Consider the following 56,724-nt stretch of genomic DNA (forward strand, 5'->3'; position numbering starts at 1 on the left):
GCTTGTGCTCCTTGTGTTTTTGTCAGACGTCCTGGCCGTTGCCGCTGCCCGTCGACACCTTGATGCCCTTGGTGATGTCGTCGAGGACGGACTCCTTCTGGTCGGCGTCCACGCCGAACCGGACGACGACCATCTGCTTCGCGTTCGCGGGTGAGGGGAACGCGAGCGACTCCACGATGCCGTCGGCACCCTTGCTGGTGACGGCCTTCCAACGGACCAGATAGCCCTTCTGCCCGGCCACGGTCACCGCCTTGGCGGCCAGTACGTCGTGCGAGGTGATCCCGCCGTAGGACTTGCCGCCGTAGGACTCCTCGGCATTGGCCGAGATGTCCGCCTTGGCGATCTCCTCGGCGGTGCTGCCCTTGGCGCCGAGGGCCAGGGCCGGTGCGGAGTAGGCTCCGCCCTTCGTGCAGGTCTTGGAGGTGTCGCCGGGGCACTTGTAGGAGTCGTCGGACGTGACCTGCGCGCCGACCGTGATCTCCTGGCCGTACCAGCCCTCCGGGATCGGCATGCTGATCCCGCTGACCGCGTCGGTCACCGACCCGCTCCTGATCTTCGGCGGCTCGGACCGCTCGGGAGACGGGCTCTGCCCACCGGAACCGCCGGACCCGCCATCGCCTCCGGAACCCCCCGAGCCACCCGGCCCGCCGAACGGCCCGCCCTGGCCGCCGGGTGCGCCCGGGCCGCCCGGCCCCTGCGAGGTGGCCGAACCGCCGCCCGAACCGCCGTTGTCGGTCAGCGCGTACACCCCGACCCCGATGCTCGCGAGAACAACGACGGCCGCCGCGACGGCGATCCCGATCCGCAGCCGGCTTCCCCGGGCGGCCGGGGGCGTGGCGGGATATCCGGGATACGCTCCGGCGCCCGGGTACCCGGAGGTGTTGGAGTACTGGGTCGGCCCTGGAGGTTGTCCGGGGGTGCCTGGGTATGCGGGGGCGCCTGGGTAGCCGGCGGTGCCCGGGTGCCCGGCGGTGCCTGGGTGCCCGGGGGCGCTCGATTGTCCGGCGGTGCTGGGGTGTCCGGGGGTTTCCGGGTGCCCGGCGGCGCCGCCATGCCCGTCTGGATGTACGGCCCCAGTCGGATCCCCCGACGGGGCTGAATCACCCGCAGAGCCCGCGCTTGCCGCAGGAACGGGATCGTCGGCGGCCCCCGGGTCTGTCGCAGAGGCCGGATTTATCGCAGAGCCCGAGCCCGCGGTAGCGGCCGAACCGGCATCCTCGCCCCGGTCCCCCGCAGAAGCCGGACCCTCCTCGGCCGCCGGAGGCGTCGGCGGCTGGTCCGGGGGACCCCATGCGGCGGGGGGCTGTGCCGGACGAATGCGGGCCGTCCAGGCCTTGCCGTCCCACCAGCGTTCGGTGGCGGGCCCGTCACTTTTCTGGCCGGGGTCCGGGTACCACCCGGAAGGAGTCTCCTGCGTCATGCCCCCACCGTATGAGGCGTCGGTGAAAGAGGCATGAGAGGAGTCGACCAGGATCGGTCATTCCAGGATCAACCGGGTCGGCAACTCGCGGACGGGCGGTGGCAGGCGTAGTCCGTACCGGCCCGGGGTCACCGAACCGAGCACGCTCGGATGCCGGGCACCGGTGCTCGCGGGTGAGGTGCCGGGCAGTCCGTGCAGCGTCAGGAACCCCAGGACGGCGAAGGCGTACGCCTCCTTCGCCCCGGACGGCAGCCCCAGTTCGTCCGAGGCGCGCACCGGAACCCCGGGCAGCAGCTCCCCGAGCATCCTCATCAGCACCGGGTTGCCCGTCCCGCCACCGGAGGCGATCACCTCCGTCGCGCCCACCGACCGCACCGCGTCCGCCACGGTCCGGGCCGTGAGCATCGTCAGCGTCGCGACGACGTCCTCGGCGGGCAGCGTCCCGAACCCGGCCAGCGCGTCCCGCAGATGACCGAGATGGAAAAGCTCCTTGCCCGTCGTCTTGGGCGCGGGCAGCGCGTAGTACGGCTCCTGGAGGAGCCGGTCCAGCAGCGGCCCGTGCACCCGGCCCCGGGCGGCCAGGACCCCGTCCGCTCCGCCACGAACTCCGGTGTCTCGTCCAGCCGCAGCCTCAGCCACAGCGCCCCGAGCCCCAGCGGCAGCGTCAGCAGGAACGGCAGCCGCCAGCCCCACGCGCCGAGCTGCTCCTCGGTCAGCACGGTGGCGAGCAGCGCGGCGGCGCCCGCACCGCCCAGCAGTCCCAGTGCGACCGTGAACGACTGCCACGACCCGTACAGCCCCCGCCGGCCCGGCGGAGCGAACTCCGTCATCACCGACACCGCCCCGCCGAACTCCCCGCCGGCCGACAGCCCTTGGAGCACCCGCAGGAAGGTGAGCAGCCAAGGTGCGAGCGCACCCGCCTGCGCGTACGTCGGCAGAACGCCGATCAGCGTCGTCGCCACCGTCATCAGCGTGATCACCAGGACCAGCACCGGCCGACGGCCGACGCGGTCCCCGAGACGGCCGAAAAGCGCCGCCCCGACCGGGCGGAAGAAGAACGCGAGCGCGAACGACGCGTACGTCTTCACCAGAGCCTCGATCTCGCTGCCGCCCTCCGGCGTGAAGAACCGCGCCGCGATGATCGTCGCGAAGTAGCCGTAGACGCCGAACTCGTACCACTCGATGAGATTGCCCACCGACCCCGCGACCAGCGCCCGTCGGCCGCGCCGGGTGTCCCGTCCCTGGTGAATGGCCGTCACCTCCCGTACCGTTGTGCCTTGTTGACCCGAAGGCGGCTGGTGACGGGCCGGATGCGCCGTACGGTCGCCGTCGGTGTCACCCGTCACGGCAACAGGTGCCCGGACCGTCCTCCGCTCAGGCAATCGGAGGACTACGCTCGACGTCTGTACGTCGTTCGGGCGACTTGGGGAGGTAGCGGGATGACGGAGGTACGGCCCACGGCCGGCGCCTCGGCTTCCCTTTGGGAGCGCGACGAGGAGGTCGCCGCCGTCGCGCGGGCGATCGACGGCCTGACGGCGGACCGCTCCTCGTCCGGCGGACTGCTGGTCTTCCGCGGCGAGGCCGGACTCGGCAAGACCACGCTGCTGGCCGAAACCCGCCGTATCGCCGAGGCCCGCGGCTGCACGGTCTGGTCGGCACGCGGCGGCGAGACCCTCAGGTCGGTCCCCTTCAACGTGGTACGGCAGTTGCTGCAGCCGGCGCTGGTGTCGATGCTCCCGGAGGAGGCCCGCGAGTACCTCGGGGACTGGTACGACATCGCCGGCCCCGCCCTCGGCATCGCGGAGCCCGGCGGCCGGCAGGCCGACCCGCAGGGCGTGTGCGACGGACTGGTCGCCGCCGTGCGCCGGCTCGCCCGCCGGGACTGGCCGCTGGTGCTGCTGATCGACGACGCCCACTGGGCCGACCAGGAGACCCTGCACTGGCTCGCCGGGCTCGTCGAGCGCCTCGACGAGGTGTCGGTGCTGGTCGTGGTCACCCGCCGCCCCGGCGAGGTCTCCGGCACCAGCGCCCGGCACCTCGACACCGTCGCCGCCGCCGCCCACGGCCCGGTCACGACGCTGAGCGCCCTCACCCCGGACGCGACGGCCGGCCTCACCCGCGCCACCCTCGGCCCGCACGCCGACGCCGCGTTCTGCCGTGAGGTCTGGGCCGTCACCGCGGGCAACCCCTACGAGACCGTCGAACTCCTCGCCAGGGTCCAGGACAGCGAGGTCGAACCGGTCGAGTCCCGGGCCGGGGAGCTGCGCGAACTGAACCGCTCGGCCCGCGGCGGCGGCCTCGTCGCCCGCCTGGAGGAACTCGGCATCGACGCCACGCGGTTCGCCTGGGCCGCCGCCATCCTCGGCACCGGCATCACCACCGGCATGGTCGCCAAACTCGCCACCCTGAGGCCCGACGAGGCCCGCCGCTGCGCCGAACTGCTGCGCAGCGCCCGCATCCTCACCACACCCGACCCCGCGACCGGCCGCTGCGCCGACGGCGACCTGGAGTTCGTCCACCCGCTGATCGCCACCGCCGTCTACAACTCCATACCCGACGCCCTGTGCACCGCCATGCACGGCATCGCCGCCCGGATCGTCACCGACGAGGGGCGCGGTGCCGCCGCGGCCGCACGCCACCTCCTCGAAGTGCACCCGGACGACGACGAGGAGCTCGTGGGACAGCTGCGCGAGGCCGCCCGCGAGCACCTCGCCGTCGGCGCCCCCGACGCCGCCCGCCGCTGCCTGGAACGCGCCCTGGAGGAACCGCCCCGGCCCGAGTCCCACCCGCACGTGCTGTACGAACTGGCCGAGGCCACCTTCCTGACCGCCCCCGCCCGCACCATCGGCCATCTGCGGACCGCGCTCTCCATGCCCGGCCTCGGCGGGGACAAGCGGGTGGACGCGGTCTTCCGGCTCTCCCAGGCGCTGCTCCACAACGACGAGCTGGAGGAGGCCGTCCGCACGGTCGAGGCGGAGGCCGCCCGGCTGCGGCCCGGACCCGCCCGGATGCGGCTCCAGGCCGTGCACTTCATGTGGGAGGGCCTGCACGCCGGCGAGGCCACCTCACCCGACCGCTCCCGGCGGCTCACCGACCTCGCCGCCACCTGCACCGGCCGCGACAACTCCGAACGCGCGCTGCTCATGCTGCGCGGCTTCGACGCCCTGATGCACGGCGAGAACGCGGAGGAGGTCGCCGAGCTGTGCGACCGCGCCCTCGTCAACGGCCGGCTGGCCCCCGGGCTCGGCTGGACCGACACCGAGTGGGGCATCGAACTGCTGTTGATGCTGGCCAACGCGTACGCCTTCACCGACCGCCTCGACCGCGCCGAGACCCTCTACAACGAGGCCCTGCGCGCCTACGAGACGGCCGGCTGGAGCGGCGGCCACCTCGCCCTGGCCCACGCCTACGTCGGGCTCGGCCACCGCAGACGGGGCCGTCTGAAAGAGGCGGAGTCGTCCCTGCGCGAGTCGCTGCGCCTCGCCGAGCGCGTCGGCCGCGGGCTCCCGCTGTACTGGTCCGCGACCTGCAACCTCGTCGACACGCTGCTCGCCCGCGGCCATGTCCAGGAGGCCTGGGAGGTCGCCGAACGCTACGGCTTCGCCCCGCCCTACCCCTCCACCATCGTCCTGCCGGACCCGCGCTCGGTGCGCGGGAGGCTGCTGCTGGCCGTCGGCCGCACCAAGGACGGCATCAACGAACTGGAGGCCGCCGAGAAGGCGGCGGCGGCACGCGGTCACCACAATCCCGTGCTCGTCCCCTGGGCCATCGACCTCGCCCGGGCCCTCAGCACCGAGGACCCGGCCCGGGCCGCCCGGCTCGCCGTCGACGTCCGCCGGCAGGCCGAGCGCTTCGGCACGGACACCGCCATCGGCGAGGCCCTGCGCTGCGCCGCCGCCCTGGAGACCGGGCAGCGCGCGGTCCGGCTCGCCGCCCAGGCCGTCACATATCTGGAGGCGTCGCCCTGCCAGTACGAGCACGCGGCGGCCCGCATCGAGTACGGCATCGCGGCCCGCTCGGTGAGCGACCTCGAACGCGGCCTGGACCTGGCGGTCTCGTGCGGCGCCGACGGACTGGCGGAGCGGGCACGGGCCGTGCTCGCGGCCGGCGTCGGACCGGCGTAGCTCAGACACGGAACGGCTGGTCGGTCAGCGCCGCGAGCAGCCTGCGCACCGCGGGGTCGTACGCACCCTCGGGGGCCCGCGCGGCACGGGTGCCGTCGAAGCAGCCACCCGAGCCCGGTCCCGGGTGGCCGGAGCGACTGGGTCGTGTGCGCAAAGTCCCTCCTGGCCCGCGACGCCTGGCATGCACTCTCGCCGCACCGGACACAGTCCCGAGTACTCCCAGTACGAGGGACTGCGTCCGGCACGCCGAAAGCACGCCGCAGGGCCCGCCCTCCGGGCGGACGAAGGGACTTCGCGCACACGACCCAGGCCCGGAGCGCCGACGGCGACCGTCGCCGGCGCGTGAGGCCGCCGTCGGGGCCCACGACCAGCGGGATCACCCGCCGGTGGGGTCCTCCTCCGCGAGCACCCGCTGGGCCGTCGCGAACGCCGAGTTCGCCGCCGGCACGCCGCAGTAGACGGCCGTCTGCAGCAGCACCGCGCCGATCTCCTCCGGCGTGAGCCCGTTGCGGCGCGCCGCGCGCACATGCATCGCCAGCTCGTCGTAGTGGCCGTGCGCGACCAGCGCGGTCAGGGTGATCATGCTGCGCTCGCGGCGCGACAGCGTCGGGTCGGTCCAGATCTCGCCCCAGGCGTAGCGCGAGATGAAGTCCTGGAAGCGCGCGGTGAAGGGGGTCTGCCGGGCCTGCGCCCGGTCGACGTGCGGGTCGCCGAGCACCTCGCGCCGCACCTCCATCCCGCGTCCGGCGGGCCCGCCGAAGTGGGCCCGGAGCGTGGTCAGCACCGCCTCCGGGCACTGCGCCGGCGCCAGATGCGAGGCGTCGGGGAGCTCGACGAGCGTCGAGCCCGGCACCGCGTCGGCGATCTCCCGCAGATGCGCGGGCGGCGTCGCCGGATCGTCGCGGCCGGCGACCAGCAACGTCGGCACGGCGATCTCGGGCAGCCGGTCCCGCAGATCGAAAGCGGCGAGCGCGTCACAGCAGGCGGCGTACGCGTCCGGGTCGGCCTCCCGATGGTCCCGCACCAGCTCGGGCACGGTGAACCCGGACGTGAACCAGCGCGCGTCCGCGCCCGCCGCCAGCCCGGCCAGGCCCTCCCGCCGCACCAGCGCGGCCCGCTCCTCCCACGGCCCGGGGCCGTTGAAGTGCGCCGACGAGCAGATCACGGCCAGCGACGACAGCCGCTCCGGACGGTGCACCGCGAGGTGCAGGCCCACGGCCCCGCCCAGTGACACACCCGCGTACGCGAAGCGTTCGACGCCGAGGGAGTCGGCCAGCGCGAGCACCAGGTCGGCGAGGTCACCGACCGTCGCGCCGGCCTCGATGAGCCCGGCCGCCGAACCGCCGTGCCCCGGCAGGTCCCAGCGGACCACCCGGTGGGTGACCGACAGCTCGGGCGCCACCTTGTCCCAGAGGGCGTACGACGTGCCGAGGGAGGGGCCGAGCAGCAGCGGGGGAGCGGAGGCGGGCCCTTCGGTGCGGTGGTTCAGGAGTGTCAACGTCGCTCCAGAGCGCGGTCGGTGAGGGCTCCGGCGGAGCCGGTGTAGTGGGTGGGGTCGAGGTCGACGTCCGCCAGCTCCGGTGCCTCGGCGAGCGGGCGTCCCTCGGCGGCCAGCCGGGTGAGGAGTTCCTTGGCGCGGGCGCGGCCCAGCACCGGGGCCAGTTCGGCGGAGAGCCGCTCGGAGACGATCAACCCGCCGGTCAGGTCCAGGTGTTCGCGCATGACCTCGGGCCTGACCCGCAGTCCCCCGGCCAGCCCGACGGCGTCCCGGGCGGCGCCGCCGACCAGCCGCAGGAGGTCCCTCAGTGGTTCCCACTCGGCGTGCCAGGCCCCGGCCGGCCGCTCGTCCTCCGCCGCCAGCGAGCCGTACAGCGTGGCCGCGAGCTGCGGTGCCCGTCGTGCGGTGGAGGCGATCAGGGTGGACCGTACGGGGTTGGACTTGTGCGGCATGGCGGACGAGCCCCCGCCGCTGCCCTCCGCGACCTCCGCGATCTCGGTGCGCGACAGGGTGAGGACGTCCACGGCGAGTTTGCCGAGCGCGCCCGCCGTGAAGGCGAGGCACCCGGCGAGATCGGCGACGGGCGTCCGCAGGATGTGCCAGGGCAGCTCGGGTGCCCTGAGGCCGAGTTCACGGGCGTACGCCGCCGGCAGCCCGGTCGGATCGCCCGCGCCGTACGCCCCAAATGCCGCCAACGTGCCCGCCGCGCCTCCGAGTTGGGCGGGCAGTGAGTCCCGTACGACCGTCGTGCGGTCCCGCGCGTCGAGGACCAGCGCCCGCCATCCGGCCGCCTTCAGCCCGAAGGTCGTCGGTACGGCGTGCTGGGTGAGCGTCCGCCCGGGCATCGCGGTGTCGCGGTGCTCGGCGGCCAGCCGGGCGAGCGCCTGCTCGGTGCGTCCGAGGTCGGCGAGGACCAGCTCCAGGGTCCGCGCGGCGACCAGCATCGTCGCCGTGTCCATGATGTCCTGGCTGGTCGCGCCCCGGTGGACGTAGGGGCCGTACTCCTCGCCGACGGCCTTCGTCAGCTCAGCGACCAGGGGAATGACGGGGTTGCCGCCGGTGCGGGCCCGCTCGGCGAGGGACCGGACGTCGAAGACACCGGAGCCCGCCGCCTCGGTCACCGCCGTCGCCGCCTCGGCGGGGGCGAGCCCCCGCGCGGCCTGGGCCCGGGTCAGCGCGGCCTCCGCGTCGAGCAGCGCCCGCAGATACGCGTGGTCGCTCGTGGCGGCCGCGGCCGCCGAGTCCGCCCACCCGGGGGCGAGCAGGCCGGTGTCGCCGTACGCAGCTGTCACTGGAACTCCAGGAAGACCGTCTCGCCTTCGCCCTGAAGGCGGATGTCGAAACGGTACGTGCCGCGCGCCTCCTCCACGGCGATCAGCGTGTCGCGGCGCCCGTCCTCCAGCCGGGAAAGCAGCGGGTCGGCGGCCAGTGCCGCCTCGTCGCCCGGCAGATAGATCCGCGTGTACAGGTGCACCAGCAGCCCGCGGGCGAAGACGCACACACTGAGGTACGGCGCGCTCCGCCCGCGCGCCCCGGGCCGCAGCGTCCGCGCGGTCCAGTGGCCGTTGGCATCGGTCTGGATCCGGCCCCAGCCGGTGAACTCCACGCCGTTACGGCCCAGGAAACCACCGCTCGCCGGGTCCCGTCGCATCGAGCCGTCGACCCGCGGCAGGTTCCCGTCCGGGTCGGCGCCCCACAGCTCCACGAACGCGTCCGGCAGCGGATTGCCCTCGCCGTCGGTGACGTACCCCTGGAGGACGATCGTGTCGGGGTGGCCGACAGGCGCGATGTCCCCGCCGCCGGGGAACGGCAGGGCGTGGCCGTAGAAGGGGCCGACCGTGTGCGACGGGGTCGGCAGCACGGTCTCCGGGCGGCTCGGGTCGATCTTCGTCATGGCAGGTCAGCGCCCTTCCTCTATCCAGGTGGCCTGCGGCCCGTCGAGCACGATGTCCCAGTGGTAGCCCATCGAGAACTCCGGCACCGACAGGCTGTGGTCGTACGTGGCGACCAGCCGCTGCCGGGCCGCGTCGTCCGTCACCGACTGGATGATCGGGTCGTACGGGAACAGCGGGTCGCTCGGGAAGTACATCTGCGTCACGAGCCGCTGGGTGAACGCCGAGCCGAAGAGCGAGAAGTGGATGTGGGCCGGTCGCCAGGCGTTGACGTGCTGGCGCCACGGGTACGGGCCCGGCTGGACGGTGGTGAAGCGGTAGTGCCCCTCGGCGTCGGTGAGGGTGCGGCCGACACCGGTGAAGTTCGGGTCCAGCGGGGCGTCGTGCTGCTCACGCTGATGGGCGTAGCGGCCCGCCGAGTTGGCCTGCCAGATCTCCACGAGCTGCCCGCGCACCGGGCGGCCGTCGCGGTCCAGCAGCCGGCCCGAGACGGTGATGCGCTCACCGATCGGCTCGCCGTCGTGCTGCCGGGTGAGGTCGTTGTCGATCTCGGTGATGTCCCGCTCCCCGAAGGCCGGGGAGGACAGCTCCACCAGCTCCGGATCCTTGCTGACGTCGATGGTGACCGGCGGCTGCTTCGGGTGCCGCAGCACCGAGGAACGGTACGGCGCGTAGTCCCGCCGCGGCTGATGTTCGACGGGCCCGCCCTCCGCGAGCCGCTTCTCGTACGCGGCGCGCTCGGCCGCGATCTCCTGATCGATGTCGTGCTGAGTGAGAGTCATGGAGGTCCCTGAGGTTCTTGAGGATCGTGCCCGGTCAGGGGCGCGGGGCTGTGTCGATATGCGGCTCCGCCGCGTGGGCGCGACCAGCCACATACGGCCCGCGGCCGAACGCTCAACGTTCCAGAACAAGCGCGAGCCCCTGGCCCACGCCGATACAAAGCGTGGCGACACCGACGCCACCGCCCCGCCGGGCAAGCTGATGAGCGACCGTCCCGGCGAGCCGGGCTCCGGACGCACCCAGCGGATGGCCCAGGGCGATCGCCCCACCCTGCGGATTGAGAATCGCGGTATCGAACTCGGGCCACTCGGCCACACACCCCAGCACCTGCGCCGCGAACGCCTCGTTCAGCTCCAGCACGGACAGGTCGTCGAACCCCTTGCCCGCCTTGGCCAACGCCCGGTTGACGGCCTCGACGGGCGCGAGGCCGAAGTAGTCCGGGTCGACGGCGTTGACGCCGGTCGCGGAGATCCGGGCGAGAGGCTCGCGGCCGGTGGCCCTCAGGCCCTCCTCGTCGACCAGAAGAAGGGCCGCCGCACCGTCGTTGAGCGGTGACGCGTTGCCCGCCGTCACCGTGCCCCCCTCCTTGCGGAACGACGGCTTCAGCTTGGCCATCGTCGCCAGGGAGGCATCCGGACGGACACACTCGTCGGCGGCGAAGGAAACCGGCTCGCCCTTGCGCTGCGGAACCGCCACGGGCGCCAGCTCGGCCTCGAACAGACCGGCCCGCTGAGCCTCGGCCGCCTTCTCATGGCTGCGCAGGGCGAACTCGTCCTGCTGCTCGCGGCTGATCTTGTGCTTGTCGGCGATGAGTTCGGCCGACTCGCCCAGCGGAATCGTCCACCGCGGCTCCATCCTCGGGTTGACCATCCGCCAGCCCAGAGTCGTGGAGTACAGCTCGGTGTGTCCGGCCGGGAAGGGCTTGTCGGACTTGGGCAGTACATAGGGCGCCCGGGTCATCGACTCGACGCCACCGGCCACGGCGATCGAGGCGTCCCCGATCGCGATCGCGCGAGCCGCCTGGATGACCGCCTCCAGCCCGGACGCGCACAGCCGGTTGACGGTCACGCCCGGCACCGAGGTGGGCAGGCCCGCCAGCAGGGCGGCCATACGGCCGACGTTGCGGTTCTCCTCCCCGGCGCCGTTGGCGTTGCCGAAGTACACGTCCTCGATCCGCGACGGATCCAGGCCGGGGGTGCGGGCGAGCAGTTCGCGGATCGCGTGCGCGCCGAGGTCGTCCGGACGCACGCTCGCGAGTCCGCCGTTGTAGCGGCCGATCGGCGTGCGGACCGCGTCGACGAGGTAGACGTCCTTCATTTCAGGCCCTCCGGCACGGTCAGTTCGGCGTCGGTCCTGGCGACGATCTCGTCGGCGTTCACACCCGGCGCGGTCTCGACCAGGACGAGCCCGTCCTCGGTGACGTCGAGGACGCCGAGGTCGGTGATGATCCGGTTCACACACCCCTTGCCGGTCAGCGGCAGGGCGCACTCGGTGAGGATCTTGGGAGAGCCGTCCTTGGCGGTGTGGGTCATGACGACGACGACCGTACGGGCGCCGTGCACCAGGTCCATCGCCCCGCCGATGCCGGTGATCAGCTTGCCGGGGATCGCCCAGTTGGCCAGGTCGCCCCGCTCGGAGACCTGCATGGCGCCCAGTACCGCGACATCGATGTGCCCGCCCCGGATCATGGAGAAGGACAGCGCCGAGTCGAAGAAGGACGCGCCCGGCAGGACGGTCACGGTCTCCTTGCCGGCGTTGATCAGGTCCGGGTCGACGGTGTCCTCGGTGGGGTAGGGGCCGGTGCCCAGGATGCCGTTCTCCGATTCGAGGACGACCTCGACGCCCTCGGGCAGGTAGTTGGGGATGAGGGTGGGCAGGCCGATGCCGAGATTGACGTACTGGCCGTCCCGCAGTTCCCGGGCCGCCCGCGCGGCCATCTCCTCACGCGTCCAGGCCATCAGTTGCTCACCGTCCGCTGCTCGATCTTCTTGTCCGCCGCCTGCTCGGGGGTGAGCGCGAGGACCCGCTGCACGAAGATGCCGGGCAGGTGCACCGCGTCCGGATCGATCTCGCCGGGTTCCACCAGCTCCTCCACCTCGGCGATCGTCACCCGCCCGGCCATCGCGGCGAGGGGGTTGAAGTTCCGGGCGGACTTGTTGAAGACCAGGTTCCCGTGCCGGTCGCCCTTCGCGGCCCGGACCAGGGCGAAGTCGGTGCGGATGCCCCGCTCCAGTACGAACTCCTCGCCGTCGAACTCCCGGACCTCCTTCGGCGGCGAGGCCAGCGCGACCCCGCCCTCACCGTCGTAGCGCCACGGCAGACCGCCCTCGGCGACCTGGGTGCCCACCCCGGCCGGGGTGTAGAAGGCGGGGATCCCCGCGCCGCCGGCCCGCAGCCGCTCGGCCAGCGTCCCCTGCGGGATCAGCTCGACCTCCAGCTCCCCGGCCAGGTACTGCCGCGCGAACTCCTTGTTCGCACCGATGTAGGAGCCCGTCACCCGGGCGATCCGGCCGGCGGCGAGCAGGACCGCGAGCCCCGACTCCATCGCCCCGCAGTTGTTGGAGACCACCGACACCCCGGCCACCCCGCGCTCGTACAGCGCCTGGATCAGCACGTTCGGCACACCGCTCAGCCCGAAACCGCCCACCGCGAGCGACGCGCCGTCGGGCACATCGGCCACCGCCTCCAGGGCTGTGGCGACCACCTTGTCCATCCGAGAAGCCCCATCTCTTCCGAGCGCCCCGACCTTGATTAGTCAGCACACTGAGTATTTCCGTGAAGCTCCTTTCACGCTGCCATCGCCGCGGCGGGGCGTCAAGACCTCGGCGAATGCCGCTCTGATCCCTTGTGTGGTCGGCAGACAGCTCGGCAATGGCCCGGTATTGTTCAGTGCACCAACGAATACGACGGAGGGGTGCACATGGCGGCGGCCGACCTCACCACCCACCCCGGGCACCTGGCCCGGCGGCTCCAGCAGGCGCACTACCTGCTGTGGAACACGATGGTCTCCGAGGAGATCACCTCGCCCCAGTACGCGGTCCTCAACACGCTTGTCGCCGAGCCCGGCCTGGATCAGCGCACGGCGGGGGAGCGGGTGGGACTCGACCGGTCCACCATCGCCGAGGTGATCAGCCGGCTCATCCGGCGCGGACTGCTCGACAAGGTCCGTGACCCGCAGGACGGCCGCCGCTTCCTGCTGCGTCTCACGGAGGAGGGCGTACGCACCCACCGCAAGCTGACCGTGCGCACCGCCCGGATGAACCAGATCTTCCTCGCGCCGCTGACCGCCGAGGAGCAGAAGGTGTTCTTCGACCTCATCCGGCGCGTGTCGGACGCGGCCGAAGGCCTGCGCAATCCAGGGGAGTCCCTGGTGGCGCCCCGCTGACCGGTGCGGCACGCGCTGTCCGCGCGGGCCGGTCAGGGCGCCTTGGCGTACACCACCCACACCTGGCCCTTCGCGAAGTTCACGGGTGTGCCGTCGCGGGTGGTGAACGCCGTGCCGTCCGTGGCGTCCTCGCGCTCCCAGTTCACGTCGTGGGCGCGCCCGTCGCGCAGTACCTTCGCCTTCCCCGAGCCCACCGTCTCGGTGTACGGCGTGTTGTTGCCGAGGAAGTCCCGGAAGGCGGACTCGCGCACCTTCACGTACTGCACGACGACCGTCGCGGCCGCCATCCGCTCGCCGTCGGCCGTCGTGGCGGGCGAGCCGTCCATGCCGACCAGCCAACGGTCCCGGGAGTCCGACCAGGTGAAGGTGAAACGGGCCGCCGGATAGCGCACCGTCTGCGAAGTCGCCTCGGTGCCGCCCGCCGGGGCGGAGCCGTAGCGGAAGCCGGTGGTCAGGGCGGACCGGCCCGGGGCTTCCGGCACGATCCGCTCGGGCCGGACATAGAGGTTGTGCGGGGCGGACCGGTCGGGGTCGCGGAAGAAGGCGTCGGAGGCGCTGCCCGGCGTCGCCGTCCGCAGCGGTGCCTTGTCGATCAGCGGCAGGAGCTTCGTCTGGGCGCCGGAGAAGGCGAGTGTGGGCCGGTCGAACTGGCGCAGCAGCTCCAGATCCGACTCACGGGCGCTGCGCACCGGGCCGACCGACTGCGGCAGCTTCGTCGCGTACACCGCCATCAGGCGGCTCAGCCCGCCCTCGACCTGCTCCACGTACACCACGTCAGCGGCGTCGACACCCGTGGGCGGGCGGGCAGAAGTGGCGTTGTCGATCTTGACGGCGAGCACGGAGCCGTCGGTCGGCGTGGGTGACGTGCCGCGCTCCGACGTGCCCGCCGAGCCCCGCCCGTCGTCGGGCGGCCCGCCCCCGCTCGTGCAGCCCGCCGCCAGGGCCGCCGCCACCGTCGCGGCCAGCAGCGCCGCTGTCGTCGCGGACCGCCGTCCGCGCGCCTCTCGTCCCATGCCCACCGTCGCCACCGCGCCTCATGTCAGCTGCTTGTTCTGATTGTGCGCTTATCTGAGCATTGATGGCCATGTCTGACTGTTTCCGAACGGACGGTGTCCCCGTCGCATCCGTCGATCGGCTCAAGGTTCAGTGCGGGGCACCCGGGTACCCGGGCCTCTCCGAAACGGCCGAGCCGAAACGACCGACGCGCACGCCGACGGAGGGAGCGCGAGGCGATGAGGGCAGTGACCTGGCAGGGCAAGCGGGACGTGCGGGTGGAGAACGTGCCCGATCCGACGATCCAGGAGCCGACGGACGCGGTCATCCGCATCACCTCCACCGGGTTGTGCGGCTCCGACCTGCATCTGTACGAGGTGCTCACGCCGTTCATGACACCGGGGGACATCCTCGGCCATGAACCCATGGGCATCGTCGAGGAGGTCGGCGCCGGTGTACCGGACCTCCAGGCCGGGGACCGGGTCGTGGTGCCGTTCCAGATCGCCTGCGGCAACTGCTGGATGTGCCTCACCGGCCTGCCCACCCAGTGCGAGACCACCCAGGTCAGCGGCGAGGGCATGGGCGCCGCCCTGTTCGGCTACACCCGCTTGTACGGCGCCGTGCCGGGCGCCCAGGCCGAGTACCTGCGGGTCCCGCAGGCGCAGTTCGGCCCGATCAAGGTCCCGGAGGGCCCGCCCGACGACCGCTTCGTCTACCTCTCCGACGTCCTGCCCACCGCCTGGCAGGCGGTCGCCTACGCCGAGGTCCCGCAGGGCGGCAGCGTCGCCGTGCTCGGCCTCGGACCCATCGGCGACATGGCCTGCCGCGTGGCCCGGCTCCGGGGCGCCGGGCGGGTGTTCGGCGTGGACCTGGTCCCGGAGCGGCTGCGCCGCGCCCGCGCGCGGGGCGTGGAGACGTACGACCTCAGGTCCTTCGACGACGAGAAGGAACTCGTCGCCGCGATCCGCGACGAGACCGACGGCCGCGGCCCCGACGCCGTGATCGACGCGGTCGGCACCGAGGCTCACGGCAGCGCGGCCGCGCGCATGGTGCAGTACGCCTCGTCGATCCTGCCCAGCAAACTGAGCGGTCCGCTCGCCGAACGCTTCAGCGTCGACCGGCTCGCAGCGCTGCACACCGCCATCGACCTGGTGCGCCGCGGCGGCACCATCTCGCTGTCCGGCGTCTACGGCGGCCAGGCGGACCCGCTGCCGCTGCTCACCCTGTTCGACAAGCAGGTCCAGATCAGGATGGGCCAGGCCAACGTCCGCCGCTGGAGCGACGACATCATCCCGTACCTGACCGACGAGGACCCCCTCGGTGTCGAGGACTTCGCCACCCACCGGCTGCCGCTGTCGGAGGCCCCGCACGCGTACGAGATGTTCCAGCGCAAGCAGGACGGCGCGGTCAAGGTGCTGATGCAGCCCTGAGCCCCGCTCAGACCCCCAGGATCTCAGCCAGGTCGTAGCGGACCGGCTCCTGGAGCTGCGCATAGGTGCAGCTCTCCGGGGTCCGGTCCGGGCGCCAGCGGCGGAAGCGGGCGGTGTGCCGGAAACGCTGCCCGTTCTCCATGTGGTCGTACGCCACCTCGGCCACCCGCTCCGGCCTGAGCGGCACCCATGACAGGTCCTTCCGGCCCGACCAGCGGCTTGGCGCCCCGGGCAGCCGGGCCTTCTCGTGCGCGGCCTCCTCGGCCCAGGCCGCCCACGGATGGCCCGTCGCGTCGTCCATCCGCAGCGGTTCCAGCTCCTCCACCAGCTCGGCACGCCGCTTCATCGGGAAGGCCGCGGACACGCCCACGTGCTGGAGGGTGCCCCGGTCGTCGTACAGGCCGAGCAGCAGCGAGCCCACGACGGGGCCGCTCTTGTGCAGGCGGTACCCGGCGACCACCACGTCCGCCGTGCGCTCGTGCTTGATCTTGAACATCGCGCGTTCGTCCGGGCGGTAGCGCACCGTCAGCGGCTTGGCGATGACTCCGTCCAGGCCCGCCCCCTCGTACTGCTCGAACCACTGCCGCGCCACCTCGATGTCGGTGGTGGCCGGTGCCAGGTGCACCGGTGCCGTCACCCCCGCCAGCTCCCCGGCCAGCCGCTCCCGCCGGTCGGTCATCGGGACGTCCATCAGCGACTCGTCCCCGAGCGCGAGCAGATCGAAGGCGACGAGCGAGGCCGGCGTCCGCTCCGCCAGCATCCGCACCCGGGAGTCCGCCGGATGGATCCGCTCCGTCAGCGCGTCGAAGTCCAGATGCCCCTCCCGCGCGATCACGATCTCCCCGTCCATCACACAACGCTCCGGCAACCGCTCCCGCACAGCCGTCACCAGCTCGGGAAAATACCTGGTCAGCGGCTTGCCCGTACGGCTGCCCAGCTCGACCTCGTCCCCGTCGCGGAACACGATCGCCCGGAATCCGTCCCACTTGGCCTCGTACTGCATGCCCGCGGGGATCGCGGCCACGGACTTGGCGAGCATCGGCAGCACGGGGGGCATCACCGGGAGATCCATGCCCTGACTCTACGAGCGGCACCGGCGGTCCGCCTGTTGAACGAGCGACCGAAAGTCGCAGGTCAGGGCGAGATCGCCCGGGATGCGGCGCTCTGCCGACGGCGACACACTGGAACGTGGCGTGCTCTGATCAGGAGGATTCGCGTGGGCTACGACCAGCTACCGCTGAACTCGCTCTTCTCCGGTGCCGAGGACGCCCTCGTCTCGCTGCTGGCCGACGCGCCCGACGACGCCGTCGAGCAGGCCCACGAGTACCAGATCCTGCGCAATGTCCTGGACGGCACCTCGGCCGCGGTGGCCATCCTCGACGAACGGCTTCGCTTCCGGTACGTCAACGAAGCCATGGCCCGCATGAGCGGCGTGCCGCCCGACGAGTTCCACGGCCGGACCATGGCCGAGGTTCTGCCGGACATCCACCGCTCGGAGGACGTCCTGCGCCTGGTCCTCGGCGACGGCCGCTCCAGGGCGCTGACCGTCACCGGCACCACCCGCGCCCCGTCGCCGTTCCGGCAGCGCCAGTGGAGCGCGGTCTACCACCGGCTGGAGGACCACGGCCGGGTGCTCGGCCTGTGCGGCGTCGCGGTGGAGGTCAGCGGACTGCGGCAGTACATGGACGACCTGGAACGCGCCCATCAGCGCCTGGCCCTGCTGGACACCGCCGCCACCCGGGTGGGCACGACCCTGAGCGTCGGGAAGACCTGCGCGGAGCTGGCCGACTTCGTCGTGCCGAGCCTGGCCGACCGGGCGACCGTGCGGATCGTGGACACGGAGGAGGCCGACGATCTGCCGCCGCCGGCGCCCGGCGTCCTCCGGCTGCGCGTCATGGCCTCGGCGGGCGGCCCGGACATCATCGCCCGCATCGGACTGACCGCGAGGACCGGATACTACTTCGACGTCCCGCGTGACTCACCGGTCCGGAGCTGCCTCGACACCGGCCGCCCGTGGGTCGGGAACCTCGCCTCGGACGACGTGCTGCTGAAGATGCTGCGCACCCCGCTCGACGTGGAGGTCGTCCGCGAGGTGGGGATCCACTCCATCGTCGTGGTTCCGCTGCCGACCAGGGAGCACCCGGTCGGCGTCCTGTACCTGCACCGCGCCGGCGATTCCGCGCCCTTCACCGACGAAGACGTCGTCGTGGCCCAGGAACTGGCCGCCCGCGCCGCCGTCGCCATCGACAACGCCCGGCAGTACACCCTCGAACACAGCATGGCCCTGGAACTCCAACGCGCCCTGCTGTCCGAGCCCGGCGGCCCCCACCCCGACATCGAGACCGCCTCCCGCTACCTCCCGGCGGGGCAGCGCGCCCTCGTCGGCGGGGACTGGTTCGACTCGATGGCCCTGCCCTGCGGCCGCACCCTCCAGGTGATGGGCGACGTCATGGGCCACGGCTTCACCGCCGCCGTCGCCATGAGCCAGTACCGCTCCCTGCTGCGCAGCATCGCCGCCTCCGGCGCCCCGGTCGAGCGGATCCTCCAGGAGGCCGACCACCGGCTGGCGAGCATCGGCCTGGACCGCGTGGCCACGTGCCTGCTCGCCCTCGTGGACCCCCACGAGGGCACCTGCACCTTCGCCGGCGCGGGACATCCACCGCCCGTCCTGTTGCACCGGGACGCCCCCGCCGAACTCGTGCACGTCTCGACCGGCCCGCCCCTGGGCACCGACATCGGCGGCTACGAGGCACTGACCCTGCCCCTGCGCCCCGGAACCGTGCTGCTCATGTACACCGACGGGCTGATCGAGGACCGCCGCAGGGACATCGACTCCTCACTGCGCCGCCTGACGCATCTGCGCCTCGACCTCGACGGCTCCCTGGAGAGCGTCGTCGACGCCCTCCTCGCCCGCCTCGTGCACGGCACCACCGAGGACGACGTCACCCTGCTCGCCACCCGCCTGCGCGCCCGGTGACGCCCGAACGCTCCGCATGCGAGGCCCACGCCCTGCGCCTACCGTGGCGAGCATGGGTGACGCGGTGGAACTTCAGGCGGGCGGGCGGACCGTACGGCTGTCCAGCCCGGACAAGATGTTCTTCCCGGAGCGCGGCTTCACCAAGATGGACCTCGCCCGCTACTACATCGCCGTCGGCCCCGGCATCCTGCGCGCCCTGCGCGACCGGCCCACGACCCTGGAGCGCTACCCCGAGGGCGTGAACGGCGAGAACTTCTTCCAGAAGCGGGCGCCCAAGAACATGCCCGACTGGATCCCGACCGCGCACATCACCTTCCCCAGCGGCCGCAGCGCCGACGAGATGTGCCCCACGGAGGTCGGAGCGGTGGTGTGGGCCGCCCAGTTCGGCACCCTCACCTTCCACCCCTGGCCGGTTCGCCGCGACGACGTCGACCACCCGGACGAACTCCGCATCGACCTCGACCCGCAGCCCGGCACCGACTACGACGACGCCGCCCGCGCCGCCCACGAACTCCGGTCGGTGCTCGACGAGTTCGGCGGACTGCGCGGCTTCCCCAAGACCTCGGGCGGCCGGGGCCTGCACGTCTTCGTGCCCATCGAACCCCGCTGGACCTTCACCCAGGTCCGGCGCGCCGCCATCGCCGTGGGCCGGGAGCTGGAGCGGCGCATGCCCCACCAGGTCACCATCAAGTGGTGGAAGGAGGAGCGGGGCAGCCGCATCTTCGTCGACTACAACCAGACGGCACGCGACCGCACGATCGCCTCCGCCTACTCGGTGCGGCCCCGCCCGCACGCCCCCGTCTCCGCGCCCCTGAGCTGGGACGAGGTGGGGGTCGCGCACCCCCAGGACTTCGACCTCGCGACCATGCCCGCGCGCTTCGCCGAACTCGGCGACGTGCACGCGGACATGGACGACCACCGCTACTCCCTGGAGTCCCTGCTCGACCTCGCCCGCCGCGACGAGCACGACCACGGGCTGGGAGACCTGCCGTACCCGCCCGAGTATCCGAAGATGCCGGGTGAACCGAGGCGGGTACAGCCGAGCAGGGCCCGCAAGGAGAAGCCTCCTACGGCTCCTTGACGCCTACAGCTCCTTGATCCGGATGTCCCGGTACGAGACGACATCCGTCGTGCCGTGCACCTGGAGCCCGAGGTAGCCGGAGGCGAACCGCCGCCCGTCCGTGCCCGGGTCGTCCGAGCGGGGCGGGGTGAACGCCTGGCCTCCGGTGTTGTCGAACTCGTTGATCAGCACACCGTTGCGGTACACCGAGTAGTGCTGGTCGACCACGCGGATCTCGTAGTCGTTCCAGGTGCCCTTCTGGGTCACACCGGCACCGGCGAGCCCCACCCGGTCGAAGCCGTAGACCGACCCCGTCTTGTACATGTCGCCGTCGGGCCGGTCGAGCACCTGCACCTCGTGCCCGTACTTGATGGCGACCCACTCCGGGCGTGACTCCTCCGGGTGGTCGTGGACCCAGGGGAAGCGCACGAACACACCGGAGTTGGCGTTGCCCGTGCCCGGCGCGTCGTCACGCCACTGGAGCTTCAGCGAGAAGTCGCCGTACTTGCGCTCCGGGAACCACAGCATGCCCATGCCGGGCGTGGTGGTGCTGGAGGTGATCGTCCCGTCGGCGTTCAGCCCGAACGAACCGCCGCCCACCTGGCGCCACTTGGCCAGCGACTCCGCGCTGCCGTCGAAGAGCGCGCGATAACCCTCGGTCTGCCCCGGCTTGCCGATGCCGGACTGGCGGGCGGCCTTCCGGACGGCGTTGTACTCGCGCTGGTCGAGTACGCCCTCCTTCAGCAGCGCGTCGAGGACGGACGTCACATGCTTGAGGAACAGCGCGTGGGACGTCCACTCCTTCTCGTCCTCGATCAGCTCGCCGATCCGGCACCGGTTGTCGGTCACCCGGTTGCGCACTCCCGAGTCGACCGAGCCGACGATCACCGTCAACCGCTCGTCGTACTCCGGGCAGTCGGGCGCCGGGACCTGCCCGGAGACGACCGTGAAGGTCACGGTGCGCGCGGCCGCGGTGTTGCCGGCCTTGTCCGTAGCCCGGTACGCCATCGTGTGCCCGCCCGCCCGGTCGACCACCACCGGGGCCGAGTAGACGAGATACGGCCCGCCGTCGAGCGAGTACTCGATCTTCTCGACGCCCGAACCGTGCGCGTCGGTCGCCGTGACGGTCACCCGCGCGCTGTTGACGTACGCCCCGGCGGAGTTCTTCGTACCGTCCACGGACACGCCCGTCACCGGCGGCGTGGTGTCCTGCGGCGGTGCCGCCACCACCGTGAACTGCACGCTCTTCTCGGCCGCGACGTTGCCCGCCTTGTCGGTGGCGCGGTAGCGGACGGTGTGGTTGCCGACCTGGTGCACCATCACCGGCGCGGTGTACGGCTGCCAGGCGCCGGAGCCGACCGCGTACTCGATGGTGTTGACCCCGGAACCCGTGTCGGAGGCGGAGACGGTGACCGTCGCCATGTCGATGTACGCCCCCTCGGGGTCGCGCTCACCGCTCACCGTCGCCGAGGTCTCCGGCGCGGTGGTGTCGTCCGACTGCGGCGCCACGACCGTGAACGCGGCGCTCTTCTCGGCGGAGACGTTCCCCGCCTTGTCGAAGGCGCGGTAGCGGACCTTGTGGGCGCCGACCTGGTCGACGACGACCGGCGCGGTGTACGGCTGCCAGGCACCCGTGTCACCGATCGCGTACTCGATCCTCTCGACGCCCGAGCCGCCCTCGTCGGTCGCGTGCAGCGCCACGCTCGCCGAGCCGACGTACTCGCCCTGGGTGTTCTGCGTCCCGCTCACGTGCGCTGACGCCTCGGGCGCCGTGGTGTCCTCGCCGGTGCCCTCGGTCACGGTGAGGATGCCCTGCATCTGGCCGTGGCCGGGAATCGTGCAGTGGTAGAAGTACCGGCCGGGTGTGAGCGTGACCTGGGCGGTGTACTTGCCGCCCTGGGCGTCGTTCGGATTGGCCATGATGTTGAGCTGCACGTCGTCGTTGAACTCGGGATCGCTCGTCACGAACGTCAGCGTGTGCGGCATGCCCGTGGTGTTGCCGGTGGCCACACTGTTCTCGAACACGATCGTGGCCGTGCCGGCGACCGCCGTCTTCGGCGCCGAGAGGTACTTGTCGATGTCGTTGCCGGCCGTCCAGGTGAGGACCTGTTCGGCGGCCTTCGCCTTCGGCTGCCCGGACGCCGGCAGCGCCTGCACACCGAGCACCACGAGCAGGGTGGCCAGCAGGGCGGCCCAGATTCTTCGTTGCCGGGTCACTCGGTCCCCCTCGCCAGCTGACCGGCGGCCGGGGTCGGCCCGCCGCCCTTGTAGGTGACCCGCCACAGGGCGGACCTGGAGTCCGAGGTGAAGAAACCGCGGCCGTAGTCGAGGACGTACAGCGCACCGTCCGGACCGAACTTCCAGTCCATCAGGTTCTTGATGCCGTCGTTGCCGATCGGCACGATCTTCTTCAGCGACTCCGAGTGCACCGGCAGACCGCCGTCTCCTTGCGTCTTCGGGTCCATGAGCACCGCGTTGCGCGGCTGGTCGGCGTCGTAGAAGTCACCGACGAACCACTTGCCGTCCCAGTAGGCGGGCCACTTGGCCGCGCTCGTGCTGCCGGCGTCGTACCGGTAGACCGGCCCGTTCATCGCCGCCTGCCCGCCGCCCTTCAGCCAGGGCAGCCGGTACGTAGCCTCCTCCGCCTTGTACGAGGGGACGCCGTTCGCGTCCCTCGGGTAGTCCGGCGCGCCGCCCTGCGGCGAGTACCAGATGTTGTTGCCGGTGACCGGCGGCAGATTGACCAGACCGTCGTTGTTCGGCGACTCGTTCTTCGGGCGGTCGCAGTCGTACCAGCCCAGCGGCTTGGACGGATCCGGCAGATTGCGGTCCCGGTAGGGCTGCTTGTTGCCCATGCAGTACGGCCAGCCGCGGTTGCCCGCCTCGGTGATGGCCGCGAACGTGTCGTACTTGGCCGGACCCCAGGTCGTCGAGGGCGCGCCCGCGTCCGGACCGACCCAGCCCGCGTAGAGCACATCGGTCGACTTGTCGATGAAGATACGCGCGGGGTTCCTGACCCCCATCACATAGATCTCGCCGCGGGTCTTGCCGCCGCCCTCGTCGGTCTCCTTCCCGGTGAAGAGGTTGCCCTCGGGGAGCGTGATCGTCCCGTCCGGCTCCGGGTGGATGCGCAGGATCTTGCCGTTGAGGTTGTTGGTGTTGCCCGCCGTGCGGCGCGCGTCCGCGAAGGAGACGCCCTTGTAGTTCGGCTGCGGGTTGTTGCCCGAGTAACCGGAGCTGAACCCGCTGGAGTTGTTGTCACCGGTGGCGATGTAGAGATTGCCCTTGGAGTCCCAGGCCATCCCGCCGCCCGAGTGACAGCAACTGTGGATCTGCACCGGCCACTTCAGCAGCACCTTCTCACTGGCCAGGTCCAGCTTGTTCGTGGCCTGGTCGAGCGTGAAGCGGGAGACGCGACGCTCGGCCATCCGTGTGTCGCGGTTGATCTGCGAGTGGGGCGTGTAGTGGAGGTACACCCAGCCGTTCTGCTGGAACGCCGGGTCCAGCTCGATGCCGAGCAGCCCCTCCTCGACCTTGACCAGCTCGTCGCCGCCGCCCTTGTTGCCGAAGACGGTGAGCGCACCGGCGAGCGTGACCTGCTTGGTCCTCGGGTCGTAGACGTGGATCTCGCCCTTGCCCTTGCCGATGTCAGGGTTGTTCCAGTCGGTGACCACGGGCTGGGAGGAGTCGGCGCCGCCCCGGCCGATGTAGAACACCCGGCCGTCGGGCGCGGTGACGAGCCCGTGCGGCTCGCCGATCTGGTCGTTCTGCCCCGGCTGGTTGGGCTTGGTCAGCCGTTCCGCCTGGTAGTTGGCGTTGATGGTCGCCTTGCAGTCGGCCTGCTCCAGCCGGGTCGTCCACAGCAGCGCGCCGCGCAGATGGGCACGGAAGTCCGTCTCGTCGTACGAGGACACCGTGCCGCCCATGCCGGTGTAGAAGGAGCGGCCGCCGTCGTAGTCACGGCACCAGCTGACCGGATGGTCCCAGCCGTTGGCGCCCGTGCCCGGCTGGTAGCTCGACTCCCGTACCCGGGCCACCGTGTGGACGTCACCCGACGGGTTCTTCACCCAGTTCAGCCACTTGTCCGGGTGCTTCCACTGCACCGGCAGGTCCTTGGTGGCCGGGTGCCCGCGGTCGCCGACCTCGACGGTGGCACGCTGCACGGCCGAGGGGCTCGAAGCGGCCGGGCGGGCTCCCACCAGTCCGGTGAACCAGTCCGAGTACGGCTCCGCACGTGCCGCGTCATGGAGGCCGACGAACCCGCCGCCGGCCTCCATGTACGCCTCCAGGCCCGCTTCCTGCTCCGCGTCGAGGACATCGCCCCCGCCCGTCAGGAACACGATCGCGTTGAAGCGGCCGAGTCTCGTCTCGTCGGTGAACACCGAGGCGTCGCCAGTGGCCTGGACCTTGAAACGGCGGTTCGCCGGGCCCGAGAGCCCGATCTTCTCGATCGCCTCGATCCCGGCGTTCACGACCGGGGACTCCTCCCCGGCCGCCGCGGAACCGTGGAAGATCAGCACCCGTACATTCGCGCCGCCCGGCGGCGACTTGATCGACATCGTTGTCAGCGGGGGTTCCGGATACGGCCGCGCGTTCGCGGCCGGCCCCGACAACAGCCCGGCGGTCACGACTCCGGCGGCCACGGAGGCCGCCCAGACACGTCTTCCCTTGCTCAACCCTCGTAAGTGCATGGGCACCTCCTCGGTCACAGCAACACCGCCAAGGAAGCTAAACCCCTTTGCATCTTTCGCCAATACCTATGACCGGGATGACTCCAACTTTGTCTTGAGTGTGGATAAACGGGAGTCTGGCCGGTACCGTCGCACAGGTTCATCACAGGTACGCCTCCGTAAAAGCCTTACCAGGGTGGGGAGTTCCGCATGGACAGACGCAGCTTCAACCGGCGGGTCCTGCTGGGCACCGCTGCCGTCGCGACATCGTTGTCCGTGGCGCCGGAGGCCATCAGTGCCGACGGACCGGCGAAGACGGCGCCCGCCGGAGGCGAGGTGAAGCGCATCAAGCTGTACGCCGAGAAGCTCGCCGACGGTCAGATGGGTTACGGACTGGAGAAGGGCAAGGCGACCGTCCCCGGCCCGCTGATCGAGCTGAACGAGGGCGACACCCTGCACGTCGAGTTCGAGAACGCCATGGACGTGGCGGTGAGTCTGCATGTCCACGGCCTGGACTACGAGATCACCAGCGACGGCACGAAGATGAACCGCAGCCATGTCGAACCGGGCGGCACCCGCACCTACACCTGGCGCACCCACGCCCCCGGCCGCCGCAAGGACGGCACCTGGCGGGCGGGCAGCGCGGGCTACTGGCACTACCACGACCATGTCGTCGGCACCGAACACGGCACGGTGGGACTGCAGAAGGGCCTGTTCGGCCCCGTCATCGTCCGCCGCAAGGGAGACATCCTGCCCGACCGGACGCACACGGTTGTCTTCAACGACATGCGCGTCAACAACAAGCCGCCGCACTCCGGGCCGAACTTCGAGGCCACGGTGGGGGATCGCGTCGAGTTCGTCGTGATCACGCACGGCGAGTTCTACCACACGTTCCACATGCACGGTCACCGCTGGGCGGACAACCGCACCGGCATGCTGACCGGCCCCGACGACCCCAGCCAGGTCATCGACAACAAGATCACGGGCCCGGCCGACTCCTTCGGCTTCCAGGTGATCGCGGGGGAGGGGGTCGGCGCCGGCGCCTGGATGTACCACTGCCATGTGCAGAGCCACTCCGACATGGGGATGGTGGGGCTGTTCCTGGTGAAGAAGCCGGACGGGACGATCCCCGGGTACGAGCAGCACGAGCACGGGGGACACGGAGGGGAGCAGCAGGCGCACGAGCACTGACGGACGCGGGGCGAGAGCGCTCTCACCGCGCCGCTCCCCGGGGCTATCCTGATCCGCAGCCGCAGATGAGGAGCCCCGAAGTGACCGACACCGCGCCGCGTCCCACGCTGGAGGCCGTGGCCGCCCGGGCCGGTGTCTCGCGGGCCACCGTCTCGCGTGTGGTCAACGGCGGGGACGGGGTGCGGGACGTTCTCGTGGAGCGGGTCCGCAGGGCCGTGGACGAACTCGGGTACGTGCCCAACCAGGCCGCCCGCTCCCTGGTGACCCGGCGGCACGACGCGATCGCGGTCGTCGTCGCCGAGCCCGAGACCCGGGTCTTCGCCGACCCGTTCTTCGCGCTCCAGCTGCGCGGCATCAGCAAGGAACTCACGGCCCACGACAACCAGCTCGTCCTGCTGCTCACGGAGGGCCGGAACGATCACGCCCGGGTCGGCCGGTACCTGGCCGGCGGACATGTCGACGGGGCCCTCGTCTTCTCCCTGCACCTCGACGACCCGCTGCCGGAGCTGATCCAGCGGGCTGGCATTCCGACCGTCTTCGGCGGCCGGCCGGGCTGGAGCGGCGACCGGCGGGGCGTGGTGTACGTCGACAGCGACAACCGGGGCGGTGCCCGCGACGCCGTCCGCCACCTGGCCGGCCTCGGCCGCACCCGGATCGCGCACATCACCGGCGCGCTCGACCAGACCTCCGCGGCGGACCGGCTCGACGGCTACCGGGACGTCATGGGGGACGCCGACCCGCGGCTGATCGCCGAGGCCGACTTCACCCCGGCCGGGGGCGAGCGCGCGATGCGCGAGCTCCTCGACCGCTGCCCGGACGTGGACGCGGTGTTCGCCGCCAACGACCTCACGGCCTCCGGTGCCCTGCGCGTCCTGCGCGAGTCCGGCCGCCGCGTCCCCGACGACATCGCCGTGATCGGCTTCGACGACATGCTGCCCGTCGCGGAACAGACCGACCCGCCTCTCACGACGGTCCGTCAGGACATCGAGGAGATGGGCCGCCTGATGGCCCGCCTGCTGCTGCGCGACCTCGACCGCGGCACCTCGCACGCGGCCTCGGACGAGGGCGTCGGAGACCCGCCCTCCAGCGTGGTTCTGCCGACGACGCTGGTCCGGAGGGCGTCCGCGTAGCCGGTCGGCGCCGTGCGGGGGAGGCCGCCCCGAGCCGGCCTCAGGCCGGTGGCTCGCTGCGGATCACCGCGAAGCGTGCCCCGTACGGGTCGGCGAGCTTGGCCAGGCGGCCGGCGCCCGGCAGGTCCGTGGCGGGCGCACGGATCGCGCCGCCCAGTCCCTGTGCCCTGTCGGCGATGGCGTCCGGGTCGTCGACCTCGAAGTACGGCAGCCAGTACGCCTCCTCCTCGACCGGGTCGTCGGCCAGCGCCACGACACCGCCGAACATGGCGCCCTCCGGCTCCCCGGCGGGGACGAAGGTGGTGTACGTGCCACCGGGGAACTCGACACCGAACGTCTCCAGGCCGAGCACGGAGTGGTAGAAGGCGGCCGAGGCGGGGACGTCCGCCGTGTACAGCTCCACCCAGCACAGCGAGCCGTGCTCCTGGACGACGTCCAGGCCCCTGTTCCGCCCCGGCTGCCACAGGCCGAACGACACCCCCGCCCGGTCGGCGAGGATCGCCATGCGGCCCAGGTCCAGCACGTCCATGGGCTGCATCAGCACCGAGCCGCCCGCCTGCTCCGCAGCCTTCGCCGTGGCGTCCGCGTCCGGCGCCTGGAAGTACACCGACCAGGAGGGCGGGCCCTGCTCCGGTGTGGTCTGCATACCGCCGGCGGCGGTTCTGCCGCCGAGCTGGAAGAGACCGTACCCCCCGACCTCGGGGTCGCCCGGCTGGAACGCCCAGCCGAACAGGTCCCCGTAGAAAGCGGCGGCGCCGTCGATGTCGGAGGTGCCGAGATCGATCCAGTTCGGAGCGCCGGTGACATACCGGGTGGTGAGCATGGCCGCCCTCCTCGCACAGGGGTCCCGTCGTCTCTCTGCCGAGTCTCGCACCGCCCACGGACAAGCGCCGCCGGAGCACCTCCGGGGCGTGGTGCGCGACGTTCCCGCGCGCCGCCGTGCGTCGGCTCGTCGAAGAGGTGATGATCGGAGTGGCCGGGGCCATGAACGCGGTGTTGATCCCGCGTTGATCGAACGTTTTTCGCCGACCGCGACGCTCTGGCCATGCACATCGACACCATCACCTCGCCCGAACTCGCCTGGCAGCAGGAAGCGTTGTGTGCGCAGACCGGGGCGGACTTCTTCTTCCCCGAACCGGGCAGTTCGGTGCGGGAGGCGAAGCGGATCTGCGGCCTGTGCCCGATCCGTTCGGAGTGCCTCGAGTACGCGCTGGACAACGACGAGCGTTTTGGGGTCTGGGGCGGCATGTCGGAGAAGGAACGGCTGGAGCTGCGGCGCAGGTCGAGCTAGTGGGCCGTGTCGTACGCAAGAGCCCCCTGGCAGGACGTCCTGCCAGGGGGCTCTTGCGTACGTGTGGCCGGTCTACGGGGTCAGGCGCCGGCCGCCCGGGCCGCCATGCGGGCCTTGCGCGCGGCCAGCTTCTCGTCGAACTTCGCCGCCTCGGAGTCCAGGCCGCCCATGAACAGGCCGAGTTCCTCCTGCGCCTTGCGGCCCTCGGGGCCCAGACCGTCGATCTCCATGATCTTCAGGAAGCGCAGCACGGGCTGAAGCACATCGTCGTGGTGGATGCGCATGTTGTAGACCTCGCCGATCGCCATCTGCGCGGCGGCCCGCTCGAAGCCGGGGATGCCGTGACCGGGCATCCGGAAGTTCACGACCACGTCCCGCACCGCCTGCATCGTCAGATCGGGTGCGAGCTGGAACGCCGACTTGAGCAGGTTGCGGTAGAAGACCATGTGCAGGTTCTCGTCGGTCGCGATGCGGGCCAGCATGCGGTCGCAGACCGGGTCACCGGACTGGTGGCCGGTGTTGCGGTGCGAGATGCGGGTGGCCAGCTCCTGGAAGGCGACGTAGGCGACCGAGTGCAGCATCGAGTGGCGGTTGTCCGACTCGAAGCCCTCGCTCATGTGGGACATGCGGAACTGCTCCAGCTTGTCCGGGTCCACGGCGCGCGAGGTGAGCAGGTAGTCCCGCATCACGATGCCGTGCCGGCCCTCCTCCGCCGTCCAGCGGTGCACCCAGGTGCCCCAGGCGCCGTCGCGGCCGAAGAGCGAGGCGATCTCGTGGTGGTAGCTCGGGAGGTTGTCCTCGGTCAGCAGATTGACGATGAGCGCGATGCGGCCGATCTCGGTGACCTTGGACTGCTCCTTCTCCCATGCCTCGCCGTCCTCGAAGAGGCCGGGGAAGTTGCGCCCGTCGCTCCACGGCACGTACTCGTGCGGCATCCAGTCCTTGGCGACCTGCAGATGCCGGTTGAGCTCCTTCTCGACCACTTCCTCCAGTGCGTACAGCAGCTGAGCGTCGGTCCAGGCGCCGGCGGGGCTGCCGAGGTGGGGAGTGGCGATCGTCATGGACTCTCCAGGGGACGTACATACGAGCGGTGAGCGGTAACTTACGGAATCGTAGGCTACGTTTCCGTAGGTTACGATGCCGTAGGTTAAGAGCGCTGTAAAGGCCGCTGATCAGCGGGTCGCTCGTGGGCCCGGCGAAGCCCCCGGACCCGCAGGTCGAGGGCCGGGAGAGTGAGGCGCCGGGCCCGTCAGGCGTACAACCCCCGCAGCCGCACCGAGAGGCATGTCACACATCCCTCGAGCTTCTCGAACTCGCTGATGTCCACGACGACCGGTTCGTACCCGAGGTCCGAGAACAGCTCCGCGGTCTTCGGCGCGCTCGCCGCCATCAGGAGTTTGTGGCCGCCGAGCAGGACCACGTGCGCGCCGGCCTCCTCGGGCACCGGCAGGAAACGCGCGAACAGCGACGGCGCGTCCATCTTCGGGATGTGCCCGATGACCGTGCCGTCGGGCAGCGCCGTGACCGCCGACTTCAGGTGCAGCACCTTGCTCACCGGCACGGCGACGACCCGCGCGCCCAGCGGCTCGAACGCGGCCCGCAGTTGCTGGACCCCGGCGGCGTTGGTGCGCCCGCCCCGGCCCACGTACACGGTGTCGCCGATCTTCAGGACGTCGCCGCCCTCCAGGGTGCCCGGCTCCCAGATCCAGTTCACCGAGCAGCCCAGACCGGCCACGGCCTCCTCCACCCCGGCGGTCTCCGCACGCCGGGACTCGGCGCCCGGGCGGGCGATCAGCGCCACGTTCCGGTACATCACGACCGTGTCCTCGACGAACACCGAGTCCGGGCAGTCGTCGGCCGGATCCACCTCGATGGTGTCCCAGCCGTGCGCGCGCAGGGCCGTTACGTACGCCTCCCACTGCTCGACCGCGAGGTCGGCGTCGACCCTCTCCCGCTCGATGTGCGTCACCAGCCCCTCGGCAAGACGCGGGCTGGGGCGGCGGACGAGGGCCTTCTTGCTGGGCACGAGCGTGACTCCGTATCGGATGGGACGTGTCTGGACCGCACCGACAGGACCTCCGGGATCGACCGGAACGCATCGGGCGTCAGCCGACCATGATGCAGGTCGATCCCGCGAGACGACACCCCCGGGAGGGGAGGGAGGGGGAGCTGGGTGCGGCGCCGGAGGATCGCAGGGGTGTGGAGCCCGGATCGGGGTTGGAGGGGGTGATGCCCGGCTCGGGGTTGGAGGGGTTATGCCCGGCTCGGGGTTGGAGGGGGCGATGCCTGGCTCGGGTGTGGAGGGGGTGATGCCTGGCTCGGGTGTGGAGGGGGCGATGCCCGGCTCAGGGATGGACGGGGCGAAGCCCGCCTCGGGGGCGCAGGGGTCGAAGCCCGGCTAGGGGTGCAGGGGACGAAGTCCCCGCTGGGGGCGCAGGGGGCGAAGCCCCCGCCGGGGCCCGGGGCGGAGCCCCGGAGCAAGGCAAGCCCCTTGTCCAACCGATTCGGGCGGGTGGGTGGGCAAAGGCAAGCCCCCTACCCCCGCACCGCCCGCCGCAGGTGCTCCCCGGTGGACGAACCCCGCGCCTCCAGGAGCTCCCGCGGCGTGCCCTCGAAGATGACCTCACCGCCGTCCCTGCCGCCGTCCGGCCCGAGGTCGATCACCCAGTCGGCGCGGGCCACCACATCCAGGTTGTGCTCGACGACGACGACCGTGTTGCCCGTGTCGACCAGCCGGTCCAGCAGGGCGACGAGCCCCTCCACGTCCGCCATGTGCAGGCCGGTCGTCGGCTCGTCGAGCACGTAGACCGCGCCCGTCCGGTGCAGCCGCGTGGCCAGCTTGATGCGCTGCCGCTCACCGCCGGAGAGGGTGGAGAGGGGCTGGCCGAGCGTCAGATACGTCAGTCCGACGTCCCGCAGGGCGCGCAGCCGGCGCCGTACGCCGGTGTCGTCGAAGAAGCCGAGTGCCTGCTCGGCCGTCATCTCCAGGACGTCGGCGATGGACCTGCCCCGCACGGTGAGCCGCAGCACCTCGTCCCTGAAGCGGCGCCCCTCGCAGTCGTGGCAGGTCGTCGTCACCGGGTCCATGAAGGCGAGGTCGGTGTAGATGATCCCCCGGCCTTCGCAGGTGCCGCAGGCACCGCTCGAGTTGAAGCTGAAGAAGCCCGCCTCGGCCCCCGTCTCCCGGGCGAAGATCTTCCGTACCGCGTCCATGATCCCCAGATAGGTCGCCGGAGTGGACCGCCCCGAGATCCCGATCGACGACTGGTCGACGACCACGGCCTCGTCGTGGGCGGCGGTGAACTCCGCGACCAGGGTGCTCTTTCCCGACCCGGCGACCCCGGTCACCGCCGTGAGCACACCCGCCGGGAACCGCACGGTGACGTCCCGCAGATTGTGCCGGTCGGCTCCCTTGACCCACAGGTCGCCGACGGGCTCGCGCACCTCTTCCTTGACCGCCGTACGGGTGCGCAGGCAGCGGCCGGTGAGCGTGCCGGACGCTGCCAGCTCCTCCGGGGTGCCCTCGAACACCACATGGCCGCCCCCGGCGCCCGCCCCCGGCCCCATGTCCACCACATGGTCGGCCAGCGCGATCACGTCCGGGTCGTGCTCGACGACCAGCACGGTGTTGCCCTTGTCGCGCAGCCGCAGCAGCAGATCGCCGAGGCGGCCCACATCGCGCGGGTGCAGGCCCACGCTCGGCTCGTCGAAGATGTACGTCATCCCGGTCAGGCTGGAGCCGAGGTGCCGCACCGTCTTCAGCCGCTGCCCCTCCCCGCCGCTGAGCGTGGCCGTCTCCCGGTCGAGGCTGAGGTAGCCGAGCCCGATCGTCTCGATGCGCTCCAGCGCGGCCACCGCCGCCCCCGCGACCACCCCGGCCACCGGGTCGTCGATCTCCTTCAGTACGGCGATGAGATCGGTCACCTGCATCCCGGCGCAGTCGGCGATGGAACGCCCGTTGATCCGGGTCGCGAGCGCCGCCGCGTTGAGCCGGGCTCCCCGGCAGGCCGGGCAGGTGCCCTCCACCAGGAACTCCCGGACCAGGTCGCGGGTCTTCTGGCTCATGGCCGACAGGTCCCGCTTCAGGTACAGCCGCTCGAATCGGTCGGCCAGCCCCTCGTACTCGGTGGTCCAGGTGCCGCCGGTGCCGTTGACGGCGACCTTGCTGCCGGGCCGCCCGCGCATCAGGAACTCCCGCTCGGCGGCCGTGAACCGCCCCACCGGCTTGTCCGGGTCCAGTTCGGCGCTGTTCGTGTACGCCTGCCCCTGCCAGGTCCCGGCGGCGAACGGCGGGAAGCGGACCGCCCCGCCGGCGAGGGAGCGGTCCGGGTCCAGGATGCGGTCCCAGTCGGGCCGGACCGTACGGCCGAGGCCGTCGCAGCCGGGGCACATGCCCGACGGGTCGTTGAACGAGTAGGCCGTGGCAGGCCCGGCGCTCGGGGTGCCGTGCCGGGAGAACAGCACCCGGATCACCGAGTAGACGTCCGTCATGGTGCCGACGGTCGACCTGGAGTGGCCGCCGACCGGCCGCTGGTCGACGACGATCGCGGGGGAGAGGTTCTCCAGACCGTCCGCGTGCGGCCGCTCGTACTTGGGCAGCCGGTTGCGGACGAACCACGGATACGTCTCGTTCAGCTGACGCTGGGACTCCACCGCGATCGTGTCGAAGACGACGGACGACTTCCCCGACCCCGAAACGCCGGTGAACACGGTCAGCCGGCCTTTCGGGATGCGGAGGGTGACGTCCTTGAGGTTGTTCTCGCGTGCTCCGGTCAGGGTGATGGCGTCGTGCGTGAAGTCGGTCATGCCACCGAAGCTAGGCGGAATACCCGACAGTCTCTGGCGTGATTTCCTTCAGTTCTCCGTCCTCCAGTCGCAGCCAGCGCGTGATGCCGATCGACTCCAGGAACGGCAGGTCGTGACTGGCCACGATCAGCGCTCCCTCGTAGGACTCCAGGGCCGTCGTCAGCTGCCGCACGCTCGCCATGTCGAGGTTGTTGGTCGGCTCGTCGAGCATGAGCAGCTGCGGCGCGGGCTCCGCCAGCATCAGCGCGGCCAGCGCGGCCCGGAAGCGTTCGCCGCCGGACAGTGTCGCCGCCTTCTGGTCGGCCCGGGCGCCCCGGAACAGGAAGCGGGCCAGCCGCGCCCGGATCCGGTTGTTGGTGGCGTCCGGCGCGAACCGGGCCACGTTCTCCGCGACGGTCAGCTCGCCGTCGAGGACGTCGAGCCGCTGCGGCAGGAACCGCAACGGGACATGCGTCCGTACGTCGCCCGACTCCGGATCCAGCTCGCCGGTGATCGTGCGCAGCAGCGTGGTCTTGCCCGAGCCGTTGCGCCCGATCAGCGCGACCCGCTCGGGACCGCGCAGCTCGAAGCCGCCCTCCACACGGGCGCCGTACCGGAGCCCGAGATCCTGGAGGGTGAGGACGGTGCGCCCGGGCGGCACGGCCGTGTACGGCAGATCGACACGGATCTCGTCGTCGTCCCGTACGGCCTCCACCGCCTCGTCGAGCCGCTCCCTCGCCTCGGCGAGCTTCTCCTCGTGCATGATGCGGTGCTTGCCGGCGGACTCCTGCGCCGCGCGCTTGCGCGCCCCCATGACGATCTTCGGCTCGCGCTTCTGATCGAACATCTTCTGTCCGTACCGCTTGCGGCGGGCCAGCTTGACCTGGGCGTCGGCCAGTTCGCGCTTCTGCTTGCGGAAGTCGGACTCGGCGACGCGCACCATGCGCTCGGCCGCCTCCTGCTCGACCGCCAGGGCCTCCTCGTAGTCGGAGAAGTTGCCCCCGTACCACGTGATATCCCCGGAGCGCAGATCCGCGATCTGGTCCACGAGGTCCAGGAGTTCACGGTCGTGGCTGACGACGACCATCACGCCCGGCCAGGACTCGACGGCCGCGTACAGCCGCCTGCGCGCGTACAGGTCGAGGTTGTTGGTCGGCTCGTCCAGCAGCAGCACGTCGGGCCGGCGCAGCAGCAGCGCGGCCAGGCGCAGCAGGACCGACTCGCCGCCCGATACCTCGCCGACGGTGCGGTCCAGCTCGACGTGCCCGAGCCCGAGTTCGCCCAGGGTGGCCAGGGCGCGCTCCTCGACGTCCCAGTCGTCGCCGACGGTCTCGAAGTGCGCCTCGGCCACGTCTCCCGCCTCGATGGCGTGCAGCGCGGCCCGCTGCGCGGCGATGCCGAGCGCCTGGTCGACGCGCAGGGTGGTGTCGAGGGTGAGGTTCTGCGGGAGATAGCCGACCTCGCCGGCGACGCGGACGGCGCCGTCGGCCGGTGCGAGCTCACCGGCGATCAGCTTCAGCAGGGTCGACTTTCCCGACCCGTTGACGCCGACCAGGCCGGTGCGGCCCGGGCCGAACGCGACATCGAGGCCCTCGAAGACGGAGGAACCGTCGGGCCAGGTGAAGGAGAGGGAGGCGGCAGTGATGGAAATAGGCATGCGGGGCCTCTTTCGCGGTTGCTTGATGCGGTCAGGGGCAATCGCGTATCGAGACACCTGCGACCAGGGAGGAGGGCTCCACGGGCATGAGAAAAGCCCCGCACCGGAGGACGGCTCGATCGCCGAGGTCGCACGCAGCGCACACACCTGATGTGTGTCACGCGGTGTCTCAGGACCTCAGACGAGCAACGTCCTTCTCCAATCGGCGGCAACAGGACGCTTTCCAACGTACGAGGGGTCGTCAGGCCTGTCAAAGCATTAACGTGCCGCCCGAGCACCCCGAGGAGGCCCCGTGACCGACGGCCCGCTCTCGCTGCCGGCCCGGCTCTGCCTGCTGGCCTGGGACTCCGCGTGTCCGCCGGCCCCCGACGCCGGCCACCTGGCCGGCCTGGTGCGGGCCGGTGCCCTCACCGAACTGGCCCAGCGCGGCCTGCTCACCGACGAGGACGGCATCGCCACACCGGTCGATCTCGACGCGCGCGCCGGAGACGCGGTCCTCGACGGGCTGCTGGAACTGGTCCACGAGTCGTGCCCGCACTCCTGGCGGACCTGGGTGACCCTGCGTGCCCGGGTGACCCTCGACGCCGTGCGGGAGCAGCTCGTCGCCGGGGGGTATCTGCGGGCGGAGAAGAAACGCGTCCTCGGTGTGTTCCCGTCCGTCGAGTACACGCTGGAGCGCGCCGCCGCCGTGGACGCGCTGCGGGAGGAGACGCTCCAGCTCCTCCAGGGACCGCCGCTCGTCGCCGAACTCTCCGCGCGTGACGCGGCGCTGGTCGCCCTCGCCGTGGCGGCGGACCTGCTCCCCGAGAAGGACGTCCGCGCGAGCGAGCGGCGCGTCGAGGAGCTGACCGAGCGTGCCGGGGCGACGGCGCCCGGGCCGCGGAAGATCGTGCGCGAGGTGCGTACGGCGGTGGCCGCCACGGTGACGGCGTCCGCTCTGCCCTGACCACGTGCCGGTCGGATTCCTGCCGACGATGGCCCTGGTCCATCCCCCGGCTGTTCGCGATTTCTGACGCACCCATCCGCCGCAACCCACGGGCCGAGGCCGCTGAAGGCCAGCTTGGAACTTCGGGTTCACGAATCCCGGGCCGCACCCACCGGGAGGGGGACTCATTCCATGCCACGGGGCCTCGTTGTCTGGTCTGAGCCGTCCTTTCACCCGGACGGCCCCGTACATCGGACACGTGTCCGTGGAATGCATAGGGGTGTTCACATATGGACCGTCCGTGAGACGGATCCGCCGATCAGGAAGGACACGGAATGCCCGACAACAATAGCAACAACGTAGGCGGCACGATTATCCGCGGCGAGGACGGGTCGCTCTATTTCCTGCGCGACGAGATGCTGGAGGCCTGCAAGGTAACCGAGCCCGATATGGCGCAGTTCTGTGCGAATCTGCTCGACGCGGTGCAGGTGGCCGGCGGCGAGGAGATCACGGGCAACGGCTTCCGGATGGGCACGGGCAAGGCGGCCCAGGCGCAGTCGTTCGTGGGCCCCTTCCAGCGGGCCGACCTGGCCGAGGACGTGAACTGGAAGGCCTCGGGAACGGTCATGTGCCCGGGCACGATGGGCCTGGCCAAGTTCAGGGTCAATCCGAGCACGGTCTCGCGCTGACCTGACCACCGCTCTCGCCGTCCTCCCCCTGTCGTTCGGCCCTGGAGACCGCCCTCGTGCACGCAGTACTCCTGTTCCCACCGGCAGCCGACCCCCGCAGCCCGCACCTGGCCCTTCCATCCCTCACGGCCCATCTGCGCCGCAACGGCGTCGAGGTGACCCAGCGGGACCTCGATGTGGAGGCAGTTGACGCGCTGCTGCGCCCCGCCGCGCTGGAGCGAGCGGCCGAAATCTGTCGCGACCGCCGGTCCCGACAGGTCCCGGCCGGCGAGCGGGACCGGCTCGACCGGGTCCTGGCCATGGCCGAACGGACGCTGGAACTCGCCCCGGGGGCAGCCGATACGCTCCGCGACCCATCGGCCTTCTACCATCCGCTTGCCCTCGCCGAAGCGCGTGAGGCGCTGTCCCACGGACTGCGCATGGTAGGGGCCGCCCACAGTGTGGACTGGGACGTCGCGCCTGTGACCTACGCGGTCGACGCCATCGACACCGCCCGCATGGCGGATTTGGACCGGGTGACCGCTGACCCCGCGGTCAACGTCTTCGAGCACCAGTGGGAGCACGGGATCCTCGCCGATCTGGCGACCGTGCGTCCGGACGTGGTCGGCATCTCCATCCTCAACCACCAGCAGGTAGTTCCGGGCCTTACGCTCGCGCGGCGGTGCAAGAGCGCGGGCCACACCGTTGTGATCGGCGGCACCGTCTACGCGAAGTTCGCGTCGGCACTCCTGCGGCGGCCCCGCTTCTTCACGCTGTTCTGCGACGCGCTGGTGCCGTACGAAGGGGAGACCGCCCTGCTGGGCATCATGGAACGTCTCGCGGACGGCCGGGACCTGGCAGGAGTGCCCAACACCCTCGCACTCGACGCTTCCGGGGCCCCGGTTGCGGGGCGGGTGGTGGCCGAGGACGTGGCGGCCCTGCCGACCCCCGACTACGACGGCCTTCCCCTGGACCGCTACCTCACCCCGGTCCCGGTCCTGCCGATTCTCACGGGCAAGGGTTGCTACTTCAACAAGTGCCGGTTCTGCGACATCCCGCACATCAACCGTGTCGCCCCGCGGCCGTACCGTACGCGCCCGCCGGCCGTCGTCGCCGAGGACGTCGCCCGGCTGACGGAACGCCATGGCTGCCGGCACTACGAGATCACCGATGAGGCGCTGTCCCCCCGCTTCCTCCTCAGACTGGGCGAGGCCCTGGCCGAACGGGACCTGGACGTGTCGCTGGTCGGCTACGCCCGCCTCGAGCCCGGCTTCGACACCGCCACGTGCGAACGCCTTGCCGCCATGGGGGTGCGCAAGCTGTTCTTCGGCCTGGAGTCGGGCTCCCAGCGCATGCTCGACCACATGGACAAGGGCATCCGCCTGCCCGTCGCCTCGCAGGTCCTGCGCGCGGTCCATGAGGCCGGGATCTCCCTGCACCTGTTCAGCATGGTCGGGTTCCCCCAGGAGACCGAGCAGGATGCCCGGCGGACGCTGTCCTTCCTTCTCGACCACGCCGATGTGCTCGCCGACCCCCGGCACAGCTTCGACGTGCACGGCTTCAGCCTCGACGTGCGCACCGACTATTTCGAGCAGGCGGACCGCTTCGGCATCGAGATGGACGCGGAGGAACTGGCCGGTGCCGACTTTCCACTGTCGGTGCAGTCGTGGACATCGGCCGGAGGGCTGTCCACGCAACGGTCGCAGCAGCTCATCGCCGAATTCCACGCCGTCCTGCGGGCCCGTTTCCCGGTGCATCGGCAGTTCCCCGCGCACCTGTGGCCGAGTTTCGAGGAGTACGCCATCTTGTACGCCGAGCGTTACGGAACCGACCGGTTCCCCTGGCAGTTGTGCCTGCCACCGGCCGGGGACCCGCTGCGGTTTCGGCTGGAGTGGCCACGCAGCACGCGATTTCGGCCTGTCGGCGATGGCTTCGCCGCCGAGTCGTTCACAGGGCGGGTGCGCACGCCGCGGCAGTTGCTGCAGTTGCTTGCCCGGCCCGCCGAACCGTGCACGGTCGACGACCTGCTCGCCATGCTCGCCTCCCGGGTCGTCGCTTCGGATGGCGACCGCGACGCCCACGACCGGGCGGTGATCGCCAAGGAACTGCAAGGCATGATCGACGAGTTGCTGGCCGCCGGCGTGCTGTGGCTGGTGCCCGACATCGCCACCGGGATCGGAGCCGCCGCGTGAGCAGCGCCAACACCGCCCTGCGGGACCTGCTCGCCGCGGGCTCGGCCCCTGTCCCCAAGCTTTTCAAGGGCGGGACCCACCGCTGTGTCTCCCCCGAGGACACAGTCCGCCGCGTGAGCCCCTTCTTCGGCATGATGGGCATCACCCGCGTGGCGGACGTCACCGGGCTCGACCAGATCGGCATCCCGGTCGTCGTCGTCACTCGGCCCAATTCTCGTTCGCTGTCGGTCTCGCAGGGCAAGGGCGTCGATCTGGCCGCCGCGCGGGCCTCCGCGGTCATGGAGTCCGTCGAGGCCTGGCACGCCGAGCGGATCGCCGCGCCGGTGAGGCTGGCCACTTACGAGGAACTGCGCTGGGGGCACACGGTGGCCGATGTCACCGCGTTGCCTGTCGACGCCGGGTCGGGGTTCCATCCGCACCTGGACCTGCTGTGGACGGAGAGCTGGGACCTGCTCGGGCAGACCGCGACCTGGGTGCCGTACGAATTGGTCCACACTCGCTTCACCCTGCCCCGGCCCACCGGCGCAGGCTGCTTCCTGGCCTCCTCCAACGGACTGGCCTCGGGCAACCATGTGATCGAGGCCGTGATCCACGGCATCTGCGAGGTGATCGAGCGCGACGCCACCACCCTGTGGCACCTGCTGGACCCGGACGCGGCCGCCGCCACCCGCATCGATCTGGCGACGGTGAGGGACCCGGACGCACGGACCGTGCTCGATTTGTACGAGCGCGCCGGTGTAGACGTGGCGGTGTGGGAGACGACGACCGCCGACATCGGTGTGCCTTCCTTCTTCTGCGTCGTCACCGAGGGCGACGACCCCTTCCGCCGTATGCACTCGGCAGCAGGCATGGGCTGTCACCCCGTGCGGACGGTGGCGCTGCTGCGGGCGCTGACCGAGGCGGCACAGAGCCGGCTCACCATCACCGCCGGGTCCAGGGAGGACGTGGCCCGCGACGACTACGACCGGGTGCGCAACCCCGATGTGCTGGCCCGAGAGCGGGCCCTGTTGCAGGGCACCCCCGCCCGGTCCTTCGACTCCGGTCCGACTTTTGACGCCGACACCTTTGACGCAGACCTGACCTGGCTGCTGGAACGCCTCAAGAACGCCGGAGTCACCCAGGTCCTCGCCGTCGACCTGACTTTGCCGCATCTACGCATCCCGGTCGTGCGGGTGGTTGTCCCCGGGCTGGAGTCGGCGAGCATGCTGGATGGCTGGGTGCCCGGACCACGGGCCCGGGCACTGCGCGGCGGCGTCGCCACACCGTCCCCCACCGCCTCCGAGCAGGAAGGGGACGCCCGATGAGCGAGCTGCACGGCGCCGTCTGTGTCTTCGTGGGGCCCACGCTGCCGGCGCAGGCCGTGACCGATGCCCTCCCGGACGCCGTCGTGCTGCCGCCCGCCGCGCAGGGGGACGTGTACCGCGCGGCCCGGGAAAGACCGCGGGCCCTGGCGGTCGTGGACGGTTACTTCGAGCGGGTGCCCTCGGTGTGGCACAAGGAGATCCTCTGGGCCCTGCACGAGGGCATCCCTGTCTACGGCGCCTCCAGCATGGGAGCGCTGCGGGCCGCGGAGCTTCAGGCCTTCGGCATGGTCGGAGTCGGCTGGATCTTCGAGCAGTTCGCCGTCGGCACGCTCACCGACGACGACGAGGTCGCGGTGGCGCACGGTGAACGGGCTCTCGGCTACAGGACGGCGTCCGAGGCGATGGTCAACATCCGCCGCACCCTGGAGGCGGCGGCAGGCGAAGGAATCATCGGCGGCGACGACGCCGACATCCTCGCAGCGCTCGCCAAACAGCGCTTCTACCCCGAGCGCTCCTGGCCCGCCCTCCTCCGTGAGGCAAGCGGGCGCGGCCTCGCCGACAGCGCCGCCGCACTACGCGCCTGGCTTCCGCACGGCCGAGTGGACCAGAAGCGGCAGGATGCGCTGGCACTGATGGACCTGCTGCACACCAGTCCGCCGGAACCCGTCAGCGTCCCTTGGGCCTTCCAGCACACCTTGTGGTGGGACGACCTCGTACGGAGCGCCGGCCCAGCTCCCGCCACCGGCGACCATGGCGCGCTCACGATGCACCTGATCCTGGAGGAACTGCTCCTGGAGCCGGAGGAATTCAACGACGCCTACCGCGGGGCCCTCGTCCGCGCCCTCACCTCCGCCGAGGCGGAACGCTGCGCACTGCGGCCCGACGCCGCAGCAGTGCGCGAGTACGCCAACGACCTGTGCGCCGCCCTCGGACTGACCGACCAGGCAGCATTCGACGCCTGGCTGGCGCACAACCACCTCGACCTGGACGGTTTCAACGCCATGGTCAGGACCGACGCGGCAGCCGCGCTGGTCGCCACGCGTGCCGGGGCGGATGTCCTCGCTCACCTGCCCGACCAGCTCCGAGTCACAGGCCGCTTCGGCCGACTTGCGGCACGGGCCGAGGACAAGCAGCGCACGCTCGCCACCGTCGGCCTGGAGAACCCCTCGGCCGAAGCGGCCGGAGGCGGCACGCAGGAGCTGTACCAGGAGTGGTTCGATCGGCACGGCCTGCCCGTCCCGTCCCATGTCGACCGGTGGGCCAAGACCGCCGGCCACCGCGACGAGGACGCCTTTCGGCGGATGCTGGCCCGCGAAGCGGTGTACCGGAGCCTCAAGGAGCACGCATGAAACGGACGTGGCTGCGTGCCGATGTGAGCATCAACGTCACCTATGAGGACCGGACACGCTTCGGCAGCCCGGTCACGGCCAATCCGGAGCTCGCCGTGCGCCGGCTGTACGCGCCTCTCGCCGAGCACGCCGAAGCCCACGGCCACGCCTCGCTTGTCGCGGCAGCTCCCGCGCTGCTGGCCGAGGTGGTACGGGGAGAGGCGTTCCGGGCGATCGCCGACGTGGCGGCCGACGGCGGCTGGCACCTGCACGAGGACGTCCGCCACCCCGACCCTGCGCTGGCCCGGCCGCGCCTGCTCACGCTGAGCCGCGAGGACCTGACAGACGGCGAGGCGCTCGTCAGGCTCCGTCTGCCGGACAGCCACTGGGCGCCGGCCCACGCGCTGATCGCCGATCTGAGCAACGACGGCCTGACCGAGGCGGCCGCCCGAGAGCTGCACCCCGACATGCGCACCCTGCTGGCCGGTCTGCGAGAACAGGGCCTGGTTGCCGAAGTGCCCCCCGGCCGCCGCGCCCCAGAACTGGACGACGCGGACGTCACCTTCTGCGGCCACAACACCGTCCTGGCGCAGGGGCACCAGGCACGAGTGCTGGTCGACCCCTGGCTCCCCGCCCGCCGCGCCGTATACCCCGAGACCTATCAGCCGATGCAGCCCGCCGACCTCGGCCGTGTCGACGCGATCCTGCTGACGCACAGTCACCCGGACCATTTCGACCCCGCGTCGCTGCTCCGCCTGCCGCCGGACACACCCGTCGTCGTCCCCGTGGTCGAACGGGAGAGCATCCTGACCGCCGACCTGGCCCTGCGCCTGACCGAGCTCGGCTTCACCACGGTCGTACCGCTCGCCTGGCACACGTCCTGGCAGGTCGGTGACATCACGGTGACCGCTCTGCCTTTCTACGGGGAACAGCCCACCGACGCCGAGCGGCTGCACCCGGAAGTCACCAACGTCGGCAATACCTATCTGGTCGAGACCCCGCGCTCCCGCTCCGTCTTCCTCGCCGACGCGGGGCGTGACAACCGCGGGGACATGCGCGATGTGGCGCTTGAGGCGCGCGCCCGGCTGGGCGGTCCCGACCTGGTCTTCGCCGGCTACCGCGGCTGGCGCATGTACCCGGCCCAGTTGCTGTTCTCCTCCATCGGCCGCTATCTGCCGTTCGTGCCACCGGAGCTGTGGGCTTGCCGCATGCAGCTGATGACCGACGCGGACGGTGCGCTGGACCTGGCCGAGCGCTGGGGCGCGCGGACCGTCGTACCGTACGCCGACGGCGGAGCGCCCTGGCACTGGAACCTGGGTCTGGGACCGAGACTGGACGGGCACGGCGATGAGATCGCGGGAATCGACCCGTTCCCCGAGTGCGTGACGCGGACGGCGCGGTGCCGCTCGTCGCTGCCCGACGGTCAGGTGAGCTCCTCCGGGGTGGAGGTGTGCCTGCTGCGCCCCGGCGACTCCCTGGCGCAGGTGCGTGGCCGGTGCCGCCTGGTACGGGTGCCCGGCCACAGTTGGCCCTGGCATGAGGAGGTGCCGGTGGATGTCCACTGACCGTGGACGGGCCGGGACATGAACGTGAGGGTGATCGGCGCGCCGGTCGTGCGGGTCGCCGCCTTGCCGATCGACCTGCTCGAATCCTTCGCCGCTGACACTCTCGCCCACCGAGCCGACCAACTCCTCGCGCTGCGCGAGGCGATCACCACCCGCAGCGGTGAGCTCTCCGACGCCCTGTTCCCGGTGGTGCCCACTCTGTCCCGGCGCGAACGCCGCGCCGTGCTGGCCCTGCGTCGCGCCCTGCACGCCGGCGCGGAGCCCGTAAGCTGCGACACGTCGGTCACCACACTCTTGGACGCCCACGGCGACGTGGGGCGACGGATCCGGGACGACCTGGAGCAACGACGACGCCTGGCCGCCCTGACCGAGGAGTTCGCCGCCGCTTGGACGGCCGAGGACAGCCGGCAGCGCGCCCTGCTGCGGCGGATCGCCCGCTCCGACCGGTTCCGGACCGCTCTGGCGGTGGGCAACCCCTCCGTCCATGACGCCTGGGAACGATCCCGACGCGACGACGGCCCGGCCAGACGCAGACGGCTCGAGCACACCCTGTGGCGGCTTCTGAGCCGAGCCTGCGCCCGCCCCACACCGCAGGGCCTGTGGTCCGGGGTGCTCCACCCGCACCGCGCGGAACGCCCCGAAACGAACCGATACGAGGTCGGGGTGCGCCTGGCACCCTTTCGCGCTGCCGCCGAGACACTCGCCCACCGGGACCCCCTGCGGGGCCGGCTGCGCCGCGACCCGAGCGTCCACCGCGAAGGGGACGCCTGGTGGTGGCTGTCCTTCGGGCCGAACGGGCCGGCATGGAGCCGCGTCGAGGGACAGCCGCTGATGGACGCCGTCCTGTCCGCCTGTGACGGCGGCCAGACCGTCGAGCCCGCGGACCTGCTCGCCGCTCTGGCCGGGGACGACACCGCGGCGCGGCCTGCACTCGAACGCGTCCTGCGGGTCCTGGTGGCGCGCGGGCTCCTTCACCCGTGCGCGGGGCTCCCCGGCACCGCGGAGAACGTATGGCAGGCCCTGGAGGCCGTCACCCCTGGACTCGGGGCCGGGGACGGGGAGATGTGGGCCCTGTCGGTGAAGCGGATCCGGGCGCTGTGCGACGAATTGGCACTCGGCCTGGCCGAGTGGTCCCCCTCGCGGGTTCGGGAGCAGGTGCGGGCTTGCGACAGGGAGGCCGCCAAGCTGTTCGCGTTCGCGGACGTCCCCGCGCCGGAGAGCACGATCGTCACCGTCGACTGGGAGCCAGGAGCCGCATTCCACCTGTCCTGGACGGCGGCCGACGACCGCGCCGCCGAGGAGACGATCGCCGAGGCGCTGGCGAACGCGGGGGCCGACGCGACCGCCGAGCGGTACCGGCACGCGTCGGTCGGAGAACTGGCCGAGGCGCTCGCGGGCCTGCCGCCCGTACCGCTCGGGGAGGCGATGCGCCGCTGGGACGCCGTACAGGCCGCACGGCAACACGCCGGCGGACGGCCCGCTACCGCCGACAGCCCGGACACCCGCCCTGGTGTCCTCGATCTACGCTTCGGCCCGCGACCGTTCGCCGCCCTGGGGGTGCAGGAGAACTGCGACCTGTGGGAGGACCGTCTGCTCGCCGACCGGCTCCGCCCCGTCCACAGGCTCGCCGCGATGCCCCGCACGACGAGCGGCGGGCAGGGCGCGGCCGTCCTCACTCCGGACGGCAGGGGGCACCTGGCCTTCCTGTGGGGACGTCCCCAACCCGCCGCCTTCCACGCCCGGCACCGGCCGGGAGCGGCGGACCGGACGGCGTTCCGCGCGGCCCTGCGCGGCCGGGCGGTGGAGGTCGTCGGCCGCGACTGCGCCGAGCCGGGCACGGCCGTCCGCCCCGACCTGACCGGCGCGCGGCTCGACCTGACGGCCGCCGGGCAGGCCTCGGCCGACCGGTGGCTGCTCACCGTGGATGACGACGGCCGCGTCTGGTGTGTGGACGCCAGGGAGCCGGCCCGGCGACTGATGCCGGTCTACAACGCGGCGGCCGAGACTGGCCACCAGGATCCGCTCAGTCATCTGCTGTGGACGGCCGCCATGAGCCACGGCTGGGAATGGCTGTCGCTCGGGCTGCCGGCACTGCCGGCCGAACGCGAGGTCTGGCGGCACCACCCCGAGGTCAGGACACATGGCGGCATCCGCATCGGCAGCCGCCGCTGGACCGTCCCCCCGACTGCGGCGGCCGAACTGGTCCGCCTCTCCGGTCCGGCCCGCTACCTAGCCTGGAGACAGGCCGTACGGGACATGGGGCTGCCCGCCCTGGTGCAGGTCCGTCCGGAGCACCCGGCCGCCACTCCCCTCGCCGTGCTGCCGTCGAGCCCCCTTGCCCTGGACGCCCTCATCACCCTGGTGACCCAGGCGGACCCCGGACCGCTGGTCATCACCCCTGTATCCGGCCGCAATGACCCCCGGCGCAGGCTGGTCGACGGCGAACGACGCGAACACCTGTGGGAGGCCGCCGTGGCATGGAGTATGTCCGAAGCACCTGCAGGGCACCGCCCCGACACGGGCAATCGGCCCGTGCTCGATCCGGACCTCGCGCTGTGCGGGCCGGAGAGCCTGCGGGCAGCGGGCGATCTCTGGGTGCAGTGCGACTGCGATCCGCCGGCAGACCGAGCCGGGTGGTTCCGGCTGCGGGAGGCCGTCGCGCGTTGGGAGGACGAAGGGCTTGTCTCCCGCTGGTGGTTCCTGCACAAGCCTCCGGGGATCCGGCTGCGGCTGGAGTCCCCGGACCCCGGCGCGCTGCGCCGCGCCATGGCGGACGCGCCGCCGCCCGCCCGGCTCCCGGGGTTGCGGACGACCGGCGTGTACGAACCCGAGACGTATCGCTTCGGCGGACCGGCCGGTCTCGATCTGGCGCATACCCACTGCGCGGCCGACAGCCGTCTCGCCGTGTCGTGGCACACCTGCTCGGACGACGGCGGGGCCTTGCTCGTCCCCTTGGTGGGCCTTGTCACCGCGCAGACGCTGCTGTCCAGGATCGCCGACGACGCGGACGAGCTCCGGGACCTCTGGTTGCGCCTCGACCACGCCCTGCGCACGGTCCTCGGTCCTCACGTCGCACCCGACGGCCCGCCGTACGTGAACTCGGCTGGGGCGGCCTCGCTTCTGGCGGGGCGAGTGCCGGTCACTGGGGACGCGGTGGCCGACACCTACCTGGTCCGTGCCCGGCGGTGGGCGGCGCGCACGGGCGACGCCGCCGCTCTGCTCAGGCGCGCTCAAGGCTTCCCGGTACGGGCCTGGGCGACAGCGCTGGTGCTCTTCCACTGGAACCGGTGGGGGCTCACGCCTGAGCGTGTCCTTCCAGTGGTGCGGGCCGGACTGTCCCCGTACGAGGACTCCGCCTGCCCTCAGGAGTATGGCTCACGGGTGCCAGGGGGCGAGAGCGCGTGACGCTCTGCCGTACCCGGCAGGCCGAGCCCGTCCGGCCTGGCTGGCACGCCTGGCGGGTCCGGTGCGGGTCGGCGTCCGCGCGGGAGCGACTGCTGATCCTGGTCGCTGGTGCAGCGAGAACCCCGTGGTTCTGGGCCGACCTGCTCGATGAGGGCGCCTTGATGGAGTTCGCCGTCCCCGTCGCCGAACCCCTCGAAGCCCAACTGGGCTGGATCACGCGCGCGTTGCGGTGCGGACTCGTTACCGCCGCACAGCCCCGCCCCTGTGCGGCGGTATGCAGCCCCGGACTGTTCTCCTATGGCCGCCCGCCTCTCGTCTGGGGCGATCTGCTGGCGGTGACCAGCGACCGTGCGCACGGCGTCCTGACGTCCGGCTCCGGGGGCCCGAGCGGGTACGCACCGCAGGACGTGATCGCCGGCGAAGTGACGAGCCTTTACTCCTGGCTGGCTCCGGAGCGCCACCGGTCCGCCGCGGCAGACTGGCACCTTGCCTGGCTCGAAGCCACCGCCGACGACCGTGCTTCCGGCACCCCGCCCTCACCGCCGCCCGCGGCTTCGGACTTCCCCCCGCTTCCCGGCCCCGGCCTGCCCGCCGGCCTTGCGATGGGCCTGCACACGTGGTCCTCCTGCGTCGCTCGTCTGGCCGGCGTCCCGGCCGAGGAAGTGTGGACGCCGGTGGTCGCCAGGCTCTGCCACATCCAGGCCATCCGCCTCGGCGGTACGGACGCGGGGCGCCGCGCGGAGACGGTAGCTCTGCTCGCGTTGCCACGGGGGTGACCAGCGGGGGGCCGGGAGGCCGACCGCCGTTCGCGAGCCGCCGGACGGACCTCGGGGCGTGCACTTCCACTTGCCAGGCGATGTCATGGTGCAGGGTGTCCGCTGCTTGGGTCGTCCCCATGTGCCGGGCTCGTCCGGGCGCTCGGCGCGGACATCGAGAGCGGCTGAGCCGAGGACGCCGCGGGCGTCGCCGACACCGTCCGGGCCGTCCTGGCCGGGGGAGCGGGGGGTGAACATCGAGGACGCGCTGTACGACGTCCGCGCCGGAGCGGGCGGTCCGCTGAGGAACGTCCAGGAGCAGGCTGAGGCGGCGGGCGTGCCGCTCCCGACGGGATCCTCGTCCCCGGGGCCGTCGACCCGGGGATCGTGAAGGAACTCGTGGACGGCGTCGACGAACCGCTGAACGTCATGGCAGGACCGGGCGCACCGCCGGTCGCCGAACTCGCCGCCCTGGGAGTGGCTCGTGTCAGTGTGGGTTCGGGCGTCGCCCAGGCCGCCCTCGCCCTGTCCGCCGAGCCGTTCGGAAGCTGCTGGACATGGCGCGGGGACGTCAGCTCAGCACGCGTCCCGCATCAGCTCCGCCAGACCGTGGTCCAGATCCAGCTGGAGGTGCTCGAGGCCGACGGGCACGAGCTCGCTCGTGGCCTCCAGGAACCGGCGCACCTCACTGGAGCGGACATGCACGACGGCGGTGCCCTCGGGGGCGTGGAACTCCAGCACCGTGCGGTCGTACCCGTAGGGCCGCACCCGCACGTCGCCGTGTCCCTCCGCCTCCTTCAGGCCCGCGGCGAGCAGCTCACGGGAGAAGGTCCAGCAGACCTCGACGCCCTCCAGCGTGGCCGGGGCGGGGAAGGTCATGCGGACGGCGAACGGATCACGTCGGTCGTAGTGGAGCGTCGCGGGAATGCTCGGCATTCGCGGCGCGGCGGCGACGAGACGGGCCTCCACGGGCTGCTCGATGACGATGGACAACGCCTTGCTCCCTTGTGACGGCTGGACGGACTTCCGGCCGGATGAGGCCGGGCATTGGAAGAGACGCCGGATTCAGCCAATCCGTGCACACCAAATGCGAGTGACCTCCGTCACCGCGTTCATGCACCAGAGTGACGTGACGCTCCTCATGTGCCACGGCGGGCACTTGTGGCGACCGACGGAACACCCCGGACGCCCGCGAGGCCGTCTGGACGGCGTCCGGACGGTGGGCTAGCTTCCCCGGCCATGAGGCGCTTGGGGAACACGCGACGGCCGGGACGAACACGGCGCAGGGCGACCGCCGCGGCGGCGTGCGCGGCGGCACTGGCCGCCCTGACCGCCGTACCGGCGCAGGCGCACGGGCCGGAAGACCGGGCGGCGCCGCACTGGGAGCTGAAGGACACCGGCACCCCTGACGTGCGGTTCCGCGGCCTTGCCGCCGTCAGCCGGAACACCGCCTGGGCCGCCGGGTCCGGCGGCACCGTCCTGCGCACCGCCGACGGCGGGGCGACCTGGCGGAACGTCTCGCCCCCGGGCGCGGCGGAGTTGCAGTTCCGGGACGTCGAGGCGTTCGACGGGCGCCGGGCCGTGGTCCTGGCCATCGGCGAGGGCGAGGCGTCCCGGGTGTACCGGACCGATGACGGCGGGGCGACCTGGACGGAGCCCTTCCGCAACACCGACCCGAAGGCCTTCTACGACTGCCTCGCCTTCTTCGACCGTCGCCACGGCCTCGCGATGAGCGACCCGGTGGACGGGAAGTTCCGCATCCTGTCGACCGGTGACGGCGGCCGTTCCTGGAAGGTGCTGCCGAACGCGGGCATGCCGGCCGCGCAGGAGGGCGAGGCCGGATTCGCCGCGAGCGGCCAGTGCCTGGTCACCTCCGGGCCGAAGGACGTCTGGCTCGCCACCGGCGGCGCGGCACGCGCGCGGGTGCTGCACTCCGCCGACCGGGGACGCACCTGGACGGCCACCGACACGGCCCTCCCGGCGGGCGACCCGGCACGCGGCGTCTTCGCGCTGGCCTTCCGCGACCGCGCCCACGGCCTCGCGGTCGGCGGCGACTTCCGCCCCGACCAGCCCTCCCCGCAGTCGGCCGCGCGGACCCCCGACGGCGGCCGCACCTGGCGCCCCGCCACCACACCCCCGCCCGCATACCGCTCCGGAGTCGCGTGGCTCCCGCACAGCCGCACCGCCGCCCTCGCCGTCGGCCCCACCGGCACCGACCTGACCGCGGACGGCGGCCGCACCTGGCGGACGGTCGACACCGGTTCCTACGACACCGTCGACTGCACCCCCGACCGAGGGTGCTGGGCCGCCGGTGAGAAGGGCCGGGTTGCCCGCCTGGAGCACTGAGCATGCGGACTGCCCTGATCGTTGGCAATGTGGGTACTCGTTCACTGGTCGTGAAAGGAAGTGAGCGGTGATGCCACGCGGTTCGAGCTCCAAGCGGGAGCGTCAGTACGAGCACATCAAGGACAGCGCGAAGGACCGGGGCGAGAGCACCGGCCGCGCCAAGGAGATCGCCGCGCGGACGGTCAACAAGGAACGCGCCCGCTCCGGCGAGGCGAAGACCGCCAGCCGCACCTCCACGGAGGACATGTCCTCAGGCAAGCGCGGCGGGCAGCGGTCCGGGAAGGGCTCCCAGGGGCCCACCTACGACCAGCTCTACCAGGAGGCCAAGCGCCGCGGCGTCGACGGGCGCTCCAGCATGAACAAGAGCCAGCTGCAGCGCGCACTGAACAAGTGAGGCACGTGCCTCCCGAGGCCGGCCGGACTCCCCCGTCCCGCCGGCCTTCGCGCTGCCCGTAGGCTCGGGCGCACCATGACGACCGTACGCATCCCCGACGACTGGCCCGCGACCGAGGAACAGGCCCGCGCCGTCCAGGACGAACTGCGCGAGCGCGTCGTCCTCGACGAACCCGGACCGCCGCCCGGCACGGGCCATGTGACGGGGGTCGACGTCGCCTACGACGACGAACGCGACGTCGTCGCGGCGGCAGCGGTCGTCCTGCACGCGTCGAGTCTCGAGGTCGTCGCGGAGGCCACGGCGGTGGGCCGCGTCTCCTTCCCCTATGTGCCCGGACTGCTCGCCTTCCGCGAGATCCCCACGGTCCTGGCCGCCCTCGACGCCCTGCCGCTCCCGCCCGGCCTGGTGGTCTGCGACGGCTACGGCCTCGCCCACCCCCGCCGCTTCGGCCTCGCCAGCCATCTCGGCGTCCTGACCGGCCTTCCCACGATCGGCGTCGCCAAGAACCCGTTCACCTTCGCCTACGACGACCCGGACACGCCGCGCGGCAGCGGCTCCCCACTGCTCGCCGGCTCCGAGGAGGTCGGCCGCGCCCTGCGCACCCGGGACGCCGTCAAGCCGGTCTTCGTCTCGGTCGGCCACCGCGTGTCGCTCGACGGCGCCTGCGCCCACACCCTCGCGCTGACCCCCGAGTACCGCCTCCCGGAGACCACCCGCAGGGCGGACGCCCTCTGCCGGCAGGCGCTGCGCGCGACCTACTCGGACTGATCGGCCACCCGCCAGCGGCCCACCTCGCGGTACTCCGAGTCGTAGACGACCGACCCGTCCCCGGGGCGGAGCGTGTAGTGGCGCAGATTGCCGCCCCAGTACCTGAGGATCCGGCCCAGCTCGCCCGCCGGATCCTTCGCCAACGCCGCGTCGTCCATGGTGACTTCGAGAAGGAATTTCATGCCTTCAATGGTTTCATTGAACTCCTTTTTGGCACTTCCGCGGCCGCCGCCCCAGGTGGAGCGGACCCGTGGTTCGGAAAAGTCTCAAACCGAAGAGGTGGCGGAGGCGATCCGGGCGGCGCGATCTGAGTACCGGCTCTGAGTACCCGTACGGATGCCCGGCCCCCGCCCAGGTCGGCAGGCTGGGGCGCATGACAACGCACCGCGCTCCCAAGCCTGTTGCCGCACCGACCCAGACGGTCGAGAGGGCTGTCACGGTCGGGCTGATCCTCGCCGCGCTGGCCGGTCTCGCCTGGATCGCCGGGATGATCTACACCCTCGCCGAGTGGCCGATGTAGGACAGAGCCCCTCGGCGGCCACTCGGCCGTCGCTCGGCTGTCCCTCAGCGGGCCGACGCGACGCGGAAGCGGATGCCCGCCGCGCGCAGCCGGTCGATCAGCGCGTCGCCCATCGCCGCCGCCGTGGTGACCTGGCCCGCCGTCTTCGGCAGCTCGTCGAAGGCCAGGCACAGCGCCGACTCGGCGAGCATCTTCGCCGTCTCGTCGTACCCCGGGTCGCCGCCCGAGACCTCCGTGTACACCCGCCGGCCGCCGCCCTCGCCCACGAAGCGCAGGGAGAACCAGCTCTTCGCCCGCTTCTCGGGGCTGGGCCCGTCCCCGGGCTTGAGCCGGTCCGACAACCAGCGCCGCGCGGGCGCCACCTGGGCCGCCGCGACCAGCGCGCCGACGGCCGCGACCCCGCCCACCGCGACGGGCAGGTGCCGGACGGCCGCGTACTGCCGGTAGCGGAAGTCGGGGCCGTACCGGTCGAGGGCCGCCGCCGAGCGCCGCACGATCTGCGGGTCGATGGTCGGCATCGGCAGCGCCCAGGCGCCGACCTCCTTGGCGAACCGCGGTGTACCCATCGGCGCGGAGACGCGCCGTCCCACCAGCCGCGGCTCGTGCCGCCGCCGGTCCCGTACGGCCGCCGCCATCTCCCGCTGCCGGGCGAACTGGTTCAGGGCCGAGTTGAAGGTCCCGCCCGAGAAGGCCGCGTCGGCGGTCACGAAGCCCTCCACGGTCAGCGGCACGTCCTCGGGCAGCTCCCGCACGGTGAAGTACACGCCCAGGTCGTGGGGTATCGAGTCGAAGCCGGCGGCGTGCACCAGCCGCGCCCCGGTCTCCCGCGCGCGTGCGTCGTGCCGGACGTACATCAGGTCCACGAACTCCGGCTCGCCGCACAGGTCGAGGTAGTCCGTCCCGGTGTCCGCGCAGGCGGCGACGAGCTCCTCGCCGTACTTCACGTACGGCCCGACCGTCGTGGCCACCACGCGCGCCTGCTCGGCCAGGGAGCGCAGCGAGGCCGGGTCGGTGACGTCCGCCCGCAGCACCCCCACCTCGGCGTCGCCCGGCAGCCGCTCGCGCAGCCGCTCCAGCTTCTGCGCGCTGCGGCCCGCGATCGCCCAGCGCAGCCCGTCCGGTGCGTGCCCGGCCAGATACTCCGCGGTGAGCGCTCCGGCGAAACTGGTGGCTCCGAAGAGCACGATGTCGTACGGACGGTCCGTCCTGTTCAGCCTGCTCATGACACCCCTCGGTCGTGCAGCCCGTGCCGCTGTCGGTGGCCGAGGCTAGCGTGAGGGGTGCGGAGCCCGACGACGAGCCCGGAGGAACGACGATGGCCGTGCCCAGTAATGCCCTGAAGAAGTGGGAGAAAGTGCGCGAGTTCGCGCTGGGGCTGCCGGGTGCCGTCGAGGAGTTCCCCTGGGGCGAGTCCGTCGCGAAGGTCAACAAGAAGGTGTTCGTCTTCCTCGGCGTCCAGGACGGCAGTTACCCCCTGGGCGTGACGGTGAAGCTCAAGGACGAGACGGCCCACGCCCACGCCCTGGCCGGCCCCGGCGCAGAGCCCGCCGGTTACGGCCTGGGCAAGGCCGGCTGGGTAGCCATCCCCCTGGAGCGGGAGGGCGCCCCGGCCGCGCCGGTGCTCTGCGACTGGGTGGAGGAGAGCTACCGGGTGATCGCGCCGAAACGGCTGATAGCGGAACTGGACGCGGACTGACTCCGTCCGGCAGATTACTAAGCGCTTGCTCTCTTCAGGTCTTGTGTCGATCGGAACGCGTTCTTAGCATCACTGGTGTTACATCACTTGTGTCACAGCACTGGGGGCTGGATGACCACGGCAAAGACGCCAGGACACGGCCCGCTCACCGGCGTGCGCGTCGTCGAGCTGGCCGGCATCGGGCCCGGCCCGTTCGCCGCCATGCTCCTGGCCGACCTCGGGGCCGATGTCGTGCGCGTGGACCGCCCCGGCGGCCCCGGACTCGCGATCGACCCGGCGTACGACGTCACCAACCGCAACAAGCGCTCGGTGGTCGTCGACCTGAAGTCCCCGGACGGCCCCGGCCATGTGCTGGACCTCGCCGCACGTGCCGACATCCTGGTCGAGGGCTACCGCCCCGGTGTCGCCGAGCGCCTGGGCGTCGGCCCCGAGGCCTGCCACGCCCGCACCCCTCGTCTCGTCTACGGCCGGATGACCGGCTGGGGGCAGGACGGCCCGCTCGCCGAGCGCGCCGGGCACGACATCGCGTACATCGCCCCCACCGGCACCCTCGGCATGATCGGCCGGCCGGACGAGCCGCCGGCCGTCCCGGCCAACCTGCTCGGCGACTACGCGGGCGGTTCCCTCTACCTCGTCGTCGGCGTCCTCGCCGCCCTGAACCACGCGCGCGCGACCGGCACCGGCCAGGTCGTCGACGCCGCCATCGTCGACGGCACCGCCCACCTCGCCACGATGATCCACGGCATGCTCGCGGCCGGCGGCTGGCAGGACCGCCGGGGCGCCAACCTCCTGGACGGCGGCTGCCCCTACTACGGGACGTACGAGACGGCCGACGGCCGCCACATGGCCGTCGGCGCGCTGGAGCCGCAGTTCTACGAGGAGTTCCTGACCCTCCTCGGGGTCGGGGACCAGGCCGCGGCCCGCAAGGACGTCACCCGGTGGGGTGAACTGCGCGAAGAGATCGCGGTCCGCTTCAAGACCCGGACGCGGGACGAGTGGACAGCCGTCTTCGAGGGCTCCGACGCGTGCGTGGCGCCCGTCCTGTCCCTGCGCGAGGCCCCGTACCACCCGCATCTCGCCGCCCGCGGCACCTTCACCGACCACGGCGGCATCACCCAGCCCGCACCGGCCCCGCGGTTCTCCGCGACCCCGACCTCCGTCCGCACCGGCCCGGCGCGGCCGGGCGCCGACACGGCGGACGTCGCCCGGGACTGGGACGTTCCCGGGCTGCTCGTCTCGTCCCGCAACCCTCAGTGAAAGGCCCCCTCGTGAGCACCGAAGCGTATGTGTACGACGCGATCCGCACCCCGCGCGGGCGCGGCAAGGCAGGCGGTTCCCTGCACGGCACCAAGCCCATCGACCTGGTCGTCGGACTCATCCACGAGATCCGCGCCCGCTTCCCGGGCCTGGACCCGGCCGCCGTCGACGACATCGTGCTCGGCGTCGTCGGCCCGGTCGGCGACCAGGGCTCGGACATCGCCCGGATCGCCGCCATCGCGGCGGGCCTGCCCGACACGGTGGCCGGTGTGCAGGAGAACCGCTTCTGTGCCTCGGGCCTGGAGGCCGTCAACCTGGCCGCCGCCAAGGTGCGTTCGGGCTGGGAGGACCTCGTCCTCGCGGGCGGGGTGGAGTCGATGTCCCGGGTGCCGATGGCCTCCGACGGCGGCGCCTGGTTCAACGACCCGATGACCAACCTCGACGTGAACTTCGTGCCGCAGGGCATCGGCGCCGACCTCATCGCCACCATCGAGGGCTTCTCCCGGCGCGACGTCGACGAGTACGCCGCCCTCTCCCAGGAGCGGGCCGCCACCGCCACGAAGGACGGCCGCTTCGAGAGGTCCGTCGTCCCCGTGAAGGACCGCAGCGGCCTGGTCGTCCTCGACCACGACGAGTTCCCGCGCCCCGGCACCACCGCCGACTCCCTGGCCAAGCTCAAGCCGTCCTTCGCCGACATCGGCGAACTGGGCGGCTTCGACGCGGTCGCGCTCCAGCAGTACCACTGGGTGGAGAAGATCGACCACGTCCACCACGCGGGCAACTCCTCCGGCATCGTGGACGGCGCCTCGCTCGTCGCGATCGGCTCCAAGGAGGTCGGCGAGCGCTACGGGCTCACCCCGCGTGCGCGGATCGTCTCCGCCGCCGTGTCCGGCTCCGAGCCCACCATCATGCTCACCGGCCCTGCCCCGGCGACCCGCAAGGCCCTCGCCAAGGCCGGACTGACCATCGACGACATCGACCTGGTCGAGATCAACGAGGCGTTCGCGGCGGTAGTGCTGCGCTTCGTCAAGGACATGGGCCTGTCCCTGGACAAGGTCAACGTCAACGGCGGTGCGATCGCCCTCGGCCACCCCCTCGGCGCGACCGGCGCGATGATCCTCGGCACGCTCGTCGACGAACTGGAGCGCCAGGACAAGCGCTACGGCCTCGCCACGCTGTGCGTGGGCGGCGGCATGGGCGTCGCCACCATCGTCGAGCGCATCTGACCCCCTCCCGACGGATCACACGGAGCACCTCCACATGAGCACTGAATCCACCACCATCCGCTGGGAACAGGACCGCACCGGCCTCGTCACCCTCGTCATCGACGACCCGAACCAGTCCGCGAACACCATGAACCAGGCGTTCCGCGACTCGCTCGCCGCCGTCACCGACCGCCTGGAGGCCGAGAAGGACTCCATCCGGGGCGTCATCATCACCTCCGCGAAGAAGACCTTCTTCGCCGGCGGCGACCTGCGCGACCTGATCCGCGTCACTCCCGAGACGGCCCAGGAGCTGTTCGACGGCGGCATGGCGATCAAGCGGAACCTGCGCCGCATCGAGACCCTCGGCAAGCCCGTCGTCGCCGCGCTCAACGGCGCTGCCCTCGGCGGCGGCTACGAGATCGCCCTGGCCTGCCACCACCGTGTCGCGCTGGACGCGCCCGGCTCGAAGATCGGCTGCCCCGAGGTCACCCTCGGCCTGCTCCCCGGAGGCGGCGGCGTCGTCCGCACCGTCCGGCTGCTCGGCATCGCCGACGCCCTGCTGAAGGTCCTCCTCCAGGGCACCCAGTACAACCCGCGCCGCGCCCTGGAGAACGGCCTCGTCGACGAGGTCGCCGACAGCCAGGAGGACATGCTCGCCAAGGCCCGCGCCTTCATCGACGCCAACCCGGAGTCGCAGCAGCCCTGGGACAGGCCGGGCTACCGCATCCCGGGCGGTACGCCCGCCAACCCCAAGTTCGCCGCCAACCTGCCCGCCTTCCCGGCGAACCTGCGCAAGCAGACGAACGGCGCCCCCTACCCGGCCCCGCGCAACATCCTGGCCGCCGCCGTCGAGGGCTCCCAGGTCGACTTCGAGACCGCCCAGGTCATCGAGGCCCGCTACTTCGTGGACCTCGCGGCCGGGCAGACCTCGAAGAACATGATCCAGGCCTTCTTCTTCGACCTCCAGGCCGTCAACTCCGGCGCCAACCGCCCCAAGGGCATCGAGCCCACGAAGGTCCGCAAGGTCGCCGTCCTCGGCGCCGGCATGATGGGCGCGGGCATCGCCTACTCCTGCGCCCGCGCCGGCATCGACGTCGTCCTGAAGGACGTCTCCCTGGAGGCGGCCCTCAAGGGCAAGGGCTACTCCGAGAAGCTGTGCGCCAAGGCCGTCTCCAAGGGCCGCACGAGCCAGGAGAAGGCCGACGCCCTGCTCGCCCGCATCACGCCCACCGCCGAGGCGCAGGACCTGGCCGGCTGCGACGCCGTCATCGAGGCCGTCTTCGAGGACACCTCCCTCAAACACAAGGTGTTCCAGGAGATCGAGAACGTCGTGGCGCCCGACGCGCTGCTGTGCTCCAACACCTCCACCCTCCCCATCACCGCCCTCGCCGAAGGCGTGGAGCGCCAGGGCGACTTCATCGGCCTGCACTTCTTCTCGCCGGTCGACAAGATGCCGCTGGTCGAGATCATCAAGGGCGAGCGCACGGGCGAGGAGGCTCTGGCCCGCGCCTTCGACCTGGTGCGGCAGATCAACAAGACGCCGATCGTCGTCAACGACTCGCGCGGTTTCTTCACCTCCCGCGTCATCGGGCACTTCATCAACGAGGGCGTCGCCATGGTCGGCGAGGGCATCGAGCCCGCATCGGTCGAGCAGGCCGCGGCCCAGGCCGGCTACCCGGCCAAGGTGCTGTCCCTGATGGACGAGCTGACGCTGACGCTGCCCCGCAAGATCCGGGCCGAGACGAAGCGCGCCGTGGAGGAGGCGGGCGGCACCTGGACGGCCCACCCCGCCGAGGCCGTGATCGACCGCATGGTCGACGAGTTCGGCCGCACGGGCCGCAGCGGCGGCGCCGGCTTCTACGACTACGGCGACGACGGCAAGCGCGCCGCGCTGTGGCCGGGACTGCGCGAGCACTACACCAAGCCCGGGTATCAGATCCCGTTCGAGGACATGAAGGAGCGCATGCTCTTCTCCGAGGCGCTGGACACCGTCCGGCTGCTGGAGGAGGGCGTGCTGTCCTCGGTCGCCGACGCCAACATCGGCTCCATCTTCGGCATCGGCTTCCCGGGCTGGACCGGCGGCGTGCTCCAGTACATCAACGGCTACGAGGGA

At 71.8% G+C, this 56,724-nt stretch carries 47 protein-coding genes and 3 pseudogenes (1 of these 50 only partly in view); 26 read left to right on the plus strand and 24 right to left on the minus strand.

What is annotated here, in order from left to right:
- Positions 1-22: 22 nt before the first annotated feature.
- From ACFZBT_RS05615 to ACFZBT_RS05630, 4 genes and pseudogenes are all read right to left on the minus strand, one after another.
- A complete protein-coding gene (locus ACFZBT_RS05615) occupies positions 23-1,177 on the minus strand; it encodes a hypothetical protein (RefSeq protein ID WP_391098912.1) in 1,155 nt (384 codons plus the stop codon).
- A gap of 123 nt (positions 1,178-1,300) precedes the next feature.
- Positions 1,301-1,420, minus strand: a pseudogene (locus ACFZBT_RS05620) (DUF2510 domain-containing protein); the annotation flags it as partial.
- 57 nt (positions 1,421-1,477) lie between these two features.
- On the minus strand, positions 1,478-2,059 hold the full coding sequence (locus tag ACFZBT_RS05625; protein ID WP_391098667.1) for an anhydro-N-acetylmuramic acid kinase: 582 nt from the start codon (positions 2,057-2,059) through the stop codon (positions 1,478-1,480).
- Positions 1,984-2,679 (minus strand): annotated as a pseudogene (locus tag ACFZBT_RS05630) (MFS transporter); the annotation flags it as partial. The gene ACFZBT_RS05625 and the pseudogene ACFZBT_RS05630, both read right to left, overlap by 76 nt.
- 180 nt (positions 2,680-2,859) lie before the next feature.
- Here ACFZBT_RS05630 and ACFZBT_RS05635 point away from each other — a divergent pair.
- Positions 2,860-5,544, plus strand: coding sequence for an AAA family ATPase (locus ACFZBT_RS05635; RefSeq protein WP_391098670.1), 2,685 nt, complete (start codon positions 2,860-2,862; stop codon positions 5,542-5,544).
- Position 5,545: 1 nt separating this feature from the next.
- Here the strand turns inward: ACFZBT_RS05635 and ACFZBT_RS05640 are convergent, their stop codons facing one another.
- The 8 genes from ACFZBT_RS05640 to ACFZBT_RS05675 all read right to left on the minus strand — a co-directional run bounded on the left by ACFZBT_RS05640 (position 5,546) and on the right by ACFZBT_RS05675 (position 12,427).
- On the minus strand, positions 5,546-5,698 hold the full coding sequence (locus tag ACFZBT_RS05640) for a hypothetical protein (RefSeq protein WP_391098673.1): 153 nt from the start codon (positions 5,696-5,698) through the stop codon (positions 5,546-5,548).
- 222 nt (positions 5,699-5,920) lie between these two features.
- Positions 5,921-7,042 carry a 3-oxoadipate enol-lactonase gene (pcaD, locus tag ACFZBT_RS05645; protein ID WP_391098675.1) on the minus strand — a complete coding sequence of 374 codons (1,122 nt, stop codon included), beginning with the start codon at positions 7,040-7,042 and terminating at the stop codon, positions 5,921-5,923.
- Positions 7,039-8,334, minus strand: a complete 1,296-nt coding sequence (gene pcaB, locus ACFZBT_RS05650) for a 3-carboxy-cis,cis-muconate cycloisomerase (RefSeq protein WP_391098677.1) — start codon at positions 8,332-8,334, stop codon at positions 7,039-7,041. The genes pcaD and pcaB overlap by 4 nt, the downstream gene beginning before the upstream one ends.
- Positions 8,331-8,936: a protocatechuate 3,4-dioxygenase subunit alpha gene (pcaG, locus tag ACFZBT_RS05655; protein WP_391098679.1), complete on the minus strand. Its 606-nt coding sequence runs from the start codon at positions 8,934-8,936 to the stop codon at positions 8,331-8,333. The genes pcaB and pcaG overlap by 4 nt, the downstream gene beginning before the upstream one ends.
- Positions 8,937-8,942: 6 nt before the next feature.
- Positions 8,943-9,716 carry a protocatechuate 3,4-dioxygenase subunit beta gene (gene pcaH / locus ACFZBT_RS05660; protein ID WP_391098681.1) on the minus strand — a complete coding sequence of 258 codons (774 nt, stop codon included), beginning with the start codon at positions 9,714-9,716 and terminating at the stop codon, positions 8,943-8,945.
- Positions 9,717-9,828: 112 nt separating this feature from the next.
- Positions 9,829-11,031: an acetyl-CoA C-acyltransferase gene (locus tag ACFZBT_RS05665; protein WP_391098684.1), complete on the minus strand. Its 1,203-nt coding sequence runs from the start codon at positions 11,029-11,031 to the stop codon at positions 9,829-9,831.
- Positions 11,028-11,672: a 3-oxoacid CoA-transferase subunit B gene (locus ACFZBT_RS05670; RefSeq protein WP_391098687.1), complete on the minus strand. Its 645-nt coding sequence runs from the start codon at positions 11,670-11,672 to the stop codon at positions 11,028-11,030. The genes ACFZBT_RS05665 and ACFZBT_RS05670 overlap by 4 nt, the downstream gene beginning before the upstream one ends.
- Positions 11,672-12,427 carry a 3-oxoacid CoA-transferase subunit A gene (locus ACFZBT_RS05675; protein WP_391098690.1) on the minus strand — a complete coding sequence of 252 codons (756 nt, stop codon included), beginning with the start codon at positions 12,425-12,427 and terminating at the stop codon, positions 11,672-11,674. Before ACFZBT_RS05675 ends, ACFZBT_RS05670 begins: the two co-directional genes overlap by 1 nt.
- Before the next feature lie 207 nt (positions 12,428-12,634).
- On the opposite strand from ACFZBT_RS05675, the gene ACFZBT_RS05680 reads away from it, so the two are divergent.
- Complete coding sequence (locus ACFZBT_RS05680; protein ID WP_391098692.1) at positions 12,635-13,099, plus strand: MarR family transcriptional regulator; 465 nt, start codon at positions 12,635-12,637, stop codon at positions 13,097-13,099.
- A gap of 32 nt (positions 13,100-13,131) precedes the next feature.
- On the opposite strand, the gene ACFZBT_RS05685 is transcribed toward ACFZBT_RS05680, so the two are convergent.
- Positions 13,132-14,112, minus strand: coding sequence for a DUF3048 domain-containing protein (locus ACFZBT_RS05685; RefSeq protein ID WP_391098695.1), 981 nt, complete (start codon positions 14,110-14,112; stop codon positions 13,132-13,134).
- A 219-nt stretch (positions 14,113-14,331) separates the two neighbouring features.
- Here ACFZBT_RS05685 and ACFZBT_RS05690 point away from each other — a divergent pair, with 219 nt between their 5' ends.
- Positions 14,332-15,522 carry an alcohol dehydrogenase catalytic domain-containing protein gene (locus ACFZBT_RS05690; RefSeq protein ID WP_391098697.1) on the plus strand — a complete coding sequence of 397 codons (1,191 nt, stop codon included), beginning with the start codon at positions 14,332-14,334 and terminating at the stop codon, positions 15,520-15,522.
- Between the two features lie 7 nt (positions 15,523-15,529).
- Here ACFZBT_RS05690 and ACFZBT_RS05695 read toward each other — a convergent pair whose 3' ends face one another.
- A complete protein-coding gene (locus tag ACFZBT_RS05695) occupies positions 15,530-16,594 on the minus strand; it encodes an ATP-dependent DNA ligase (protein WP_391098699.1) in 1,065 nt (354 codons plus the stop codon).
- A gap of 144 nt (positions 16,595-16,738) precedes the next feature.
- On the opposite strand from ACFZBT_RS05695, the gene ACFZBT_RS05700 reads away from it, so the two are divergent.
- A complete protein-coding gene (locus ACFZBT_RS05700; RefSeq protein ID WP_391098702.1) occupies positions 16,739-18,499 on the plus strand; it encodes a SpoIIE family protein phosphatase in 1,761 nt (586 codons plus the stop codon).
- A gap of 52 nt (positions 18,500-18,551) precedes the next feature.
- Complete coding sequence (ligD, locus tag ACFZBT_RS05705) at positions 18,552-19,580, plus strand: non-homologous end-joining DNA ligase (protein ID WP_391098705.1); 1,029 nt, start codon at positions 18,552-18,554, stop codon at positions 19,578-19,580.
- Between the two features lie 3 nt (positions 19,581-19,583).
- Here ligD and ACFZBT_RS05710 read toward each other — a convergent pair whose 3' ends face one another.
- Both ACFZBT_RS05710 and ACFZBT_RS05715 read right to left on the minus strand, forming a co-directional pair.
- Complete coding sequence (locus tag ACFZBT_RS05710; RefSeq protein ID WP_391098708.1) at positions 19,584-21,776, minus strand: OmpL47-type beta-barrel domain-containing protein; 2,193 nt, start codon at positions 21,774-21,776, stop codon at positions 19,584-19,586.
- Positions 21,773-24,250, minus strand: coding sequence for a ThuA domain-containing protein (locus ACFZBT_RS05715; RefSeq protein ID WP_391098711.1), 2,478 nt, complete (start codon positions 24,248-24,250; stop codon positions 21,773-21,775). The genes ACFZBT_RS05710 and ACFZBT_RS05715 overlap by 4 nt, the downstream gene beginning before the upstream one ends.
- Before the next feature lie 189 nt (positions 24,251-24,439).
- Here ACFZBT_RS05715 and ACFZBT_RS05720 point away from each other — a divergent pair, with 189 nt between their 5' ends.
- Together ACFZBT_RS05720 and ACFZBT_RS05725 are read left to right on the plus strand one after the other, a co-directional pair.
- Complete coding sequence (locus tag ACFZBT_RS05720; RefSeq protein WP_391098714.1) at positions 24,440-25,420, plus strand: multicopper oxidase domain-containing protein; 981 nt, start codon at positions 24,440-24,442, stop codon at positions 25,418-25,420.
- Between the two features lie 80 nt (positions 25,421-25,500).
- A complete protein-coding gene (locus ACFZBT_RS05725; protein WP_391098717.1) occupies positions 25,501-26,550 on the plus strand; it encodes a substrate-binding domain-containing protein in 1,050 nt (349 codons plus the stop codon).
- A gap of 40 nt (positions 26,551-26,590) precedes the next feature.
- Here ACFZBT_RS05725 and ACFZBT_RS05730 read toward each other — a convergent pair whose 3' ends face one another.
- Entirely contained in the window at positions 26,591-27,373 is a 783-nt protein-coding gene (locus ACFZBT_RS05730) for a VOC family protein (RefSeq protein WP_391098719.1), read from the minus strand.
- 222 nt (positions 27,374-27,595) lie between these two features.
- Between ACFZBT_RS05730 and ACFZBT_RS05735 the strand changes: the two genes are divergently transcribed.
- On the plus strand, positions 27,596-27,841 hold the full coding sequence (locus ACFZBT_RS05735; RefSeq protein ID WP_391098723.1) for a WhiB family transcriptional regulator: 246 nt from the start codon (positions 27,596-27,598) through the stop codon (positions 27,839-27,841).
- Positions 27,842-27,921: 80 nt separating this feature from the next.
- On the opposite strand, the gene ACFZBT_RS05740 is transcribed toward ACFZBT_RS05735, so the two are convergent.
- From ACFZBT_RS05740 to ACFZBT_RS05755, 4 genes are all read right to left on the minus strand, one after another.
- Positions 27,922-28,902, minus strand: coding sequence for an acyl-ACP desaturase (locus ACFZBT_RS05740; RefSeq protein WP_391098726.1), 981 nt, complete (start codon positions 28,900-28,902; stop codon positions 27,922-27,924).
- Between the two features lie 188 nt (positions 28,903-29,090).
- The gene (ddaH, locus tag ACFZBT_RS05745) at positions 29,091-29,867 is read right to left on the minus strand and encodes a dimethylargininase (protein ID WP_391098728.1); all 777 of its coding nucleotides are present in this window, start codon (positions 29,865-29,867) and stop codon (positions 29,091-29,093) included.
- Positions 29,868-30,376: 509 nt separating this feature from the next.
- Positions 30,377-32,647 carry an ATP-binding cassette domain-containing protein gene (locus ACFZBT_RS05750; RefSeq protein WP_391098731.1) on the minus strand — a complete coding sequence of 757 codons (2,271 nt, stop codon included), beginning with the start codon at positions 32,645-32,647 and terminating at the stop codon, positions 30,377-30,379.
- A gap of 10 nt (positions 32,648-32,657) precedes the next feature.
- Positions 32,658-34,283, minus strand: coding sequence for an ATP-binding cassette domain-containing protein (locus tag ACFZBT_RS05755; RefSeq protein ID WP_391098734.1), 1,626 nt, complete (start codon positions 34,281-34,283; stop codon positions 32,658-32,660).
- A 292-nt stretch (positions 34,284-34,575) separates the two neighbouring features.
- Here ACFZBT_RS05755 and ACFZBT_RS05760 point away from each other — a divergent pair, with 292 nt between their 5' ends.
- From ACFZBT_RS05760 to ACFZBT_RS05805, 10 genes and pseudogenes are all read left to right on the plus strand, one after another.
- Positions 34,576-35,229, plus strand: a complete 654-nt coding sequence (locus tag ACFZBT_RS05760) for a GPP34 family phosphoprotein (protein ID WP_391098736.1) — start codon at positions 34,576-34,578, stop codon at positions 35,227-35,229.
- 314 nt (positions 35,230-35,543) lie between these two features.
- Positions 35,544-35,897, plus strand: a complete 354-nt coding sequence (locus ACFZBT_RS05765) for a hypothetical protein (RefSeq protein WP_391098739.1) — start codon at positions 35,544-35,546, stop codon at positions 35,895-35,897.
- A 56-nt stretch (positions 35,898-35,953) separates the two neighbouring features.
- On the plus strand, positions 35,954-38,068 hold the full coding sequence (locus ACFZBT_RS05770) for a radical SAM protein (protein ID WP_391098741.1): 2,115 nt from the start codon (positions 35,954-35,956) through the stop codon (positions 38,066-38,068).
- On the plus strand, positions 38,065-39,372 hold the full coding sequence (locus ACFZBT_RS05775) for a YcaO-like family protein (protein ID WP_391098744.1): 1,308 nt from the start codon (positions 38,065-38,067) through the stop codon (positions 39,370-39,372). Before ACFZBT_RS05770 ends, ACFZBT_RS05775 begins: the two co-directional genes overlap by 4 nt.
- The gene (locus tag ACFZBT_RS05780) at positions 39,369-40,721 is read left to right on the plus strand and encodes a TfuA-like protein (RefSeq protein WP_391098746.1); all 1,353 of its coding nucleotides are present in this window, start codon (positions 39,369-39,371) and stop codon (positions 40,719-40,721) included. Before ACFZBT_RS05775 ends, ACFZBT_RS05780 begins: the two co-directional genes overlap by 4 nt.
- On the plus strand, positions 40,718-42,265 hold the full coding sequence (locus tag ACFZBT_RS05785) for an MBL fold metallo-hydrolase (RefSeq protein ID WP_391098748.1): 1,548 nt from the start codon (positions 40,718-40,720) through the stop codon (positions 42,263-42,265). Before ACFZBT_RS05780 ends, ACFZBT_RS05785 begins: the two co-directional genes overlap by 4 nt.
- 18 nt (positions 42,266-42,283) lie before the next feature.
- Positions 42,284-45,670 (plus strand): thiopeptide-type bacteriocin biosynthesis protein, encoded by a 3,387-nt coding sequence (locus ACFZBT_RS05790; RefSeq protein ID WP_391098751.1) that lies wholly within the window; start codon positions 42,284-42,286, stop codon positions 45,668-45,670.
- Positions 45,667-46,446: a hypothetical protein gene (locus tag ACFZBT_RS05795; RefSeq protein ID WP_391098754.1), complete on the plus strand. Its 780-nt coding sequence runs from the start codon at positions 45,667-45,669 to the stop codon at positions 46,444-46,446. The genes ACFZBT_RS05790 and ACFZBT_RS05795 overlap by 4 nt, the downstream gene beginning before the upstream one ends.
- Before the next feature lie 229 nt (positions 46,447-46,675).
- Entirely contained in the window at positions 46,676-46,816 is a 141-nt protein-coding gene (locus ACFZBT_RS05800; RefSeq protein WP_391098756.1) for a hypothetical protein, read from the plus strand.
- A gap of 8 nt (positions 46,817-46,824) precedes the next feature.
- Positions 46,825-46,896 (plus strand): annotated as a pseudogene (locus ACFZBT_RS05805) (hypothetical protein); the annotation flags it as partial.
- A gap of 105 nt (positions 46,897-47,001) precedes the next feature.
- On the opposite strand, the gene ACFZBT_RS05810 reads toward ACFZBT_RS05805, so the two are convergent.
- On the minus strand, positions 47,002-47,418 hold the full coding sequence (locus ACFZBT_RS05810; RefSeq protein WP_184588159.1) for an SsgA family sporulation/cell division regulator: 417 nt from the start codon (positions 47,416-47,418) through the stop codon (positions 47,002-47,004).
- A 246-nt stretch (positions 47,419-47,664) separates the two neighbouring features.
- Between ACFZBT_RS05810 and ACFZBT_RS05815 the strand changes: the two genes are divergently transcribed.
- The 3 genes from ACFZBT_RS05815 (at position 47,665) to ACFZBT_RS05825 (ending at position 49,933) form a co-directional block, all read left to right on the plus strand.
- On the plus strand, positions 47,665-48,771 hold the full coding sequence (locus ACFZBT_RS05815) for a WD40/YVTN/BNR-like repeat-containing protein (protein ID WP_391098758.1): 1,107 nt from the start codon (positions 47,665-47,667) through the stop codon (positions 48,769-48,771).
- A gap of 70 nt (positions 48,772-48,841) precedes the next feature.
- Positions 48,842-49,165 (plus strand): plasmid stabilization protein, encoded by a 324-nt coding sequence (locus tag ACFZBT_RS05820; protein ID WP_391098760.1) that lies wholly within the window; start codon positions 48,842-48,844, stop codon positions 49,163-49,165.
- A 75-nt stretch (positions 49,166-49,240) separates the two neighbouring features.
- Positions 49,241-49,933 (plus strand): endonuclease V, encoded by a 693-nt coding sequence (locus ACFZBT_RS05825; protein WP_391098762.1) that lies wholly within the window; start codon positions 49,241-49,243, stop codon positions 49,931-49,933.
- On the opposite strand, the gene ACFZBT_RS05830 is transcribed toward ACFZBT_RS05825, so the two are convergent.
- Positions 49,921-50,115 carry a hypothetical protein gene (locus ACFZBT_RS05830; RefSeq protein WP_391098765.1) on the minus strand — a complete coding sequence of 65 codons (195 nt, stop codon included), beginning with the start codon at positions 50,113-50,115 and terminating at the stop codon, positions 49,921-49,923. The genes ACFZBT_RS05825 and ACFZBT_RS05830 overlap by 13 nt on opposite strands.
- A gap of 191 nt (positions 50,116-50,306) precedes the next feature.
- Between ACFZBT_RS05830 and mmpA the strand changes: the two genes are divergently transcribed.
- Positions 50,307-50,453 carry a morphogenic membrane protein MmpA gene (mmpA, locus tag ACFZBT_RS05835; protein ID WP_391098767.1) on the plus strand — a complete coding sequence of 49 codons (147 nt, stop codon included), beginning with the start codon at positions 50,307-50,309 and terminating at the stop codon, positions 50,451-50,453.
- Between the two features lie 44 nt (positions 50,454-50,497).
- On the opposite strand, the gene ACFZBT_RS05840 is transcribed toward mmpA, so the two are convergent.
- A complete protein-coding gene (locus ACFZBT_RS05840; protein ID WP_391098769.1) occupies positions 50,498-51,676 on the minus strand; it encodes a saccharopine dehydrogenase NADP-binding domain-containing protein in 1,179 nt (392 codons plus the stop codon).
- A gap of 92 nt (positions 51,677-51,768) precedes the next feature.
- Here ACFZBT_RS05840 and ACFZBT_RS05845 point away from each other — a divergent pair, with 92 nt between their 5' ends.
- The 4 genes from ACFZBT_RS05845 to ACFZBT_RS05860 form a co-directional block, all read left to right on the plus strand.
- The gene (locus ACFZBT_RS05845; protein ID WP_391098771.1) at positions 51,769-52,149 is read left to right on the plus strand and encodes an MmcQ/YjbR family DNA-binding protein; all 381 of its coding nucleotides are present in this window, start codon (positions 51,769-51,771) and stop codon (positions 52,147-52,149) included.
- A 111-nt stretch (positions 52,150-52,260) separates the two neighbouring features.
- The gene (locus ACFZBT_RS05850) at positions 52,261-53,406 is read left to right on the plus strand and encodes a CoA transferase (protein WP_391098773.1); all 1,146 of its coding nucleotides are present in this window, start codon (positions 52,261-52,263) and stop codon (positions 53,404-53,406) included.
- A gap of 11 nt (positions 53,407-53,417) precedes the next feature.
- Complete coding sequence (locus tag ACFZBT_RS05855; RefSeq protein ID WP_391098775.1) at positions 53,418-54,632, plus strand: acetyl-CoA C-acetyltransferase; 1,215 nt, start codon at positions 53,418-53,420, stop codon at positions 54,630-54,632.
- 34 nt (positions 54,633-54,666) lie between these two features.
- On the plus strand, positions 54,667-56,724 hold the 5' portion of the coding sequence (locus ACFZBT_RS05860) for a 3-hydroxyacyl-CoA dehydrogenase NAD-binding domain-containing protein (RefSeq protein WP_391098779.1). 129 nt of this gene lie beyond the right edge of the window; 2,058 of the gene's 2,187 nt are visible here — the first part of the coding sequence; its start codon is at positions 54,667-54,669; its stop codon lies beyond the right edge, outside the window.

Source organism: Streptomyces sp. NPDC008137 (genome assembly GCF_042957035.1).
In the GTDB taxonomy this organism is placed as follows: Bacteria; Actinomycetota; Actinomycetes; order Streptomycetales; family Streptomycetaceae; genus Streptomyces.

What these genes read in the sequence shown, in the direction of transcription:
- ACFZBT_RS05635 (WP_391098670.1), top strand. Translation starts at nt 2,860, where the DNA reads ATGACGGAGGTACGGCCCACGGCCGGCGCCTCGGCTTCCCTTTGGGAG.
- pcaG (WP_391098679.1), bottom strand. Translation starts at nt 8,936, where the DNA reads ATGACGAAGATCGACCCGAGCCGCCCGGAGACCGTGCTGCCGACCCCG.
- pcaH (WP_391098681.1), bottom strand. Translation starts at nt 9,716, where the DNA reads ATGACTCTCACTCAGCACGACATCGATCAGGAGATCGCGGCCGAGCGC.
- ACFZBT_RS05665 (WP_391098684.1), bottom strand. Translation starts at nt 11,031, where the DNA reads ATGAAGGACGTCTACCTCGTCGACGCGGTCCGCACGCCGATCGGCCGC.
- ACFZBT_RS05670 (WP_391098687.1), bottom strand. Translation starts at nt 11,672, where the DNA reads ATGGCCTGGACGCGTGAGGAGATGGCCGCGCGGGCGGCCCGGGAACTG.
- ACFZBT_RS05675 (WP_391098690.1), bottom strand. Translation starts at nt 12,427, where the DNA reads ATGGACAAGGTGGTCGCCACAGCCCTGGAGGCGGTGGCCGATGTGCCC.
- ACFZBT_RS05680 (WP_391098692.1), top strand. Translation starts at nt 12,635, where the DNA reads ATGGCGGCGGCCGACCTCACCACCCACCCCGGGCACCTGGCCCGGCGG.
- ACFZBT_RS05685 (WP_391098695.1), bottom strand. Translation starts at nt 14,112, where the DNA reads ATGGGACGAGAGGCGCGCGGACGGCGGTCCGCGACGACAGCGGCGCTG.
- ACFZBT_RS05690 (WP_391098697.1), top strand. Translation starts at nt 14,332, where the DNA reads ATGAGGGCAGTGACCTGGCAGGGCAAGCGGGACGTGCGGGTGGAGAAC.
- ACFZBT_RS05695 (WP_391098699.1), bottom strand. Translation starts at nt 16,594, where the DNA reads ATGGATCTCCCGGTGATGCCCCCCGTGCTGCCGATGCTCGCCAAGTCC.
- ligD (WP_391098705.1), top strand. Translation starts at nt 18,552, where the DNA reads ATGGGTGACGCGGTGGAACTTCAGGCGGGCGGGCGGACCGTACGGCTG.
- ACFZBT_RS05715 (WP_391098711.1), bottom strand. Translation starts at nt 24,250, where the DNA reads ATGCACTTACGAGGGTTGAGCAAGGGAAGACGTGTCTGGGCGGCCTCC.
- ACFZBT_RS05720 (WP_391098714.1), top strand. Translation starts at nt 24,440, where the DNA reads ATGGACAGACGCAGCTTCAACCGGCGGGTCCTGCTGGGCACCGCTGCC.
- ACFZBT_RS05730 (WP_391098719.1), bottom strand. Translation starts at nt 27,373, where the DNA reads ATGCTCACCACCCGGTATGTCACCGGCGCTCCGAACTGGATCGATCTC.
- ACFZBT_RS05735 (WP_391098723.1), top strand. Translation starts at nt 27,596, where the DNA reads ATGCACATCGACACCATCACCTCGCCCGAACTCGCCTGGCAGCAGGAA.
- ACFZBT_RS05740 (WP_391098726.1), bottom strand. Translation starts at nt 28,902, where the DNA reads ATGACGATCGCCACTCCCCACCTCGGCAGCCCCGCCGGCGCCTGGACC.
- ACFZBT_RS05750 (WP_391098731.1), bottom strand. Translation starts at nt 32,647, where the DNA reads ATGACCGACTTCACGCACGACGCCATCACCCTGACCGGAGCACGCGAG.
- ACFZBT_RS05755 (WP_391098734.1), bottom strand. Translation starts at nt 34,283, where the DNA reads ATGCCTATTTCCATCACTGCCGCCTCCCTCTCCTTCACCTGGCCCGAC.
- ACFZBT_RS05765 (WP_391098739.1), top strand. Translation starts at nt 35,544, where the DNA reads ATGCCCGACAACAATAGCAACAACGTAGGCGGCACGATTATCCGCGGC.
- ACFZBT_RS05780 (WP_391098746.1), top strand. Translation starts at nt 39,369, where the DNA reads ATGAGCGAGCTGCACGGCGCCGTCTGTGTCTTCGTGGGGCCCACGCTG.
- ACFZBT_RS05785 (WP_391098748.1), top strand. Translation starts at nt 40,718, where the DNA reads ATGAAACGGACGTGGCTGCGTGCCGATGTGAGCATCAACGTCACCTAT.
- ACFZBT_RS05790 (WP_391098751.1), top strand. Translation starts at nt 42,284, where the DNA reads ATGAACGTGAGGGTGATCGGCGCGCCGGTCGTGCGGGTCGCCGCCTTG.
- ACFZBT_RS05815 (WP_391098758.1), top strand. Translation starts at nt 47,665, where the DNA reads ATGAGGCGCTTGGGGAACACGCGACGGCCGGGACGAACACGGCGCAGG.
- ACFZBT_RS05820 (WP_391098760.1), top strand. Translation starts at nt 48,842, where the DNA reads ATGCCACGCGGTTCGAGCTCCAAGCGGGAGCGTCAGTACGAGCACATC.
- ACFZBT_RS05825 (WP_391098762.1), top strand. Translation starts at nt 49,241, where the DNA reads ATGACGACCGTACGCATCCCCGACGACTGGCCCGCGACCGAGGAACAG.
- ACFZBT_RS05830 (WP_391098765.1), bottom strand. Translation starts at nt 50,115, where the DNA reads ATGAAATTCCTTCTCGAAGTCACCATGGACGACGCGGCGTTGGCGAAG.
- mmpA (WP_391098767.1), top strand. Translation starts at nt 50,307, where the DNA reads ATGACAACGCACCGCGCTCCCAAGCCTGTTGCCGCACCGACCCAGACG.
- ACFZBT_RS05840 (WP_391098769.1), bottom strand. Translation starts at nt 51,676, where the DNA reads ATGAGCAGGCTGAACAGGACGGACCGTCCGTACGACATCGTGCTCTTC.
- ACFZBT_RS05845 (WP_391098771.1), top strand. Translation starts at nt 51,769, where the DNA reads ATGGCCGTGCCCAGTAATGCCCTGAAGAAGTGGGAGAAAGTGCGCGAG.
- ACFZBT_RS05850 (WP_391098773.1), top strand. Translation starts at nt 52,261, where the DNA reads ATGACCACGGCAAAGACGCCAGGACACGGCCCGCTCACCGGCGTGCGC.